The organism is Flavobacteriales bacterium, assembly GCA_021739695.1.
Lineage (GTDB): Bacteria > Bacteroidota > Bacteroidia > UBA10329 > UBA10329 > UBA10329.
In genome coordinates this window covers 1-57,671 of sequence record JAIPBM010000019.1, presented here as the reverse complement: position 1 = coordinate 57,671, position 57,671 = coordinate 1, and the positions used below count along the sequence as shown (strand labels likewise).

General features: G+C 45.3%; 56 protein-coding genes and 1 pseudogene (1 of these 57 running past the window's edge). 30 read left to right on the top strand and 27 right to left on the bottom strand.

Features of this window, described 5'->3' with window-relative positions; translation table 11 throughout:
* From K9J17_12450 to K9J17_12430, 5 genes are all read right to left on the bottom strand, one after another.
* A protein-coding gene (locus K9J17_12450) for a rhomboid family intramembrane serine protease (GenBank protein MCF8277535.1) crosses the window boundary here: on the bottom strand, positions 1–94 show its 5' portion. It extends 653 nt beyond the left edge of the window; 94 of the gene's 747 nt are visible here — the first part of the coding sequence; it begins with the start codon at positions 92–94; the stop codon falls past the left edge of the window.
* A gap of 26 nt (positions 95–120) precedes the next feature.
* Complete coding sequence (locus K9J17_12445) at positions 121–1,341, bottom strand: alanine dehydrogenase (GenBank protein MCF8277534.1); 1,221 nt, start codon at positions 1,339–1,341, stop codon at positions 121–123.
* Entirely contained in the window at positions 1,338–1,766 is a 429-nt protein-coding gene (gene tsaE, locus K9J17_12440; protein MCF8277533.1) for a tRNA (adenosine(37)-N6)-threonylcarbamoyltransferase complex ATPase subunit type 1 TsaE, read from the bottom strand. The genes K9J17_12445 and tsaE overlap by 4 nt, the downstream gene beginning before the upstream one ends.
* A gap of 21 nt (positions 1,767–1,787) precedes the next feature.
* Positions 1,788–2,393, bottom strand: coding sequence for an SET domain-containing protein (locus tag K9J17_12435; GenBank protein ID MCF8277532.1), 606 nt, complete (start codon positions 2,391–2,393; stop codon positions 1,788–1,790).
* A 125-nt stretch (positions 2,394–2,518) separates the two neighbouring features.
* On the bottom strand, positions 2,519–4,072 hold the full coding sequence (locus K9J17_12430; protein ID MCF8277531.1) for a PglZ domain-containing protein: 1,554 nt from the start codon (positions 4,070–4,072) through the stop codon (positions 2,519–2,521).
* A 62-nt stretch (positions 4,073–4,134) separates the two neighbouring features.
* On the opposite strand from K9J17_12430, the gene K9J17_12425 reads away from it, so the two are divergent.
* The 5 genes from K9J17_12425 to K9J17_12405 all read left to right on the top strand — a co-directional run bounded on the left by K9J17_12425 (position 4,135) and on the right by K9J17_12405 (position 9,277).
* Positions 4,135–5,379, top strand: coding sequence for an HD domain-containing protein (locus K9J17_12425; GenBank protein MCF8277530.1), 1,245 nt, complete (start codon positions 4,135–4,137; stop codon positions 5,377–5,379).
* Between the two features lie 63 nt (positions 5,380–5,442).
* Positions 5,443–6,456: a UDP-3-O-(3-hydroxymyristoyl)glucosamine N-acyltransferase gene (lpxD, locus tag K9J17_12420; GenBank protein ID MCF8277529.1), complete on the top strand. Its 1,014-nt coding sequence runs from the start codon at positions 5,443–5,445 to the stop codon at positions 6,454–6,456.
* Positions 6,457–7,845, top strand: a complete 1,389-nt coding sequence (locus K9J17_12415; protein MCF8277528.1) for a bifunctional UDP-3-O-[3-hydroxymyristoyl] N-acetylglucosamine deacetylase/3-hydroxyacyl-ACP dehydratase — start codon at positions 6,457–6,459, stop codon at positions 7,843–7,845.
* Entirely contained in the window at positions 7,845–8,645 is an 801-nt protein-coding gene (gene lpxA / locus K9J17_12410) for an acyl-ACP--UDP-N-acetylglucosamine O-acyltransferase (GenBank protein ID MCF8277527.1), read from the top strand. Before K9J17_12415 ends, lpxA begins: the two co-directional genes overlap by 1 nt.
* A 2-nt stretch (positions 8,646–8,647) precedes the next feature.
* Entirely contained in the window at positions 8,648–9,277 is a 630-nt protein-coding gene (locus tag K9J17_12405) for an ATP-binding cassette domain-containing protein (GenBank protein MCF8277526.1), read from the top strand.
* Here K9J17_12405 and msrB read toward each other — a convergent pair whose 3' ends face one another.
* Positions 9,278–9,733, bottom strand: coding sequence for a peptide-methionine (R)-S-oxide reductase MsrB (gene msrB, locus K9J17_12400; protein MCF8277525.1), 456 nt, complete (start codon positions 9,731–9,733; stop codon positions 9,278–9,280).
* 203 nt (positions 9,734–9,936) lie between these two features.
* Between msrB and K9J17_12395 the strand changes: the two genes are divergently transcribed.
* From K9J17_12395 to K9J17_12380, 4 genes are all read left to right on the top strand, one after another.
* Positions 9,937–10,377 (top strand): MarR family transcriptional regulator, encoded by a 441-nt coding sequence (locus K9J17_12395; protein MCF8277524.1) that lies wholly within the window; start codon positions 9,937–9,939, stop codon positions 10,375–10,377.
* Between the two features lies 1 nt (position 10,378).
* Positions 10,379–11,416 (top strand): efflux RND transporter periplasmic adaptor subunit, encoded by a 1,038-nt coding sequence (locus K9J17_12390; protein MCF8277523.1) that lies wholly within the window; start codon positions 10,379–10,381, stop codon positions 11,414–11,416.
* Positions 11,417–11,428: 12 nt separating this feature from the next.
* A complete protein-coding gene (locus K9J17_12385) occupies positions 11,429–14,506 on the top strand; it encodes an efflux RND transporter permease subunit (protein MCF8277522.1) in 3,078 nt (1,025 codons plus the stop codon).
* Between the two features lie 103 nt (positions 14,507–14,609).
* Positions 14,610–15,917: a TolC family protein gene (locus K9J17_12380; GenBank protein MCF8277521.1), complete on the top strand. Its 1,308-nt coding sequence runs from the start codon at positions 14,610–14,612 to the stop codon at positions 15,915–15,917.
* Between the two features lie 51 nt (positions 15,918–15,968).
* Here the strand turns inward: K9J17_12380 and K9J17_12375 are convergent, their stop codons facing one another.
* The 4 genes from K9J17_12375 to K9J17_12360 are packed head-to-tail and all read right to left on the bottom strand — an operon-like array spanning position 15,969 to position 18,082.
* The gene (locus tag K9J17_12375; protein ID MCF8277520.1) at positions 15,969–16,457 is read right to left on the bottom strand and encodes a hypothetical protein; all 489 of its coding nucleotides are present in this window, start codon (positions 16,455–16,457) and stop codon (positions 15,969–15,971) included.
* Between the two features lie 13 nt (positions 16,458–16,470).
* Positions 16,471–16,929, bottom strand: a complete 459-nt coding sequence (locus K9J17_12370) for a DUF1772 domain-containing protein (protein MCF8277519.1) — start codon at positions 16,927–16,929, stop codon at positions 16,471–16,473.
* Between the two features lie 4 nt (positions 16,930–16,933).
* On the bottom strand, positions 16,934–17,701 hold the full coding sequence (locus tag K9J17_12365; protein ID MCF8277518.1) for an SDR family NAD(P)-dependent oxidoreductase: 768 nt from the start codon (positions 17,699–17,701) through the stop codon (positions 16,934–16,936).
* Between the two features lie 12 nt (positions 17,702–17,713).
* Positions 17,714–18,082: a DUF4345 domain-containing protein gene (locus tag K9J17_12360; GenBank protein MCF8277517.1), complete on the bottom strand. Its 369-nt coding sequence runs from the start codon at positions 18,080–18,082 to the stop codon at positions 17,714–17,716.
* A 150-nt stretch (positions 18,083–18,232) separates the two neighbouring features.
* Here K9J17_12360 and K9J17_12355 point away from each other — a divergent pair, with 150 nt between their 5' ends.
* Positions 18,233–18,664, top strand: coding sequence for a helix-turn-helix transcriptional regulator (locus tag K9J17_12355; GenBank protein ID MCF8277516.1), 432 nt, complete (start codon positions 18,233–18,235; stop codon positions 18,662–18,664).
* Here K9J17_12355 and K9J17_12350 read toward each other — a convergent pair.
* Entirely contained in the window at positions 18,661–19,671 is a 1,011-nt protein-coding gene (locus K9J17_12350; GenBank protein MCF8277515.1) for a DMT family transporter, read from the bottom strand. The two genes, K9J17_12355 and K9J17_12350, sit on opposite strands and share 4 nt — an antisense overlap.
* A 91-nt stretch (positions 19,672–19,762) precedes the next feature.
* Here K9J17_12350 and K9J17_12345 point away from each other — a divergent pair, with 91 nt between their 5' ends.
* Positions 19,763–20,644 (top strand): sterol desaturase family protein, encoded by an 882-nt coding sequence (locus K9J17_12345; protein MCF8277514.1) that lies wholly within the window; start codon positions 19,763–19,765, stop codon positions 20,642–20,644.
* 25 nt (positions 20,645–20,669) lie between these two features.
* Positions 20,670–20,921, top strand: a complete 252-nt coding sequence (locus tag K9J17_12340) for a VF530 family protein (protein ID MCF8277513.1) — start codon at positions 20,670–20,672, stop codon at positions 20,919–20,921.
* Here K9J17_12340 and K9J17_12335 read toward each other — a convergent pair.
* Positions 20,918–22,042 (bottom strand): NADPH:quinone oxidoreductase family protein, encoded by a 1,125-nt coding sequence (locus K9J17_12335; protein ID MCF8277512.1) that lies wholly within the window; start codon positions 22,040–22,042, stop codon positions 20,918–20,920. The two genes, K9J17_12340 and K9J17_12335, sit on opposite strands and share 4 nt — an antisense overlap.
* Before the next feature lie 134 nt (positions 22,043–22,176).
* Positions 22,177–22,854 (bottom strand): PorT family protein, encoded by a 678-nt coding sequence (locus K9J17_12330; protein MCF8277511.1) that lies wholly within the window; start codon positions 22,852–22,854, stop codon positions 22,177–22,179.
* 286 nt (positions 22,855–23,140) lie between these two features.
* Between K9J17_12330 and K9J17_12325 the strand changes: the two genes are divergently transcribed.
* From K9J17_12325 to K9J17_12305, 5 genes are all read left to right on the top strand, one after another.
* A complete protein-coding gene (locus K9J17_12325; GenBank protein ID MCF8277510.1) occupies positions 23,141–23,782 on the top strand; it encodes a DUF1801 domain-containing protein in 642 nt (213 codons plus the stop codon).
* A 97-nt stretch (positions 23,783–23,879) separates the two neighbouring features.
* Complete coding sequence (locus tag K9J17_12320) at positions 23,880–24,347, top strand: DUF2147 domain-containing protein (GenBank protein ID MCF8277509.1); 468 nt, start codon at positions 23,880–23,882, stop codon at positions 24,345–24,347.
* Positions 24,344–25,498, top strand: coding sequence for an AraC family transcriptional regulator (locus K9J17_12315; GenBank protein MCF8277508.1), 1,155 nt, complete (start codon positions 24,344–24,346; stop codon positions 25,496–25,498). Before K9J17_12320 ends, K9J17_12315 begins: the two co-directional genes overlap by 4 nt.
* A 41-nt stretch (positions 25,499–25,539) precedes the next feature.
* Positions 25,540–26,352 carry an SDR family oxidoreductase gene (locus K9J17_12310; protein ID MCF8277507.1) on the top strand — a complete coding sequence of 271 codons (813 nt, stop codon included), beginning with the start codon at positions 25,540–25,542 and terminating at the stop codon, positions 26,350–26,352.
* Positions 26,353–26,956: 604 nt separating this feature from the next.
* Positions 26,957–27,463, top strand: a complete 507-nt coding sequence (locus K9J17_12305) for a shikimate kinase (protein MCF8277506.1) — start codon at positions 26,957–26,959, stop codon at positions 27,461–27,463.
* Here K9J17_12305 and K9J17_12300 read toward each other — a convergent pair.
* Entirely contained in the window at positions 27,451–27,954 is a 504-nt protein-coding gene (locus K9J17_12300) for a phosphoribosyltransferase (GenBank protein ID MCF8277505.1), read from the bottom strand. The genes K9J17_12305 and K9J17_12300 overlap by 13 nt on opposite strands.
* A gap of 338 nt (positions 27,955–28,292) precedes the next feature.
* Between K9J17_12300 and K9J17_12295 the strand changes: the two genes are divergently transcribed.
* Complete coding sequence (locus K9J17_12295) at positions 28,293–28,637, top strand: hypothetical protein (GenBank protein ID MCF8277504.1); 345 nt, start codon at positions 28,293–28,295, stop codon at positions 28,635–28,637.
* A 644-nt stretch (positions 28,638–29,281) separates the two neighbouring features.
* Positions 29,282–31,036 carry a hypothetical protein gene (locus K9J17_12290; GenBank protein ID MCF8277503.1) on the top strand — a complete coding sequence of 585 codons (1,755 nt, stop codon included), beginning with the start codon at positions 29,282–29,284 and terminating at the stop codon, positions 31,034–31,036.
* A 30-nt stretch (positions 31,037–31,066) separates the two neighbouring features.
* Here the strand turns inward: K9J17_12290 and K9J17_12285 are convergent, their stop codons facing one another.
* Positions 31,067–32,431: an HTTM domain-containing protein gene (locus tag K9J17_12285; GenBank protein ID MCF8277502.1), complete on the bottom strand. Its 1,365-nt coding sequence runs from the start codon at positions 32,429–32,431 to the stop codon at positions 31,067–31,069.
* On the opposite strand from K9J17_12285, the gene K9J17_12280 reads away from it, so the two are divergent.
* The 4 genes and pseudogenes from K9J17_12280 (at position 32,430) to K9J17_12265 (ending at position 34,901) form a co-directional block, all read left to right on the top strand.
* On the top strand, positions 32,430–33,638 hold the full coding sequence (locus tag K9J17_12280) for a hypothetical protein (GenBank protein MCF8277501.1): 1,209 nt from the start codon (positions 32,430–32,432) through the stop codon (positions 33,636–33,638). The genes K9J17_12285 and K9J17_12280 overlap by 2 nt on opposite strands.
* Positions 33,639–33,641: 3 nt before the next feature.
* Positions 33,642–34,316 carry a hypothetical protein gene (locus K9J17_12275; GenBank protein MCF8277500.1) on the top strand — a complete coding sequence of 225 codons (675 nt, stop codon included), beginning with the start codon at positions 33,642–33,644 and terminating at the stop codon, positions 34,314–34,316.
* 156 nt (positions 34,317–34,472) lie between these two features.
* Positions 34,473–34,595: pseudogene (locus K9J17_12270) on the top strand (PKD domain-containing protein).
* Positions 34,572–34,901, top strand: a complete 330-nt coding sequence (locus K9J17_12265; GenBank protein MCF8277499.1) for a T9SS type A sorting domain-containing protein — start codon at positions 34,572–34,574, stop codon at positions 34,899–34,901. The pseudogene K9J17_12270 and the gene K9J17_12265 overlap by 24 nt, the downstream one beginning before the upstream one ends.
* Positions 34,902–34,995: 94 nt before the next feature.
* On the opposite strand, the gene K9J17_12260 is transcribed toward K9J17_12265, so the two are convergent.
* A complete protein-coding gene (locus tag K9J17_12260; protein MCF8277498.1) occupies positions 34,996–36,387 on the bottom strand; it encodes a T9SS type A sorting domain-containing protein in 1,392 nt (463 codons plus the stop codon).
* 377 nt (positions 36,388–36,764) lie between these two features.
* Between K9J17_12260 and K9J17_12255 the strand changes: the two genes are divergently transcribed.
* On the top strand, positions 36,765–37,265 hold the full coding sequence (locus tag K9J17_12255) for a hypothetical protein (protein MCF8277497.1): 501 nt from the start codon (positions 36,765–36,767) through the stop codon (positions 37,263–37,265).
* A gap of 68 nt (positions 37,266–37,333) precedes the next feature.
* Here the strand turns inward: K9J17_12255 and K9J17_12250 are convergent, their stop codons facing one another.
* On the bottom strand, positions 37,334–37,876 hold the full coding sequence (locus tag K9J17_12250; protein ID MCF8277496.1) for a hypothetical protein: 543 nt from the start codon (positions 37,874–37,876) through the stop codon (positions 37,334–37,336).
* Positions 37,877–38,273: 397 nt separating this feature from the next.
* On the opposite strand from K9J17_12250, the gene K9J17_12245 reads away from it, so the two are divergent.
* The 3 genes from K9J17_12245 (at position 38,274) to K9J17_12235 (ending at position 42,817) form a co-directional block, all read left to right on the top strand.
* Complete coding sequence (locus K9J17_12245; GenBank protein ID MCF8277495.1) at positions 38,274–40,103, top strand: tail fiber domain-containing protein; 1,830 nt, start codon at positions 38,274–38,276, stop codon at positions 40,101–40,103.
* Between the two features lie 267 nt (positions 40,104–40,370).
* On the top strand, positions 40,371–42,113 hold the full coding sequence (locus K9J17_12240) for an ATPase (protein MCF8277494.1): 1,743 nt from the start codon (positions 40,371–40,373) through the stop codon (positions 42,111–42,113).
* 11 nt (positions 42,114–42,124) lie between these two features.
* Positions 42,125–42,817 carry a TrkA family potassium uptake protein gene (locus K9J17_12235; GenBank protein MCF8277493.1) on the top strand — a complete coding sequence of 231 codons (693 nt, stop codon included), beginning with the start codon at positions 42,125–42,127 and terminating at the stop codon, positions 42,815–42,817.
* A 37-nt stretch (positions 42,818–42,854) separates the two neighbouring features.
* On the opposite strand, the gene K9J17_12230 is transcribed toward K9J17_12235, so the two are convergent.
* The 5 genes from K9J17_12230 to K9J17_12210 form a co-directional block, all read right to left on the bottom strand.
* The gene (locus K9J17_12230; protein MCF8277492.1) at positions 42,855–43,604 is read right to left on the bottom strand and encodes a UDP-2,3-diacylglucosamine diphosphatase; all 750 of its coding nucleotides are present in this window, start codon (positions 43,602–43,604) and stop codon (positions 42,855–42,857) included.
* On the bottom strand, positions 43,604–46,645 hold the full coding sequence (locus K9J17_12225; protein ID MCF8277491.1) for a M1 family metallopeptidase: 3,042 nt from the start codon (positions 46,643–46,645) through the stop codon (positions 43,604–43,606). The genes K9J17_12230 and K9J17_12225 overlap by 1 nt, the downstream gene beginning before the upstream one ends.
* A gap of 87 nt (positions 46,646–46,732) precedes the next feature.
* Positions 46,733–47,866: an AhpC/TSA family protein gene (locus tag K9J17_12220; protein MCF8277490.1), complete on the bottom strand. Its 1,134-nt coding sequence runs from the start codon at positions 47,864–47,866 to the stop codon at positions 46,733–46,735.
* On the bottom strand, positions 47,863–49,314 hold the full coding sequence (gene gatB / locus K9J17_12215) for an Asp-tRNA(Asn)/Glu-tRNA(Gln) amidotransferase subunit GatB (GenBank protein ID MCF8277489.1): 1,452 nt from the start codon (positions 49,312–49,314) through the stop codon (positions 47,863–47,865). The genes K9J17_12220 and gatB overlap by 4 nt, the downstream gene beginning before the upstream one ends.
* A gap of 21 nt (positions 49,315–49,335) precedes the next feature.
* Entirely contained in the window at positions 49,336–50,334 is a 999-nt protein-coding gene (locus K9J17_12210) for an acetyl-CoA carboxylase carboxyltransferase subunit alpha (GenBank protein ID MCF8277488.1), read from the bottom strand.
* A 227-nt stretch (positions 50,335–50,561) separates the two neighbouring features.
* Here K9J17_12210 and K9J17_12205 point away from each other — a divergent pair, with 227 nt between their 5' ends.
* The 3 genes from K9J17_12205 to K9J17_12195 all read left to right on the top strand — a co-directional run bounded on the left by K9J17_12205 (position 50,562) and on the right by K9J17_12195 (position 53,046).
* Positions 50,562–51,161: a hypothetical protein gene (locus K9J17_12205; GenBank protein ID MCF8277487.1), complete on the top strand. Its 600-nt coding sequence runs from the start codon at positions 50,562–50,564 to the stop codon at positions 51,159–51,161.
* Positions 51,162–51,351: 190 nt separating this feature from the next.
* Positions 51,352–51,957 carry a Crp/Fnr family transcriptional regulator gene (locus K9J17_12200; GenBank protein MCF8277486.1) on the top strand — a complete coding sequence of 202 codons (606 nt, stop codon included), beginning with the start codon at positions 51,352–51,354 and terminating at the stop codon, positions 51,955–51,957.
* 21 nt (positions 51,958–51,978) lie between these two features.
* On the top strand, positions 51,979–53,046 hold the full coding sequence (locus tag K9J17_12195; protein ID MCF8277485.1) for a hypothetical protein: 1,068 nt from the start codon (positions 51,979–51,981) through the stop codon (positions 53,044–53,046).
* Here K9J17_12195 and K9J17_12190 read toward each other — a convergent pair.
* From K9J17_12190 to K9J17_12170, 5 genes are all read right to left on the bottom strand, one after another.
* Entirely contained in the window at positions 53,035–54,189 is a 1,155-nt protein-coding gene (locus K9J17_12190; GenBank protein ID MCF8277484.1) for an aminotransferase class V-fold PLP-dependent enzyme, read from the bottom strand. The genes K9J17_12195 and K9J17_12190 overlap by 12 nt on opposite strands.
* Before the next feature lie 41 nt (positions 54,190–54,230).
* On the bottom strand, positions 54,231–54,728 hold the full coding sequence (locus K9J17_12185; protein ID MCF8277483.1) for a GNAT family N-acetyltransferase: 498 nt from the start codon (positions 54,726–54,728) through the stop codon (positions 54,231–54,233).
* A gap of 395 nt (positions 54,729–55,123) precedes the next feature.
* A complete protein-coding gene (locus K9J17_12180; GenBank protein ID MCF8277482.1) occupies positions 55,124–56,005 on the bottom strand; it encodes a hypothetical protein in 882 nt (293 codons plus the stop codon).
* A gap of 11 nt (positions 56,006–56,016) precedes the next feature.
* Positions 56,017–56,259, bottom strand: a complete 243-nt coding sequence (locus tag K9J17_12175) for a hypothetical protein (protein MCF8277481.1) — start codon at positions 56,257–56,259, stop codon at positions 56,017–56,019.
* A 289-nt stretch (positions 56,260–56,548) separates the two neighbouring features.
* Positions 56,549–56,995, bottom strand: a complete 447-nt coding sequence (locus tag K9J17_12170; protein ID MCF8277480.1) for a hypothetical protein — start codon at positions 56,993–56,995, stop codon at positions 56,549–56,551.
* Positions 56,996–57,671: the final 676 nt, after the last annotated feature.

The window sequence follows — 57,671 nt, the reverse complement described above, 5'->3', positions numbered from 1 at the left end:
TTGCCAAATAAAACAAGCCGTTGATGATGAGTAGATTCTTTACAACGGGCGGTAGAATATTGAATCCTCCTGGTCTTATCTGTTCATGCGACATCCTAACTTCCTCTTTCTTTTCCGTACTTAAAATGCTGCCATTATAAGGTTCAGGTCTTTGAATGGTAGGTCAAATGTTTTTGCCAAATATTCATTGGTAACCGAACCATTGAAGGTGTAAACACCATTGCGCAGACCTTGATCAAATCGCATCATATTGTTCAATCCACCAGCGTCAGACATTTGTAACATCATGGGCGAAAAAATGTTGCTCAGCGCCATGCTAGCTGTTTGCGCCACACGCGATGCAATATTTGGAACACAATAGTGCACCACTCCATACTTTGTAAAGGTTGGATGAGCATGATTTGTCACCTCAGAGGTTTCAATGCAACCGCCTTGATCGATGCACACATCAATGATCACCGATCCGAATTTCATGTTGCTCACCATTTCTTCTGTCACCAAAATGGGTGCGCGGCCTTTTTTGGAACGAATAGCTCCAATGACGACATCCGCATTTTCAAGAGCATTTGCCAGCACATCTGGATGAATGGTGCTGGTGTATAATCGTTGACCTATATCGTTCTGCATTCTGCTCAACTTTTGCAGCGAATTGTCGAATACTTTTACGGAAGAGCCCAATCCGAGAGCAGCTCGCGCAGCATATTCTCCAACTGTTCCTGCACCAAGAATAACCACTTCCGTAGGCGGAACACCCGTTACGCCTCCCATCATCAATCCTTTTCCGGCATTGACGTTTGAAAGGTATTCAGCAGCAATCAACACAACAGTGTTTCCTGCAATTTCACTCATCGACCGCACAAATGGATAACCACCATCGCTGTCGCGGATGAAGTCAACCGCAATAGCAGTCACCTGTTTCTTCATCAGACGTTTCAGGTAATTTTCGGGATGAACCGAAAGTTGTAAAGCTGAAATGAGGCATTGCTTCGGTTTCATCAGGTCAATTTCTTCCAATGAAGGTGGATCGACTTTGAGAATGATGTCTGCTTCGTAAACTTCCTTCGTGCTGTAAGCGATCTTAGCACCAGCTTCACTGAAATCCTTGTCTTCGTAGTGTGCGCCTTTTCCTGCTCCGGTCTCAACAATTACCCGATGTCCGTTGTGCACCAATCGGGCAACTGCTTCGGGTATCAACGCTACACGGTTTTCTTGAAGTGTGCATTCTTTTGGAATACCGATGAAGAGGTCTTGCTGGCTTTTTGCCACTTCCAACATTTCTTCTTGCGGCATTAGGCCGCCCGAAGCGGTAAGGGTGAAAAAACTGCCTTCTTTCTTGCTCATTTTGAGTGGTTTACAGTAATCATGCGTTGGTCATTTTTTACACGGATGTTCACCATTACGTGTTCAGTAGGAATAAGGTCTGAGGCCATCTCTGGCCATTCGATCAAACAAAGATACCCACTAAAGAAATAGTCTTCATATCCGATATCATAAAGTTCTTCTTCTGAACGAATACGGTATAGATCAAAATGATAAACAGGTCCAACAGCGCTATCGTATTCGTTTACCAACGAAAACGTAGGGCTGCTAACCTCATCCGAAATACCTATGTAAGCGCAAAACGCCTTGATGAGCGTGGTTTTTCCAGCCCCCATTTCTCCAGAAAACAGCATGATCTTCTGTTGTTCGGAAATGGTTTTAAGGTGTTCGCATACCAAACCAAGTTCTTGGACGGAATGGATGCTGAATTCTCTCGTGGTGGTCATATTAAGACCACAAAGTTAACCCTACTTTTTCTCTACTCCGTTGGATTGAGGGAAGTAATTCTTGAGAATGGATTCCATTTGCTTTTCGCCTTTGGAAACAGCCACAATTTCTGCCCACATGGCGTCAGATACGAGTTCTCGCAATGGTTGGTCGTGCTTTGGAATACTACCAAAAACCTTCAGCAGTTTTTTGTCCCAAACCTTGTAGTACCTGACCAGATCGTCTGGATAGACCACTTTTCGTTTGGTGCCTTCGTCAATACCTCTGAAAGGTGAAGGGATGTTCAGATAACCGTAATCATCGGTGAGCTGTTCGCCTGGATGAATATCGCGAATGGCAATTTCGAAATCGTAGGCAGTTGTCAGGCAGTTTGAGTTGAAACTGTGATTGACGTAGCGACCATTGTCCCAGCAAAGCACGAAGTTGCCATTGTTGTTTCTGAAAGTGTAATAATCGAGGATGTTCTGGTAAATTGGTTCTAGGCTTTGGAAGTCGAGAGGACTGAATTCACGATCCAACTTATCGAGCACCCAAGTGATGGTGCCTGCAGGGATAAATTCTGTTGCTACAACACCGTAGCCAATTTCATTGCTAATAAACTTCAGTTCAGTTTTTGGGTGTATCATTTTGACGATTTCAAGCGCTAGGTTAAGCTTGAATTATTGCATCAAAATTAGATTGGGAAACACATAATAATTCAACCCGATAAAATTCTATTGGGTTGATTTTCAATCTATTGAATTGAAGGTTTCTACTTACTGCCCAAATGTACGATCGGAATCATCATTTCTTCCAACGAAATGCCACCATGCTGGAAAGTGTTCCTGTAATAATTCACGTAGTAGTTGTAGTTGTTCGGGTAGGCGAAGAACTTGTCCTCTTTGGCAAAAATGAATGACTGACTCACATTGACCTTCGGAAGTTGTGCATCGTGCGGATTACGAACTGAGAACACATCGCGTGCTTCGTAGTTCAGGTTTTTGGCCTGTTTGTAACGCAGGTTGGTGTTCGTGTTCTTATCGCCAATTACCTTGCTTGGTTCTTGCACACGTACCGTTCCGTGGTCGGTAGTTATCACCACATTCACATCGTAGTCGGCAATACGTTCCATCATGTCTTTCAATGGCGAATGTTTGAACCAACTTAGCGTGATGGAACGGTAAGCAGCTTCATCATCGGCCAATTCGCGGATCATCTCCATTTCTGTACGTGCATGCGAAAGCATATCCACAAAATTGTAGACGATCACATTCAGGTCATTCTGCATCAAATTCGGAATGGTATCCACCAGTTTTTTGCCCGCTGCGTGATTGGTGATCTTGTTATAGCTGAATTTTTGGCTCAGATTCAATCGCTGAAGTTGATCTCGAAGAAAATCTTCCTCGTACATGTTTTTTCCGCCTTCATCTTCATCGTTCAGCCATTTGTCTTTGAACCTGCGTTCAATTTCAAGCGGAGTGAGGCCGGCAAAAATGGCATTACGCGAATATTGCGTTGCAGTTGGAAGAATGCTCAGGAAAATATCCTCGCTTTCTAACTTGAACATGTCCAAAACTGCTGTTTTGATGATCTGCCACTGATCCCAACGTAGGTTGTCAATCAATAGCATGAACGTTGGTTTTCCCTTTCCAACTTTTGGGGCAATCTTATTCTTGAAAACGGTGTGTGACATGGTCGGATTATCTTCCGATTTTCCAGTCATCCAATCCAAGTAATTACGTTCAACAAACTTGAAGAATTGCGCATTGGCCTCTGTTTTCTGTGAGCTGAGGATTTCTGACATTCCGTCTTCTTTGCTGCGTTCCAACTCCAATTCCCAATGCACCAGTTTGCGGTAAATGTCTTTCCATTCCTGATAATTGAGACGGTCGCCTAAACGCATTCCGATCTCTCGGAATTCGCGCTGATAGCTATGGCTGGTCGCTTCGGCAATCAATCGTTTCTTATCCAGATTCTTCTTGATCGTCAACAATATCTGATTCGGATTGACGGGTTTTATCAGGTAATCGGAGATTTTGGAACCGATGGCCTCTTCCATAATGTGCTCCTCTTCGCTTTTGGTGATCATCACCACAGGCACACGATTATTCTTATTCTTCATTTTAACCAGCGTTTCCAATCCAGAAAGCCCTGGCATGTTCTCATCTAAGAACACAATGTCGAAATCCTTCTCATCAAAAAGATCAAGGGCATCATCACCATTTGTAGCAGTCTCTACCTCAAATCCCTTTTCCCTAAGGAAGAGTAAATGCGGTTTCAGCAAGTCAATCTCATCATCAGCCCAAAGTATCCTCAATTTCTCCATATCGTATTTAGTTAATTTCGTGCCCGAAGGTTGCCAAAGTTAGCACCTTAACGCGGGCTATTTTGATAAAGTATAACAAGCGAAAGATATTCAACGACCCTGTCTACGGGTTTATAACAGTCCCGTATCCTATAGTGTTCGACATCATCGAACATCCGTTTTTTCAGCGTTTACGCAGAATAAAACAGCTTGGACTCACGCATTTGGTCTATCCTGGTGCGTTGCACACGCGCTTCCATCACACCTTGGGAGCCATGCATCTGATGGGAATGGCCATTGAGGAATTAAGGGCCAAAGGATATTCCATCAACGATGAAGAAGCTGAAGGCGTAACGCTGGCCATTTTGCTCCACGATATTGGTCATGGTCCATTTTCGCATGCTTTGGAGCATAGCATTGTTTCGGGCGTGACGCACGAAGATCTTTCTGCGCTTTTCATGGAACGATTGAATAAGGAATATGCAGGAAAATTGGATGTAGCTATTTCGATATTCAATGATGACTATCCGAAGCGGTTTTTACACCAGTTGGTCAGCAGCCAGTTGGATATGGACAGGCTTGATTACCTGAAACGCGATAGTTTTTTTACTGGAGTTTCTGAAGGAATTGTCGGTTCTGACCGCATCATCAAGATGCTGCATGTGGTGGATGATCAGTTGGCTGTTGAAAGCAAAGGCATTTATTCGATAGAGAAATTCATTGTGGCCAGAAGGATCATGTACTGGCAGGTTTACTTGCACAAAACCGTGCTTTCTGCTGAATACCTGTTGATCAACATTCTTAAACGTGCCAAGGAATTGACCGAAAAAGGCGAGGAGCTTTTTGCAACTCCTTCGTTCAAGGTCTTTTTGGATAGGAAAGTGACCCGATCGGATTTTGAAAATGAACCTGATCTGTTGGCCCGTTTTGCGGAATTGGATGATTTTGACGTCTTGACGTCAGTCAAAGTCTGGAAACATCATCCAGATTTCGTGCTTTCTAAGCTTGCAGGTTTTATGGTTGATAGGAAATTACTGAAGATCAAGATGTATTCAGAGGCAGTTTCCAATGATCTTCTTGTTCGCTTGAGGAAAGCGCTCGCTGCCGATTGGAACATCACCGAAACGGAAGCTGCTTACTTCGTTTTTACGGAATCGATAGCCAATAGCGCTTATGATCTGAAGGATGACAGGATCAATATCCTCTTCAAAAACGGAGAAGTGAAAGACCTGACTGAGGCTGCAGACACACTAAGTTTGAGTGTTCTTTCAAAACCAGTAGAAAAATACTTTCTTTGCCTTCCAGCTCACCTTACCAACCAACTTTAAACCTGCTTGCCGATCGGTTAACATCTACTTAAAACAGGTTCATTAAATTTTACTTTTGCGCGGATGATTTTGACCGCTGGTGTTATTGCTGAGCTTATTGGAGGCAGCGTTGATGGCGACCCACATGTACAAGTAAGTACAGTGAGTCCTATTGAGAGCGGTTTTGAAGGTTCCCTGTCGTTTTTGGCTAATCCCAAATACAGCGAATTCATCGTTACAACCAAAGCTTCGGTGGTCATTGTAAAGAATGATTTTGAGGCGCAGTTTGATATTAAGCCAACGTTAATCCGCGTGGCCGATCCTTACACCTGTTTTGCCTTGCTGTTGCAGAAGTATGATGAGATGAATCGGCCAAAACCTGGAATTCATGCTGCAGCCATTATTTCAGAATCAGCCATCATCGGTAAGAATGTGACCATTTCTGCTGGGGCAGTAATAGAAGATGCTGCCGTTGTTGGCGATAACACTATAATCGGTGCGCTGGTCGTTCTTGAAAAGAATGCCAAGATCGGAAAAGGATGCAAGTTGCATGCTGGTTCAAAAGTGCTTCACGATTGTGTTTTAGGAGATAATTGTACGCTTCATGCGGGAGTGACCATCGGAAGCGATGGTTTCGGTTTTGCGCCTTCTGATGCAGCTTACAGTAAAATCCCGCAGGTTGGGAATGTGGTATTGGAAGATGATGTAGAGATCGGTTCCAATTCAACCATCGACCGTGCTACTATGGGTTCAACCATCATCCGTAAAGGAGTGAAGTTGGATAACCTGATTCAGATAGCACATAACGTAGAAATTGGAGAGCACACAGTGATTGCCGCGCAAACGGGAGTTGCGGGTTCAACCAAGATCGGAAAACGCTGCATGATCGGTGGTCAAGTAGGAATTATCGGTCATTTGAAGATCGGTGATAACGTCAAGATTGCTGCACAAAGCGGAGTTGGGAATAACCTTCCAGACAATGCTGTCGTTCAGGGTTCGCCTGCATTTGAGGTAGGCAACTATCGCAGGTCGTACGTGTCTTTCAGACGCTTGCCCGAAACGCTGAAAGCCATTGAAACGAAGTTGAAAAATCTGTAGATGAGTTTGAAGCACAAGACCATAACTTCTGCATGCACCGTTAGCGGTGTGGGTCTGCATACCGGAGCTAATGTCAATTTGACTTTCAAACCATCTGAAATAGGCGAAATCCTTTTCGTAAGAACGGACCTCGATAACGCTGAAATAAAAGCCATTTCGGCACATATCGTTAGCACGGCCAGAGGAACAACCATCGGTGTTGGATCTGCAACCGTAAGTACGATTGAACATGTAATGGCAGCTTTATCTGCCGTTGGCATCAGCAGCGTTACGATTGAGATTGATGGGCCAGAATGTCCGATCTTGGACGGAAGTTCCATCGAGCTTTTCTCTAAACTGAAGAACGCTGGTATCAAGGAATTAGAAGCGGATCGCGATGTGTTGAATTTCGATACGAATATTGAATTCAAAGACGAAGAGACAGGAGCAGAGTACTTGATCATTCCATCCGATCGGCCACGGTTTACCGTAATGATCGATTACAACAGCAAGGTTTTGCCACCTCAACATGCCGTGCTAAATGATATGGCCGATTTTGAAGCAGAGATTGCACCGAATAGAACCTTCTGTTTCTTGCATGAACTCGAATTGCTGCTAGAGCACAACCTCATAAAAGGTGGCGGATTAGACAACGCTGTTGTTTTTGTAGAACATCCTATGGATGATGAGAAGCAAGTGAAATTGGCGCAGCAATTCAATCAACCGGACATTCGTGCTTCGCGAACGGGCACCTTGAACAATACGGAACTTCGTTTCCCGAATGAGCCGGCACGCCACAAACTGCTCGACCTTATTGGTGATCTGCTGTTGGTGAATGTTCGCATCAACGGACACATCATTGCCACCAAACCCGGTCACGGTAGCAATTCCCGCTTTGGGAAGTTCCTTACGGGATTGGTGAAGGAAAACCGCAAACCGAAAGCACCGAAGATTGATCTCAATGCCGAGCCGTTGCTCGATATCAATGGAATCATGGCCAAATTGCCGCATCGGCCACCGTTCCTTTTCATAGATAAGATCTATGAGCTGAGCGAAACGCATGTGGTAGGAGTGAAGAACGTCACCATGAATGAGTACTTCTTTGAAGGACACTTTCCTGGAGCTCCTGTGATGCCAGGCGTGTTGCAAATAGAAGCCATGGCACAAGTTGGAGGAATTCTGGTACTGAATACCGTTCCAGACCCTGAAAACTATTTAACGTATTTCCTTAAAATTGATGGTGTTAAGTTCAGGAAGATGGTTTTCCCTGGAGATACCATCGTATTCAAATTAGACCTATTAAGCCCAATTCGTAGAGGACTGTGTCATATGAAGGGGATTGCCTATGTGGGCAACGACCCAGTGATGGAAGCTGAAATGATGGCACAGATCGTAAAAAGAACGCATTAATGAATCAACCCTTATCCTTCGTTCATCCACAGGCTAAAATTGCAGACAATGTGGTCATCGAACCTTTTGTCACCATCCATAAGAATGTGGAGATCGGCCAAGGAACTTGGATCGGTTCCAACGTCACCATCATGGAAGGTGCACGGATCGGTAAGAACTGTAGGATCTTCCCTGGAGCTGTTATTTCGGCCATTCCTCAAGATCTGAAGTTCGATGGCGAAGAATCGTTCGTGGAAATTGGTGACAATGTCACCATCCGAGAATGTGCCACCATCAATAGAGGCACAAAAGCAAGTGGAAAGACGGTTATTGGAGATAATTCCATGCTGATGGCCTATGTGCATGTGGCACATGATTGCGTTATTGGTAAAGGTGTGATTTTGGCCAACGCCTGCACCCTTGCCGGACATATCGTGATAGGTGATTACGCGATCATTGGAGGCATGTCGGCATTGCATCAGTTTGTAAGGATTGGCGCACACGCCATTCTTTCAGGAGGCGCATTGGTCGGTAAAGATGTTCCGCCTTATAGCAAGGCAGCACGTTATCCGTTGAGCTATTCGGGTGTGAACAGCGTAGGCATGAAACGCAGAGGATTTTCTGTTGAGAAGGTTCGTGAGATCCAGGAGATCTACCGTGTGTTGTTCCTGAAACATTACAACGTAACGCAAGCGCTTTCTCAATTGGAGGCGGAATTCCCTGTAACCGATGAACGCGATGAGATCATTGATTTTGTACGCGAATCTAAACGTGGTATCATGAAAGGTTATCAGTTCTTGAACGGAAACGGAGCTAAATAATCATGTCTTCGCTGCAGATTTCTTTACAGAACGTAGGGAAACGCTACAACCACGAGTGGATCTTCAGAGGTGTAAATCACACCTTCAAACAGAATGAACATACGGTGATCCTTGGCCCGAATGGTTCAGGAAAGTCAACGCTTTTGCAAGTGATTCTGGGAAGTACCGTAGCTTCTGAAGGGGAACTTCTATTCACGGTAGATGGGAAGGGTTTCAAAGTAGAGGAGAGCCTCGGCCTGTTCTCATTGGCAACGCCTTACTTGGAGCTGGTCGAGGAATTCACCCTTATTGAAATGCTCGAATTCCATCAGAAGATGAAGCCGTTCAAAAAGGGTCTGACCATCGATGCCATCATCGATAAGCTCTACCTCACAGATTCCAAGACCAAGGCCATCAAGTATTACTCTTCCGGAATGAAGCAACGGGTAAAGCTCGGTCTTGCCTTGCTATCTGATACGCCTTTCGTTCTGCTGGATGAACCGACCTCCAACCTCGATGCGAAAGCCATCGAATGGTACAAGCAACTGGTGGAGGAAAACAAACAGGACCGGATCATCCTTGTCTGCTCTAACGACCAAAAGGATGAGTTCAGCTTTTGCGGGAAGCAGGTAGATATTGCTGATTACAAGTAGCTATTTCGCTTGAAACCCCAAAGAGGCGGAGTTGATGCAATAGCGGAGGCCAGTTGGATCGGGGCCATCATCGAACACATGTCCCAAATGCGCATTGCAACGCGCGCAATGCACTTCATCGCGCATCATGCCAAAGCTCGTATCTGTCGATTGCTCTACATGGTTGCCTATGTAGCTGAAATAGCTTGGCCAACCTGTGCCGCTTTTAAACTTGGTGCGCGAATCAAAGAGCTCCAATCCGCAGCATACGCAGGTGTAAATGCCATCGGCCTTATTGTCCCAATACTTGCCGGTAAAGGCACGCTCGGTACCATGCTGGCGAGTGACGTAATACTGTTCTTCGTTCAGCTTCTCTTTGTAAAAGCTATCTGATTTTACGTCTTTTTGAATGTCAGTCTGTGCGTGTGTGCAAGCACTCAGAAAAAGGACGGTAATTAAGGGGAATAACGATTTCATGGCAATAAGCGTTTGTTCGAAACTACAACAGCGCCAAGCACCAAAATGTTGGCCGCCCGACCTTCAGTTCAGTATCTGAGTTTCAAAACGAATGAACTTTTAGCACTTCGCTTTGTTTGAAATTTGGAACACTAGTTACATTTGTAACTGTTACAATCAAAACCATCCATTCATTGTATCGCTCAAAGGTTTACGGGTATGAAATGACGCTCATTTCGGAGGTGTACATCAGTACACTTTCGGCTTTGATGAAGCCGCACGGACTGGAACGTTATTTCGTGGCGGTGATGTACCTCAACGAGCACAGCGGAAGCATTACGCAGACGGAATTGGGTCAGGTGCTGAGGCGCGATAAGGTCTTTACCATGCGCTTGGTAGATGCACTTAGCGCCCTAGGATTTGTAGAACGTAAGCAAGATAGCAACGATAGAAGATGCCATTTGGTGGAGTTGACCACTAAAGGCAAAGCACTTATTCCGTTGATTGAAGAAGCGGTGGCGCAGACCAACGAACTGATGTTCAAAGACTTTTCTGCCGAGGAAAAAGAATGCTTTGAGCGTGGCATGACCCACATGATGAAATTGCTGGATACCCAGCCGAAACCAAGTTTTAAAGTGACTGCAAGTGAAAAAGATGATGACTAAAATGAATTGGATTGCTGGAGCTTTCGTACTTCCGGCCATAGTGCTGTTGGCTTCTTGCGGAGATAGTGGCGAAGCGAAAGACGCAACAGGTCCGAAACCCACGATGAAGGTTGACGGCTTTATTGCAACGCCACAACCATTTAATAATACGGTGGCCGTAACTGCAGCTTTGCAGGCCAACGAACAGGTAGAACTGATGGCGCCCATGTCGGGACAGGTGATGGACATCTTCTTCAACGAAGGAGAGAAAGTGGCTGAAGGACAGGCCATTATCCGAATGGACGATAGAAGCTGGAAAGCGCAATTGTTGGGTTTGAATGCCGAGTTGGATGCTGCCACCAAAGACCTCGACAGAAAGAAAGCCTTGCTGAGCATTGAAGGCAGCACGCAGGAAGAAATTGATGGTTTGGTGTCGAAGGTGGAGACTTTGCGTGCACAGATACAGCAGTTGCAGGTAAACGTAGATCTGGCCAATGTGAAAGCACCGTTTGCTGGCACTTTGGGGCTGCGCAACTTCAGTAAAGGCGCTTATTTGAAAGAAGGCGAGGTGATTACAGTTGTAACGCAATTAGACCGACTGAAGGTTGATTTCTCTATTGCGCAGGAACACCGAAACAGCCTGAAAGTGGGCAAAGTGGTGCGAGTTGTAGTTGCCAACGATACTTTGGAGGCCAGTATTTACGCCATCAATCCGTTGGTGGATGCCAGTTCACGCACCATCAGTGTTCGGGCCATGCTGAAGCAATCTGGTCAGAACACGGTAATGCCCGGAACCTTTGCCGAAGTGCTAGTGGCTACAGAGTTTGTAGAAGATGCACTGATGGTTCCTACGCAGGCCATTGTTCCAGAGATCAACGACCAAACGGTCTTCTTGTATAAGAACGGAAAAGTGGAGCGCAAGACGGTGCAGTTGGGCGGCCGCAATGCCGATATGGTACATGTAGCATCAGGCATTAGCAAAGGCGATACGCTTATTACAACTGGTCTTCTACAAGTGAAAGTAGGAATGGATGTCACGCTACAGTCCATCATCAAATAAGCGGATTCTAATATGACATTATCAGAAATAAGTATAAAGAGACCCGTTCTCGCCACGGTATTTGCCATTGTGGTGGTGCTGTTGGGGGCCGTGGGCTACATCAACCTCGGTGTGCGCGAGTATCCGAGTGTCGATCCACCTGTTGTAACCATCACTACCAACTATATCGGTGCGAATGCCGAGATCATTGAATCGCAGATCACTGAGCCGCTGGAGGAACAGATCAATAGCGTAGAAGGGGTTAAGAAGATCAGCTCCATCAGCACAGATGGCAGAAGCACCATTACGGTGGAATTTCTACCAGAAATGGATTTGAACAATGCCGCCAACGATGTGCGCGACAAGGCTTCGCAGGCTACCAAAAACCTACCGCCCGATGCCGATCCGCCTATTGTGAATAAAGCCGATGCCAACGCAGAGACCATCCTTTCAATCACGGTGCAAAGCGATAAACGTGGTCTGTTGGAACTGACACAGATAGGAAACAACGTTTTCAAGGAACGGCTGCAAACCATTCCGGGAGTGAGTAGCATTCGTATTTGGGGCGAGAAGAAATACGCCATGCGTTTGGAGTTGGATCCAGCAAAGATGCGCGAGTTCAATATTGCGCCCATCGATATTCAGAATGCCTTGGATGCTCAGAATATCGAACTGCCATCGGGTAGGATAGAGGGTACAGAAACCGAACTTACTGTGCGGACCATTGGACGACTTTATACAGCAGAGGAGTTTGATCAACTTATCATCGGAGAACGAAATAACACGCTTATCCGCCTCAAAGATGTGGGTGCTGCGCGTTTGGGAGCCGAATCGGAACGCACGCTTTTGCGCGGAAATGGCGTAAAACCCATGGTAGGAATTGCCCTGCAACCGCAGCCAGGTTCTAACTACATCGATATTGTAGATGAAGCCTTCCGCAGGATTGAGATTATGAAGAAGGACCTGCCAGAAGACATTGAACTCAATGTGGCCATGGATAAAACGCTGAGCATCCGTTCGGCCATCCGCGAGGTGGAAGGAACCATCCTCTTGGCATTCATTCTGGTACTGATGGTCATCTTCTTTTTCCTTCGGAATTGGAGAACCACGCTCATTCCTATTACGCTTATTCCAATTGCACTTATTGGCAGTTTTGGCGTGTTATATGCCGCTGGTTTCTCCATCAACATTCTTTCCCTCTTGGGATTGGTGCTTGCCACAGGATTGGTTGTAGATGATGCCATTGTGGTAATGGAAAACATCTACACTAAAGTAGAGGAAGGTATGCACCCAATGAAGGCCGCTTTTGAAGGCTCGCGCGAAGTGTTCTTTGCGGTTATTGCTACGTCTATTTCACTTATTTGCGTGTTCCTGCCCATCTTCTTTATGCCGGGATTAACGGGGCAGTTGTTTCAGGAGTTTGCCATGGTAGTGGTGGGCGCCATTGTCATTTCCACCTTCATTACGCTCTCGCTTACGCCTATGATGAGTTCGCGGATTCTGAAAAAGAGTAAAAAGGAAAATGCGCTCATGCGCTTGTTTGGCCGAATGGTGCAATCTACGGTTGATGGCTACACCCGTTCGCTGACTGCATTTATGAATCATCGGTGGTTGGCCTTTCCCATCTTCATCGTCATTACGGTGGCCACTTACTTTGTAGGTTCCAGTCTGCAATCGGAGTTGGCGCCAATGGAAGATAAGAGCCAACTGCGCATCATTTCCACAGCACCAGAAGGAACCTCCTACGAGGCCATGGACAATTATCAGGAAAGACTGATGCAGATGTTGGACACCATTCCCGAAAAGGCATTCCTATTGGGCGTTACTTCACCTACATTCCGTGCTTCCACGGCTGCCAATTCATCCTTTGTTTTTATGCCCTTGAAACAACCGGGTGCTAGGGAGAAATCGCAAAGCCAGTTGGCCAACGAGATCAACGGATTATTGAAGAACTTGACCTTTGCCCAATCGTTTGTGCAGCAAGACCCGACCATCAAATCAAGCGCTGGAGGTTTTGGAGGATTACCTGTTCAGTTTGTGGTGCAGGCTCCTGATCTAGATAGATTGAAACAGGTGCTTCCACAGTTTATGGATCGCGTGGCACAAAGCCCAAAGTTTACTGCTTCTACGGTCGATCTAAAGTTCAGCAAACCTGAGATCACCGTTACCATCAATAGGAATAAAGCGTTGCTTATGGGCGTGAGTGTGATTGATATTGCAAAGACGCTTCAAACCTATTTGAGCGAACAACGACTTGGCTATTTTATGAAGGATGGCAAGCAGTATTATGTGATTACTGAGGCCATTAAGGAGAAGAAGGACGAACCTGTGGATGTGAAAAACATTACGGTGCGCAACAGCAGCGGACAAATGGTAACCCTCGAGAACTTGGTGGATATCGGCTATCAAAGTCGTCCGCCATCGTTGTTGCGTTACAATCGTTACACTTCGGCTACCATTCAGGCCGATCCTGCTCCAGGCTTCACCATAGGTGATGGTATTGACGAGATGCGTGCCATTGCCAAAGACCTGCTGGATGAGAGCTTTAGTACTGAGTTGGCTGGTAGTGCCTCCGACTTTGCAGAGAGTTCAGACAGCACGCTGCTCATCTTCATTTTCGCGTTGGTGTTGGTTTATCTCACCTTGGCGGCACAATTCGAAAGCTTCCGCGACCCAACCATCATCATGGTTACCGTGCCTTTAGCATTGGCTGGAGCCATTTTCACGCTTTGGGCATTTGGGCAAACCCTCAACATCTTCAGTCAGATCGGAATGGTGGTGCTGGTAGGAATTGTAACCAAGAATGGTATCCTGATTGTGGAATTTGCCAATCAGAAACGCGATGCTGGCATGTCCTTGAAAGAAGCCGCGTTTGAAGCCGCAGCGCAACGTTTCCGTCCCATTCTTATGACCAGCCTTAGTACCGTGCTTGGCGCCTTGCCCATTGCTTTGGCTTTAGGCGATTCATCCTCCAGTCGTGTACCAATGGGATTGTCAATTATTGGAGGATTGATTTTCTCCCTTTTACTCACACTTTACATCATTCCTGCGCTTTATTCTTACATGGCAAGCAAGGAGAACATTATCGTAGATGAAGCAGATTTTCAATAAAACGAAGGGCACGTCATTGCGAGCGCAGCGAAGCAATCTCTACCTTAATCAGATAGATTGCTTCGGTCATACTTCCCTCGCAATGACGGGGACTGCGCTTGCAATGACGCGCGTTGTAATTATTTCGGTGGTTATTTGTTATTTCAACCTCAACGCCTCGGGACAAACGCTGACCGAATTCATCAAAACGGCATTGGAGAAGAACTACCAAATTCAGATTTTGAAGAACGAGGAGCAGATTGTGTCCAACAGCAATACCTTGGGTAATGCAGGTTTTCTCCCTTCGTTCGGAATTGACGGAACGGCTGCCTACTCGCTCAACAATACCGAGCAAGGCTTTGCCGATGGATCTACACGAAGCGGAAATAATGCGCAAAACGTGAATGGGGGCGCGCAGGCAATGATTGATTACACCCTTTTTGATGGCTTTTATGTACGTGCCAAGCGCAAGCAACTGGGTTTTTTAGAAGAGTTGGGAAAGGTGAATTCCAAGTTCTACATAGAACAGACCGTTTCTGATATTGTGATGGCGCACAGCCAGTTGATTTACGAACAGCAGTTGCTAGAGAACTACAAGCAATCGATGCAAATCTCGGCCTATCGCCTTAGTATTGAGAAGAAACGGAAGGAAGTAGGCGCGGGGAAGGGCATTGACCATGCACAGGCATTGGTAGATTATCAGACCGATAGCATCCGTTATCTGGCGCAGCAGAATGCCATTCAAACCTTAGAAATTGAACTCAATCGCATTCTGAATAATGAACTGGAAAGCGCCTTGACCATCAGCGAAAAAGAGTTTGAGGTAAATCCCTTGCCAAGCAAAGACAGCCTACTGAAAAGTGTGAATGGCGCCAACCAGCAGTTAGAACAGCAGCGCCTGAATGAACTGATAGCCGAAACAGAATTGCGCATGGCTAAGGCCGATCGCTATCCGTCCATCAATCTGTTTGCAGGCTACAGATACAGCGAAAGTTTTGCGCAGGTAGGCTTCATCCAATCGAACAGAAACTTTGGACCAACCGTGGGCGCCAGCATCAGTTTCAACCTTTACAATGGTGGTAAGACCAACATTGCCATCAAGAATTCGCGGGTGTATGCCGAGAACGCCACGCTTTCTAAGCAGCAGATCAACCATAATCTCGATGCCGATGTACTGAAACTTTATGGGCAGTATGTCTCCATATTGGAACGCATTACCTTGGCTGAAAGCAATGTTTCTGAGAGCCAAAAGGTGTACGCCATTGCCGAAGAACAATTGAAACGGGGTGCCATCAATGGCTATGATTTCCGACTCACGCAACTCACACTTTTGGAAAGCCGACTAAGCCTCATGCAACTGCAATACACGCTCAAAACCATCGAAATAAACCTCAACAGAATCGCTGGGAAGGTGATGGAGGTTTATTTGTAGGTCTGAGCAGCTTACGTTTCAGAGAGCTTGAGACTTTTCGGACGAACCGTTCTACTTCCCTTTCAAATGCTTGAAAAGTCGCGTAAAAATGAAGATGTGACTTAGAAAAGCTGCCAAGCCATAAGTAATAAACATGAGCCATATTGTGCCTAGATTGTAATTGTACAGTTCCAGTCCGAAGAACTGAGGAAAGGCGGTGATCAGGTCCGCAAAGCCAACGATGTTAAATATCCACACCATTGGAATGGCGAACTTCCATTTGCCTTTTAGAGCAATGGCCGCGATGACGGCCAAAATGGCTGTGCTCATATCCCAAAGACCTACAGTGGTCAGGAATTGACTCGGAAATCCATCGTAAAACTGCTCTTTGGCCATAAACGACAACCCGAGGTAACGGAAGGTGTTCAGGAATACGAATGGCAGCAGCGCATCGTGGATGGAAAGCTTTGCAAGGCGTGGTTGTATCCACCATTTGAACGCAAGGATCATACTGATAGATCCGATAGCTGCCTGAATGTTGATGATTGCGAAATTATTCATGATTGTTGAGGGTTTAGTTGTTATTGGAAAGTTGAAAAGCTTTGATGGCAAAGACTCCAGATACGATAGCTACTACTACCCGAATCCAATGGAAGATGATCCAGCCTTGTAGTTTGCTCGTAGCTTCTTCGGCCGTGTAACTCAATGCCATGAAATCCAGATTCATAGGCAAATGGTAGACCACCGTTTGAATGTTGACGAGCATCAAACCCGCAAAGGCGAAAAGCCAGTAACGTCTTGCTGGTTTGTTGTCCTTATGCAGGAAATACAACCAAAGTGTGGCTATGAATCCGGGCATCAGAGTAACAGTGGTCGGACCGAGCAAAAGCGGGAAATCCACTTTAAACGATTCCATAAAAGCGATGGGCTCCAAGGATAGCCAATGCATGCCATAGCTCAGGCCAATGTTGATCATATTGCCAGCAAAGGCAGCAATACCAATGATGGCGAAATAGGGAAGTGTCTTTTTCAAGTTTTTATCTTTTAGGAATCGGTTCTTTATTCAGTTGTTTGAAAATAAATTTTGGTGCCAATCGGCTCATAAGTCTCAATTGGGTTGAAATCCCTGGCGTGATCTCATCTTTTCCGTTCGTGAAATCCTTCCAGAATATATTGGCCATTTTCTCAGGAGGCATTGGTTTTAGATTGTCGTCTTCAGCAATATCGGCCCCGTGGGCCAATGGGGTGTCTACCACAGGCGGAAGAAGCTCCACAACCCTGATATTGTGTTGTTTCAGTTGTGGACGAATGCCTTGTGTCCAAAAATGCAAAGCTGATTTTGTACCTGAATAAACGGGTGCTTGCGCGAAAGGAACATAGGCCAAGCCTGATGACACGTTGATAAGCACGGCATGCTTACTCTTCTTTAGCTGCGGAAGAAAATGGTGCAGCATGCGGATAGGCGCATGGTAGTTGATCTCGATCTCTTGGAACTGCTTTTTCAGATCGTTGCTTTCGTTTCCAGCATCTACCAAATTCATGATTCCCGCATTGTTTACGAGTACATCAATACCCCCGAATTCCGCTTGTAGCTGACCAACCAGTTTCTTTACGTCTTCTTCCTTCGTAACATCACTTTGGAAAATGTGTAGTTCGGGAAATTCTCCCTTCACTTCCTCCAGTTTAGTCAGGTTTCTGCCCGTGATGATAACGGTGTTTCCGTGCTGCAAGAACTTCTGCGCGAGCGCTAGTCCAATGCCCGAACCGCCACCTGTGATCAATACTTTTTGTTTAGAATTATTCATGAGATTGAGTTGTTAAAGGGAGCCAGCATTCATCAGTTTGGTATGCATCCAAAGCAAGATTGTTGTTGGAAGCAATTCTACTAGAATGCCAAAAATGATGAAGGGAGTTGCGGGGTAAAACCGCAGTCCGTAAGTCCTGACAAGGCCACCAATGAACACGGCAACCATCAGAAATCGGAACAACGCAACTTCTGAAGGATTCCATGCCGTGTAGAAAAATGCCAAGGACATGGAAGCCCAAATGGCGGCAACAAAACGGTGGTTGTTATCTTGCATCGGATTGGACGCTGCCACCTTATAGGAAGCAGTTGCACCCATTAATCCCGTGCCTATAGCAATGAGGCCATAGATGCCTAATATGATGCGGATGGTTAAAAGCATGATACGGATTCTTTAGTTGGAAGGAATGATGCAACTTGCAGTACCAACAAAAGCTGCGTAGCTAATTGACATTATTCTTATTAATATTGCTTTCAAATTGCAAGCAAATATATTGATTACTTTCGTTTAGCAAGTAATAATTGAAAAGTGATGGAAAATAATTTTCGTTCGTCTTGTCCAATAGCCTCCGCCTTAGATATTATTGGCGATAAATGGTCGTTGCTGATCATAAGAGACATGCTGATGGGAGGTAAGAAGACCTTTAAAGAAATATCCCTTTCGCAAGAAGGAATAGCCACCAATATTCTGTCTGCAAGATTGAAATTGCTGGAGTGCTTTGAGTTGATTACCAAACGTAAACTACCCGAAAACAAGAAGGAGAACATCTACCTACTGACCGAAAAAGGCATTGATCTTGCGCCTATAATCGTGGACATTGTATTGTGGAGCGACCAGCACGTCAGAGCCTTCAATCAGGAAATGTTTTCCATTTCGGAAAGAGGTTTTGATGCAGATAGGTCGGTGGTAATTGAACACCTCAAGAAGAACTACCGAGACATGGTTAGTCAGATTCTTGGCTAGGGAATAGCTATCTGCTTCCTCGCTTTCCGCTTGTCATTCAGGTGCAACACACCGTTGGCCGCAACGGATAGGATAATGACACCTGCACCGGCATAGAAACCGAGGTTCAACTCTTCGTGTTCATGAAAAATGATGGCTGCAAGGATGATGGAATAGATGGGTTCCAGATTGACCGAAAGGTTCATTACAAACGGAGAAACATGCTTGAGCGCCTGATAAGAAAGCTGCATGGCATAAACGGTGCATACCAAGCTCATGATGAGCAGATAACCGCTGTCTGAAAGACTTGGAACAAGGCTAGGAGCAGGGAAGTGATAGAGGTAAAGCGGAGCCAGTAGCGTGAGTGTTCCTAATCCACCGATGAGTTCGTAAAAGAGCAGATTGCGTGGACCGTGGTTTTCCAACAATCCTTTGGTCTGTATGGTAAAGTAGGCGCACAGCATGGCGCTTATCAACCCTAATGATATACCAACGGCATACAATTGCTGAAAGCGGAATATGAGGTAGATACCGCAGATGGTGAACAGTCCGAGCACGAGCTCAGCAGCCTTCGGTTTCCTCTTATTGAGAAGTGGATCGAGGATGGCGGTGAACAGCGCAGTGCTGGCCATGGCACTCAGTGCAATGGAAACGTTGGAATACTTGATGGAACCATAGAATGTGACCCAATGCATGGCGATCATGGCACCAACGAAAGCGATCTTCTTCATCTCTTTCCAAGGCGGTGGTTCCAGTTCGCCTTTCCATTTTAGAAAGGCTCCAAGCGCAATGACAGTGATGAGAACCCGCCACCAAACGAGCGGGTATTCCTGAAGCTGGATGAGCTTCCCTAAAATGCCTGTGAATCCCCAAAGGAAAATGGCAAAATGCATTTGGAGATAGGCGCGCTGCATGGGGCTGCGAATGTCGTGAAATCCGAGAAGCGAAAACGGAAAAGAATAAGATGAAATAGCGCTTCTCTGTAAGCTGGTTTTAGTCTCTTTTACGATATGGTCAATGGTTGGCATGTTCTATCGCTTGAAACATTTACTTTCATTGATTCAAGGATGGGCACTTACCTTGAATTCACCGAAATGAATCCGCTGATCAGACAAAAGCATGCAAGAAGAGACTTTCAGTAAACTCATTCCAGGCGTGGTGATGTTGGTGCTAGGCGTGCTGGAGGCGCTTGGTGGGCTTTACATCCATGACAGACGCACCAAGAACGATTTTACCATAGAACTGGTAAGCCTTGTGACCTTGCCCACCTTGATCCAACCGGCCATTTTCTTCTTTGTGCTTTGGGCCATGCGCGCAGGTTTTCCAGCGTTGGAAGATCATTTTGTCCAGATATCCATTTGGTGGCACTTCCTGGCGTTTCTGGTGTTCGATGATCTGACGCAGTACCTCTGGCACCGACTTTCGCATGTGAATCGCACCATGTGGAAACTGCACCGACCGCATCATGTGGTGGAAGAAATGGGCGTGCTGGTCACGTACCGCAATGCCATTCTTTACTATGCTTTCATGCCTGGCATTTGGCTTTCGGCACTGCTGGTCTATTTGGGAATGGGTTATGCCTATCTGTTCTATCTGCCCGTAAAACTCACCATCATTCTGTTGGCGCACAGCGAGACGAAATGGGATCGATTCCTCTACCGATACAAGTTACTGAGCCCGTTGGCTTGGGTGGTAGAACGGACCATCTCTACCCCAAGTACCCATTTTGCGCACCACGGATTGACGGCAGAAGATGGTGTTTCGCATCCGAATGGCAACTACGGAAACCTGCTGTTTATTTGGGATGTGCTGCTTGGAACAGCCAAGATCACCCGAAAGTATCCTACACGTTTTGGTGCATGGAACCAAGTAAAAGAACCTTGGTATGTTCAGCTGCTGTTTCCCATTATCCGATCCAAAGATCCAAGGAGCGAACTGCATTCCATCAAGACCAAGAATGATTACGACCCATCGGTAGATTTCAAAGAATTCACCCGTTAACCTATGTCTGAATAAGCACTATTCCATGGATAATCCAAAAGAACAATCACAGTCTAAGGACCCGATGCATGGTGTGAAGCTGGCCGATATGCTAGAGGCTTTGGTAGAACATTATGGTTGGGAAGACATGGGATATTTCATCGACATCCGTTGCTTCAACTACGACCCGTCCATCAGATCGAGCTTGGCATTTCTGAGAAAGACACCTTGGGCCCGCGCCAAAGTAGAGCAGCTTTATCTTGATATGCTCGAAGATAAACGCAAGTATTCACGTTAGCTTATTTGCACCGCAGCTCCACCAACGATCTTCCCGTTCCACTTAGCACGCATCGCTTCTTTAATGTCGGCCAGAGGAAATACATCCGAAACGTAGGGTGTGATCTTGCCTTCATTTACCCATTGCAAGATGTCCTTTAGTCGTTGTGTACGAATGCTTGGGTCGTGCTGCGTGGCTATCACCATCGGGCTGCCCAATACTTTCAATCCTTTCATCAGAATGAGATTGGTAGGTAGCTGATTGGCATTGGGCGCGCCTCGCTGTCCTTTGCCCTTGGCCACAAACGGAGTAGAGGCCCAACCTACAATGAGGAATCGTGCACCGAATTTTACGCAGCGCAAGCTCTCTTCAGATACTGCTCCACCTACGCCATCATACACCACATCAACCCCTTTGCCGTTGGTCAGTGCTTTCACATCGTCTCTAAAAGGCCGTAGTTTTTCGTTCGGATCGATGGCTTTGGTATTGATCACATGGTCGGCACCTTGGGCTTTTACAATGGCCAGTTTCTCTTCCGAACGCCCAGTGGCAATGACTGTGGCGCCCATCAACTTGGCAACATGAACAGCTGCCATGCCAATTGCACCCGATGCACCATGAATAAGCACCGTTTCGCCCGCTTTCAGCTGTCCGCTGGTAATGAGGCAATAGTAGGCCGTTTCGTAGCTGCCCAGTAGGTTGCAGGCCTGATCGTAATTGAGCCGTTGTGGAATGTGAATGATGGCCTCTTTGGGAGCAACGGCATAGCTGGCAAAGCCACCGTAGCGCTGGTATTCTCCAGGAGAACGAGGACCGCTGATAAAACCATCCACCAGTACCTTATCGCCTGTTTTGGCCACTGCATCGCTTACGTTCTTTCCTTTCCACAAAACGATGCCGCAGTACTCCAATCCGGGCGTGTAGGGAAGTGGAGGTTGGTGCTGGTACTGTCCGCTCAACATCATCAGATCTACCCAGCCCAAAGCGGCACTTTTTACGGCAATCAACACATCGTCATCTCCCAACTCTTCGGTGTTGGGCATTTCCTGCGCTACAATGCTCAGGAATTGCTCCACACCTTCCATGGGTGTTTCGGCAAATTCAGACACCTGCACCTTCATTCCATTGATCATCGCATCCACTGATTTTGAAAAATGAAGGTAAACTATTTGATAGGTACAGGAAGGGAATGGTAACTCTGTTCGATACAAACACCAAAAGCCCCGAGGGGCTGATGATGCAATGATCGGACTGGCTGTTTAATTCAATTTGATCATCAACCTTCTTTACTTAACCTGAATGTGTAACCCAACGAAAGTTGAATTGAACGATTTGCTTGGGTTTTGTAGCCTGACGGTTCAGTTTTATACTTGTTGGTATCAAAAAGGCCGAAGCCATAACGGGCATCTAAGAACACATTGCCTCTTCCAACGGCATATTGCATTCCAAGTCCTCCATTCAGACCAAGGTCAAAGCGATGTTGTTTGTAACCATCGTCATCGATATTATTATCGAAATCGATGCTTTCTTTCGATTCGGTTCCAAGCACATTCGACTTGGTATGACCGCCAACCCAGTAGCTGGCATAAGGCCCCAGAACGGCATAGCCTTTAAACTTTTCTCCACCGAATTGGGCTTTGGCCAAAATTGGGATTTCCAAATAATTGGCCGTTACCTGCGTGTAATCGCTGGTAGAGCTAGACGAGGTCTTTCCGCCTTTCTGAATGAAGAGCACTTCTGGCTGAAGCGAGAATGTTTTGCTAAAACCATAGTTGACCAACGCCCCGAACTGATATCCGAATAGCATGTCCTTTTCCGAACCGGCAGCTGCCTTGCCCGACATCGAGCTGAGCGTTGCACCTCCTTTGACCCCAACAGCAAGTTGGGCCTTACTTGTGTTTGCAGTGGCACCGGCAATGGCCAATGCTAATACTGCTACTTTCCATTTTCTCATTGTCTTTGTTTTAGTTTTTAATTGGCCAGTCCGCTGACCATTGATTTGACTAATTGACCCGACAAAGGAATAGGGTGGAAAAAAAATGATCGTTGATGTTGGTCAAAACGAATTGTGTGCGGTTTCGATCTTTAGCGCGCGAAACTGCGGCTCAGGTTGTTTATTGCACAAAGGATTACATTTTTTAGGGATGCGATTCAGCAACAGCTGCAAGCACTACAAGCTTTTGCGCTGTATTCCTCTTGAAGGATTTTAAGATCCTCGCTTAATTTTGTGCATTGAATTGATGAATCACCTCGTAGATACATATCTGAGTGACGGCTGTGGTCGATGCTCCTTGGGCGGCACTCCTGACTGCAAGGTTCATCGATGGCACGAAGAACTGGTGCTTTTGAGAGAGATGCTGCTTCATTGCGGATTGAACGAGGAGCTGAAATGGAGCATTCCGTGCTACACCTACCAGAACAGCAACATCGTTTTGCTAAGCGCCTTCAAAGAATACTGTGCACTGAGTTTTTTCAAAGGGTCGCTGCTGCGTGATTCCAATGGCATGCTTATCCAGCAAACGGAGAATGTACAGGCTACGCGGCAACTCCGATTTACGAATGTGCAAGAGATAGCAGACTTAGAAACGGTTATCAGATCCTACATCTACGAAGCCATTGAAGTGGAAAAGTTGGGGCTGAAAGTGGACATGAAGGATCGGGCTGAACTCGCCTACCCAGAAGAGTTAGAACTGAAACTGGCTGATGATGCTGCCTTCAAAGCTGCCTTTGAGGCATTGACGCCAGGCAGGCAACGCGGATATGTTCTGTTCTTTGCGGCACCCAAGCAATCTAAGACACGTGCGGAACGCATTGAAAAGAACCGTGCTCAGATTCTTGAAGGAAAAGGCCTGCACGATGACTATCGTTCCAATAAGAAATAGCTTTAGAACATCACAGATCATTGGTTCTTTGGTCTGATCATTTAATCCGTACTTCAAGTTTTTAAATCTTTCGCGCATTTTCATTTCCTTGCCGACCATGGTCAGAATAGCAATTGTTGGATTAGTACTGCTGCATGCGTGCAGCTTTGGTCTTTTGGCGCAAAACCCCGATGCCATTTTAGGCAAATGGATGGATGAAGAGCACGAAACCATCATCGAGATCTATAAAAAGAACAGCATGTTTTATGGCCGCATCGTGTGGCTTAAAGACTCTTTGGATCCGACATTCGGAGGTAAACTGCGGGATGTGCTGAACGATGATGTGAAGCTGCGTTCGCGCAAGGTCTTGGGCATAGATATGCTGGAAGGTTTTGTGTGGGACGGGGTAGACGCATGGAGAAAAGGACGTATCTACTATTACCAGACCGGCAACGATTACAACGGAAAGATCTATATGGAAGATGGAGAGCTGAAGCTGAAAGGCTACTACAGCATCCTTTTCTTTTTAGGACGCACCAAAATATGGTCTCCTCTTAGCAATGCAAGTTCCTACGGCCTGAAATGAACCTCTCGGAAGCCATATTGTACATCGGCCTGGCACAATCGCTTTTTGCGGCCTTTGCCTTGGGTACGCGCAAACGCGTCACCCTGCCCGATAAACTATTGGTGGGTGGCTTGCTTGTTTTTGCCTTCAAGTTCATCATTCTTATTCTGAATAATGAGCACGGAGAGTTCTTCGATATGCAGTTTTCGCTCGGTCTTATTCCCCTTACTTTCGGGCCTATTCTGTATCTCTACACCACCTATCTGGTGGCAGATAGAAAGCGGTTCCGTCCGTTGGACCTGCTTCATTTTCTTCCTTTTGTACTTATCACGCTGGCGTACTTCATGTTCTTTCAGGATGTGGTCGATTTCTCGGATGAGACCTTTCTGAAACCGGACGAATACCTGTGGGTACGCGTCACTTTCTCGATTGTGTTCTTCGCTTCGGTCATCACTTATACGGTACTCACGTTCGTCAAGCTCATCAACTTCCGAAAGAACATTCAGGCGCAGTTCAGTTATCAGGATAACCGGTTGCGGCTGTTCTGGCTCAACTTCATTGCCTTGTTGTTCAGCCTCAGCGGTCTGGTGGTGATCGTTGCCGGTGCCTACAATGCCATGATGTTCAAGAAAATGTTAGATACCGCGCTGCTATCTCACCTTGGACTGACCATTATTGCCTACACCGTAAGCTACTTTGGTCTGCGGCAGCCTTCGTTGTTCCGCTACGAATATGCCATTGAAGAAGATAAGGCCGAATTGAAGGGCTCAGAACCCAATGAGAAAGAGGTGAAACCCCGTTTTACGGATGAGGAAGCTAAGGCTTTGACAGAACGATTGATCATACACATGAGTGAGGAACGCCCGTACCTCAATCCAGAATTGACGTTAGGAGAACTTTCGGCTCAGATCAATCTGGCCAAGCACGAATTGACCGAATTACTGAACGTTCACATCGGTAAGAATTTCTTCTCGTTTGTGAATGAATTCCGACTGAAAGCCGTGGTACGCAGGTTGGCAAATCCCGATTATGATCACCTCACCATCATGGCACTGGCTAACGATTGCGGCTTCAATTCTAAGTCTACCTTCAACAGTCTTTTCAAGCAGCATTATGGCCACACGCCTTCCGATTACAAGAAGATGCTTCGCGAGGGTTCCATTCCTGCCTGATCGGCATATTCCATCCCATTACTTAATAGTAAGTTTGCTGCATGTCATTCATCAAGGATAAAGTAGTGCTGATAACGGGCGGAAGTTCGGGCATTGGAAAGGCCTGTGCCGAGCGTTTTGGCAGAGAAGGCGGCCGTATTGTGATCACGGGTAGAAATGCCGAGAATCTGCAAGCGGCAGCAGCGGAGCTCCGGAACAAGAACATCGAAGTATTGGCGGTGCAGGGCGATGTGGCCAGCGAGAATGACTGTGTGCGTATGATCAACGAAACGCTGAACAAATACGGGCGGATTGATGTACTCATCAATAACGCAGGCATCAGCATGCGTGCGTTCTTCAAGCATGTGGATATTTCGGTGATGCGCCAGTTGATGGAGGTGAACTTCTTCGGCACGGTGTATTGCACCAAGTATGCCTTGAAGCAATTGCTGAAGTACAAGGGGACCGTGGTTGGGATTTCGTCTGTGGCCGGGTATCAAGGATTGCCAGGGCGTAGCGGTTATTCGGCTTCTAAGTTTGCCATGGAAGGCTTTCTGAGTGCCTTGCGTTTGGAGAATCACAACACGGGATTGCACGTCATGATCGTGTGTCCAGGGTACACGGAGAGCAACATCCGCAAAACGGCCTTGGTGGCCGATGGTAGTTCTCAGGGCGAATCGCCAAGGGACGAATCGAAGATGATGACCTCTGAAGAAGTGGCCGACCATATTTACCATGGAGTGCAAAAGCGCAAGAAGCGCGTAGTGCTTACCACACAGGGAAAACTTTCCTACTATCTGAGCAAACTGCTGCCTTCGTTCGTTGATGGCATGGTCATCAAAGCGATTGATAAGGAAGGGGATCTTCCTAAATAGGTTTTAGGAGTTAGGTATTAGCTTTAAGGAAAAAGGAAAAACGGAGAGAGGAAACGTGGAGTTCCTTTTCACTGTGAGTTGGAAGCGCAATTCCCCCTTATAAAGGGGGTGGCCGGAGGCCGGGGGATTTGTTTGGAATGAATAATTAGGAATTAAGAATGGGGCAGGCGCTTGATGCTTTTGCTGATAGCTGAAAGGCCTTAGGTATTAGCTCTAAGGAAAAAGGAAAAACGAAGAGGGGAAACGTGGAGTTCCTTTTCACTGTGAGTTGGGAGCGCAATTCCCCCTTAAAAAGGGGGTGGCCGGAGGCCGGGGGATTAGTTTAGGATTAAGAATTAGGAAGGGCTGGCATTTGATGCTTTTGCTGATTGCTGAAAGGCCTGAGGTATTAGCTTTAAGGAAAAAAGAAAAAAGAAACGTAGAGGGGAACTTTGAGTGCAATAACCGCTTACAAAAAACAGAAAATCTGGTCATGTTGAACTTGTTTCAGCATCTATCAATAATGGGCTTAGACCCTGAAACAAGTTCAGTGTGAAGGCATTTAAAACGGTCTGTGCGCTGAAATCGCAAATCGAATATCATAAATCGTCTATCGCAAATCAACATGAAGGTATTTCTAGTAGGATATATGGCCAGTGGTAAATCTACGGCTGCAAAAAAGTTGGCTACCAAGCTGGGGCTCAAATCTGTTGACCTTGACGCAGAGATCGTGCGGACGGCTGGCATGTCCATTCCCGAAATATTCAAGGAAAAAGGGGAGAAGGCCTTTCGGAAAATGGAGCAGGAGGAATTGCGCAAGTGGATAGAGAAAGACGATTATGTGATGGCCTGCGGTGGCGGCACTCCGTGCTACTTCGAATCGATGGATGAGATGAACCAAGCAGGTGTGACCATCTACCTGGAGATGACGCCCAAGGCGGTGGTAGACCGTGTGTCTTCCAGCAAAGAGGAACGTCCTATTCTGAAAGGGATGAAGGAAGATAAGATGCTGGAGAAAGTGACTTTTCAGCTAAAGAAGCGCGAGCCTTTTTACAAGCGCGCCACGTGGACCATAAATGGCATCAACTTAGACATGGATGAGTTGGTAGGAATGGTCAATCACTCCAAATAAACGGCCATTTCGCCTTCCAATACCACTTTTACGTGTTCTTTGAGCGTGGTGCTCAGTAATAGCCCAACGTAGTCTGCCTTCACAGGAAAACGTTTGTGGTCGCGGTCTATAAGGGCCACAGTACGTAAAGCTTTTAGTGGCACTTGTAGAAAGTGACGAATGCCATAGATCAGCGTTTTGCCGCTGTTAAGCACATCATCCACCAAAATAACCACCCTGTCTTCGGCTTCGGCCTTTTCGAGTTGTACAAAGGCGTTGATGGCCAATGGGTCTTCCTTGTTCACGTTTACGGGCACAAGGGTCACCTTCATGTTGGTGAAGTTTGCCAAGCGCTCCTTCAACAGCTTAGCAAGTATGAAACCATTGCCTGCAATACCGGCAATAATGATCTCTGTTTCGTTGTAATGGTTCTCGTAGATCTGAAAGGCCAAGCGGTCTATTTTCTGGTTGACCTGTGTTTGATTCAGTACAAGTGTCTTTACGTTAGGCATGACAAAGGATTTGGCTGCAAATTAGCCATTTGGGGAAAAGGAAAAATGAGAAAAAAAAATAGAGGAAAATGGGAATGAGGTGATCAAGAGATGAGGAGATGAAGGTGTGAGCTGCGACAAGCGCTCTCGGTTCAAACCTTTGAAATAATGCACATCCCACTCTTATATACATCATCAATTCCTGTTCAAATAGTAGCTGAATGGATGCTTAGTGAAGTAATTGATGCGAGGTATTTGGTATGGGGGCGTAAACCTGTAATTATAGCCTACTAGATGGTTATGAAAACATAGTTGAAGGTTCGAGGAATGTCAACCTTTGGGTTCAGAGAGCATCTGTCATGAAAAACATTCTAAACTTTCTATTCTGTGCCGCCCTTTGCAATCATGCTTTGGCGCAATGCATTCAGTCTGCATACTCTTTTTTAGACGTCAATAACGTTATAGCTCCTGCTGATAGTGACGGAAGTATGGGTTTTCTACAGAATCCGGGTATGAACTATTCGGTGGATACTGGAAATGGAAACACCTTGGCCACCATGGCCGCGGCCATTCTTATTGCAGGGGAAGTGGTCGGAACGGATGAAATAGGATTCAGACAGTACGCGGCAGGGAAAGCCCTGCTTATTGAGTATTATTACAATTACGATGAAGTAGGCCCAGCCCACGATGTCTTAGAGGACTAAAGCAACGCCAATGGGGTGAAGTTGGTAGGCTTTGCCATACAAGAATACATAACCGATCCAGAGGCAGAGCCCGAAACCAGTAAGTGGCTTGCGCGCATCATTTATCCGATAGCTTCGGAATAACAAATTTGAAATAGAGTAGAGTTGAAAGAGCCGCCTTTGGGCGGCTCTTTCATTTTCCTCGATCATCAATTTCGATAAATAGTCAGTTACAGATCGGTATAACCATACGGTCTCAAAGACCTTTTGTTGAAAGCTTCGGAAAGCAATATTTGGAATCAGATGACATTGCTTGTGCTTTTTGTCATTCTTATATAGACGTCTTGATCAATGTAGTAGAATTGAAGCAACACCATTGAATCGAGAAGTCTGAGATGCCAATTTCCGCTAAAGTAATAATAACATAGTTAAATTGATTTACCAATTCGTATCTGTAATATTCTTACAATCATCTAATTTGATTTTATTAAAATGATCAACCTCATTTTTAATTGAATTATTAACTATGTTACATTTAATTTCATATTAAAACCACTACATTTATTGTAGATATTTCGTTATTGCACTATTGCTGGCGGTTATTAGAATATTAATCAAATACCTTATATAATTTTACTTTCTTTGCCAGTTAATTGATGATTAAAATGAAAACGATACAAATTCTCCCAATTATTGCCGCTACACTTCTGTTTGCAAAATTGTCTCTTGCTCAGGATGATGGTGTACTTATCGATCCGAGTGAAACGCTTACGCGGCACCCTTCTGCCACATTGGAAGTTGGTCGGTTACAGAGTACAACAGCCAATGATTACGGTGGTTTCTTGGCCCCAAGAATGACCCTCGTCAATAGAGGCAACATTGCCAGTCCGGCCGAAGGTCTGCTTATCTATCAGACCGACAACACGCCCGGTTACTACCTTTACAATGGTAGTGGATGGAATCGTTTGTTTGAAGGAACAGGCAGTACCAGCATTACGCTGAATGGCAACAGTTTTGAACGTGCTGCGCTTACGGGAGATGTGACTGCAGCGGCCAATAGTAACGTAACAACCATTTCAGACAATGCCGTTGATGGCACCGACATTAACCTTAGCGGCAATACCATTGGCGATATGATGTACTATAATGGCACGGATTGGGTACGTCTTGCCTCAAGCACAAGTGGGCGGATATTGAGAACCAACGGAGCGGCTGCACCAAGCTGGAGCGACCCAACAGGCATAATGACCGTAGAGAACGGACTTACGGAAACGGCACCTGCTACGGTTCGTTTGGGCGGTACGCTTACACAGGCCACCACTATTACTCAAGGTAGCTACAACATGGATTTTAACCTCAATGGCACTGGCGACATGCGTGTCATGGATGGTGCAACAGAACGCGTACGATTTGAAGACGGAGGAAGAGTGGAGATTTTAGCGACTACCGATGCCTCTGGTACAGCTGGTTCTGGAGTTCTTGAAATTGGCAACAGCCTGAGAATAGACGACAATGAGATTATCACCAATACAAATGCAACCCTGTTCCTTAACTCTGACAACGCTGGTGACGTTCAAATGGATGGAGGCACATTCCACATGGATGCCTCTGCAAACAGAGTAGGAATTGGAACCACCACACCTGCATATACGCTAGAAACGGTGGCGGGAGGTAGTGTAAGTGTGAATGACGGCTTTGTAAGAAAAGTAAAAGGGTTTTACCTACAAGATTGGGATGATGACACCGGGGGTTCCGATGACAAGTATCGATTACTTGGGCGAGACGGAGCTTGGCAGTTCTACAACGGTGGCGTTGTTGTTGGAAATTACAATGATGGTACTTGGAGTGACCTAGCAGATGGTTGGCTAGTTGTTGAAGACCGTGTAGGAATTAGAACCACGGCTCCAACCGAAGTGTTAGACGTTAATGGCTCTGTAAGAATTCGAGGTGGTAGCCCAGAAGTTGGAGACGTACTTACCGCCACCAGCACGGATGGAACCGCCACTTGGTCCGCTGGTGTGCCATTAGGAACCATTGTTGCGTGGCACAAAAATGGGGGGGCTGGCACATTGCCATCAGGTTGGGAAGAATGTGATGGAAGCCCGTCCTCAAGAAATGGCATAACCATTCCAAACCTCAACGGAGGTACAACTTCTAAATCTGGAGATGCATCAAAAGGGCATTTTTTAAGAGGTCACACTTCAAGTGGTGTGTTTGAGACAGATGCCTCAAATAACTTTTATGAAGTGAATCAAGATGCCGATGATGGGGGCGCTAATACTCGTCAACTTGATGATGATGGAGAGTATACAGATTGGTTTCAGCAGTACTACTCCAATGACAGGATGCGATTTAAGAACGAAGGCGTTGAAACCAGGGTAACCAATATGTCTGTTGTGTGGATAATCAAAGTTGAATAAGGAAGTTGTAGCAGTTGAGTTATATGGTTGCTATCGATGATACAATCGTTGATTCTCCTCCTTATATAACAATATCCAATTGTTGTGTTTTAAAGAAACATTGTATTTCAATCCTGACAATTCCTGCTCAGGATGTACAATAAAACGATAAGGTTTGTCATTCCGAGACACAAGTATATCTGCATATACCGCCACATTGGTCATTCCGGCAAGCTCGGCCTCACGCTTTAAGAATTTTGCAAATTGTGGAATAAGTGCAGGATATTTGCCTAAGTTTCTAAGCTGGGTCTTATTCAGAAACTTTGAGGGGTCCAATTCGTGCCACTGCAGCACTTGGTCCTTTTCATCTCGTTCTGCCAAGAAAAATGCAGCGCTGATGTCGCTACCACCCGACATCATGTGCCAACTCCACATCTTACTCTCGCCTGTCCAAAACACATTCCCATTAACGACCAAATGCCTGAGTGGAAAAATTAATTGAAATGCGAAATGGATCGCGATAAGCCCAATAACCAAGGATTTGTTCTTTTCAACTGCTTGTGTAATTCGAAAATGACCTTGTGGTGCAGGAAACACGAACAAGACAACAGATGCCATCATGGCAAAGGGGAATGTACCGATCTGTAAAGTGATGGCGTTACTTATATTGAAGAAGAATATGAAGCAAAAGGAGAGTAGTTTGATCCATCTTGTTTTTGCCATCAACCCGAACGGTACTAATAGGTCAAAGATCAAGCCCCCGAAGGTTACGATTAACGCTACAATTGTAAGTTCATCTTGTCCTAATCCCCATTCAAGTCGATTCGATATATTGGTATACAAGGTTTTGACAGCCAAACCGGAAAGCCATTCTGGATTCAGAAGCTTTGATACACCGCCATAGAAATAAACGATACAGATCTGCAACTGAAATAATAGCAACATCCACCGATAGGTTTTAATTGGTTTTGTCTTTCTCCAAAAATGATCTAGCGAGAAGTGTTGATTTGCAGGAACGAACAGAAAGAACAGATTAACCAAGCAATAGAAATAGTAGTGATTGTTGAAGTACGCCTGGTCGATGGAAAAGACATAGAGGTAAACGATAAAAAGAGCAACAGATGCAGCTTTATAAAAATATCCGAATAGAAGAAAGATGGATGTTATGAGTCCTACAGCAAAGACAACCAATAACCATTGGTCATTTAAAACAGGAATAAACTCGAATCCAGGGTACCTGAAATGAAATACGGTGTTAAAATACCTGTACTCGCCACGGGCAGTTAGCGCTTCAAAAAAGTTGAAAGACATGAGTATTCCCCACAGAATTCGGAACACGCTAATGGGTACAACAGTATGTTCTGTAAATAAAACCGATTCGACCCTATACCATAGATTTATGATTGTACGATTCATGATTAGAAGAAGCCTGTATTGGATGTACCCATCTCTTCTGTTTGCATTTGTATTCCCTACATCATCTTTCGGTCAACATGATGATGCTGGAAATATAGAAATTCTTCGGAATTATAAGCTGCTCGGTGCGGTTAAACAGGTAGAATACAGAATGTTTAATGCACATGTTTCGAGAGATACGTTTTCAATTGATGCAGAGATAAACGCTAATCGGTGGCCTAGTAAGCTCGTATTCGATAAAAACGGATATATGACCGAAAGGTCTCTCTGCAACATGTACGGCCTGGAATGTAAGCGAAAACTTATCAGTTACGACAATCATCAGAACCTGTTGAAATACGAACGCATTGAAGACGACTCCGTTACGGTAGCGCTCAACTATTACAGCTACTCATCTTCCGGGCTGTTTATCGAACAGATAAAATACTTGAAGGAAAGAGATGGTCTTCAGATCAGTGACATACTAAGGTATGACCATGACACCGTGGGCAGACTGAAAAAAGTTAATCGGTTTGACGGAAATGATGTGTACAAGGGAAAGTTCACCTATGAGTACCTAGGCTTTGGCAACCAGTGGGCTGTGTTTGAGGAAGTGGATCAGAAAGGCGAAGTTGAAAAACGCATTGAACGGGCATTTGATGATAAAAAAAGGATTATCGATGAGATAAGCTATGACGAAGGCTCCCTCTTGTCAAGAAGAAAGACACGGTACGAGAATGACTCTGTCGTTTCTCTCGAGAACTTTACCCGTTACGAAGGTGAGCAGCTCTTACTAAGAGATGCCAAATATGTCTATTACCAACCTGATGGCTATTCCGAATTCAAAATTGTTCTTAAAAATGGTTTGCCGGACACGGTGAACTATGAATGGGTTGTTTTCAATGGTCTAGGGCAGATTACATTTAAACAGAAGTGTGCACACGGAATCGTTCTTTATGAATCAAATTGGTTGTACAACGACCAAGGACAGTTAATGGAAAGAACCAAGACAGATGAACGGAACACAACGGTATCTCATTGGTCATTTCAGTATTTTACAGACGGTCGACTTAAATCGGAAAAGTTGCTTACCGATGCAGGAATGACTGAGTTTAACAAATGGTACTATGATGAAGTTGGGAACTGGACGCATAGGATAGAACGGTTAATAACACCAGACATTGAATACACACATTTACACAAGAGAGACATTTTATACTTCGATTAGATCATGAAAAAAATAGGCACTTATGCAGTACTTCTTACGCTGTTTGTAGGGTGTAGGAATTTTGATTCTACCAACGATGACCAACTTAATTTCATTATTCATCGCGCAAAATCCTTGGATGATTACAACACAGCCATTCAAGCAACCTATAAGCTCATGTCGGCCGACACCAATGAACTGATGTACTATGATTCGCTTGCCACATATTACCTGAAAGCAGGGGAGTACGGCAGCGCGTTGGCCACATCGAAATATCTTTTGAAATTCCGTAATACTGAAAAGACCTTGGAAGTAGGAATGACAAGTGCCATCTTGTTGAATAAACTTAACGATGTGGTTCTTTTTGGAGAGATACTTATAACAGAGCGGGTCGAGTCTCCTAAATGGAGTTATGAACTGGCCAAAGCGTATTACAATTTGGGCCGTGATTCCGATGCCCGTTCAGAATTACTGAGGTTAATTGCTCTTCCAGGTTCCAAGGTTGAGTTTACTTCCATGAATATCTCAAACAAGACCTATGATATTCCTTATTACGCTGCTGCACAAAACCTGCTTGGTGTTCTGTATGCAAATGAAGGTAAGCTGGAAGATTGCAAATACCACCTTCTTGAAGCAATAAGATTTTCGCCAGAATTCCCACTACCCCAACAGAACCTCTCAATTCTAACGAAGAAGTGATATAGAGCCGGGTTGATAAATTCGTTTCAGTTAAAGCTTTTGATGCAGGTGGCGTTCTGATAGCGTTTTCCTCGCCAGAACGCTTATTACGCAGAGTCAACTGGCTTTGCTTGCGCTTACTTTTGGCCCACTCCCAACCAATTCTTCTTCGCATCTATTTCTGAAGGCGACAGCTACCTCTGGGATTTTGGCGATGGAACGACTTCTGCCGAACGCTTTCCACCAGCGCATACCTATACCGACAACCAATCGCACGTGGTAACCCTTACCGTAAGCAATGCCTGTGGCTCCAACACATCAGTTATCAATGCAGGAACCATATTTTTTGGGGTGGAAGAGGAGGAAGCACTTCATTTTGGCATTTATCCCAACCCCGGTTCTGATCAGTTTACGGTCCGTTTTGAGCAGGCTGGGGTAGAAGGTGTGTTGGAAGTGAGAAACCTACTGGGGCAAGTGCTGCACACACAGCCATTGAATGGCACAGCAACTGTAAACATCAGCGCCAATTGGCCTGCTGGAAATTACTTCGTCCTAGTAAAGGCACAAAATGCTGTCTTTGCAGAGCGGCTTTCCGTAATCAAATAGGTGCTGGAAAGAAAACCGCCCATCGCACTAAAGCGCGATGGGCGGTTTTTTCATTCTTCTATTCCGAGTGCTAGCTTATTCCTAGCGCTGAGGCTTAGTGTTTTATCAATCGGATAACTGAGCTTGCTTCTCCTTGGGTGCCACGTAGCAGGTAAATTCCTGCCCGCAGGTGCTCAATATCAATGGTTGCTCTTCCTTGGGCCTGAAGGCTGTACACCTCGCGACCTCGAAGGTCGGTAAGTACCAGACCATAAGGCTGCATATCGGGCAGTACAACGTTATAAACCCCATTGCTTGGGTTAGGATATACCGACAACTTCGGTGCATTAGCATCTGCCACTCCTGTTTGGATTGCTGCGTAGGTCAATTCGCACATATCGGAGTTTACAAATTGATCGCCATCCCAATCGCGGGTAAGCGAAATGGTACGGATATCATTTTCGTCAAAGGTGTAGCTCGATTCATACGTGGGCACCCATTGAATACCGTCCCATTCAAACTGCTCCATAAGAATCTGATAATCGCTGGCGTTATATGTATGAAGGTATTGATCGGTATAAAGCCATGCATTCCCATCCCAAGCCTGATAGGTTTCTGAAAGAATCTTTCCAGTGGCACTATAGGTATAGGTTTCGAATGACTCTTCTATCCATTCCGTGCCATCCCACGATTGCGAATTGTAGGTGAGTAGATGGCTCATCACATCATACGTGGCAAAGGACCGATAGCTGTTCAGCCACTGGGTGCCATCCCAATTTTCGTCTAGGCCAGAGGTTTCATTTCCGTTCACATCATACGTTGATGTGTGTCTATAATTGTTGGAGTAGATGGTTCCATCCCAGTATTGCGATTCGTAAACGAGCACATTACCCACGGCATCGTTGGTGTAGAGATCGATGAAAGTACCGACCCATTCACTTCCTGTCCAACCTTGGTATTCGCTTGAGGCCAAGAAATTGTTACCGTCATATTCAGAGAGGTATCTACTGTTGGTCTCCCACGCTCCGCCAATCCAATTGCTGAAAGTGGAGCTGGTTTCGAAACCGGAACCATTATAGACATATTCGTTGTACGTGCTATGTACCCAAGCACCAGCATCCCAATTATCTTGGGTTTCGGTAAGTATGGCTCCATTGGCTTCGTAGATATAGATTCTTCTGAAGCTGTTTTCCCACGCGCTTCCATTCCATTGCTGATTTGTTTCCGATAGCACACGTTGATTGGCATCGTAGGTGTAGGAAGTGTTTGATTGATTTTCGTAAGTAGCCCCATTCCAATACTGACTTTCAAAATAAGTGGCAGAGCCTTCCGTATTGTAGGTGGTTATCTGTCTATTGCCAGGGTACCATTCACTTAATTCGGTATCCCAAGTGCCGCAGCTAAGTGTATCTGTAAGGTAAATGGTGCCACCACCAAAAACGCCATCGTCCGTATTAGACCCACCACCGCAAGTGCTGCAGTCTGTATCAACAGGCAGGTCGTTCAAGGTTTGGTCAAGTCTTAATTCAGTCGCTTTTCTGTGCTTGGCCCGAAGCCTATCGATTCCGTTCTCAGAAGAAGCAGATTGGCCGAAACTTGCCGACCAAACGAATAGGACGGCAACAAATAAGCTAAAATTTCTTGTCGTGGTTTTGAATTGTTGTTGAGAAGTAAATATACTTTTGTTATAACATAAAACCGCACACTGAACAAAATATTCGAAAGCTCGTTCTGCGAATCCGATACCTGATCGGAGAAAGATCTCCATAAATAAAGTTGCTACGAATTGTTTGTAGCGGCTTTCTAAGCCACCAGCTAACTAAAGGAGAAACGATGTAGCATATTTTAGCACATAATTAAACCAAACACCCAAACAGATAGTTAATGAAAACAAACATATATCGATTCCTATACAGGCGAGACAAACCCATGCCAATGAAGATCATGGGTATACTTGCTGCCATATTTAGTATTGGCGGACTTGCTTACTCTCCGTTCTTTGGAGTGATGATGGCCCTAGGAGCTGGCGGACTTCTTGCGTATCAAAACGGAATTGAAGTGAATTATAAGGAAAGGACCTATCGAATGATAAGCGCTTTAGGGCCGCAAGGATTTGGTCGATGGGAACCATTGCCAGAAATCAAATGTGTTTCTGTTTTTAAAACCAAGCTCGTTAGCTCAACCTACGGACGGTCAAACGCAAGCATAACCACCACACAGACAGTCATTCAAGTTAATCTGGCCACAGAGCAGAACAAACGCATCCGCGTGTTTGAAACGGAAAAAGTGGGGGAAGCACTTGTTTTCGCCAAAGATCTTGCTCAAAAACTCGACCTCAAGATTTGGGACGCCACAGAACGGGAAGGAAAGTGGATGGAGTTGTAAGAAGATTGAAAGTGATCTTTACCCAAAAGGAAAAAACGCTCGCCAGCGCCTGCCGTTAACAAAGGCACTCATTGCCCATAGGCTTCCAAAGCCTTCAGTTCCTCATCCACTTTCAATCTCCAAGTGACCAGTGCCGTGGTATCCATACCAAGCTTGGTTTCCGTTTTGAATTGCTCGAGTTCGGCAGATCGGTCGTTGGCAGAATGGCTATACTTTTCTTGAAATTCGGCATCAGGATTAGTACTTGTTCGGCTTAGTGCATACGCCTCTCGCATTTTCCGCGCATGCACCTCGTATATGTTGAACATCACTTGGAAATAGTTGAGACCAGCATCCGTCCGGTCCTTTACGGGCATCCAAGAATTCATTCGGTCAAATACGCTCACAATATTGAAGTGTATTTGGTGATGGGCGCTTTGTCGTTGAAAACCTCCAAGATTCAAACAAAGAATTTGGCCTTTTAAAGTTCCTCCTTCCTCTGGCTGTCCCTTAAAGTCGTTCCAAGAAAGTGGTCTGTTCGAATTCCAATGAAGCGTGTCGTTAGAAACCTTTACCTGAGCTTTTACAGACAAAAGGACTAGGAGTAAAAGTCCGGTTAAGAAGTACTTCATGGTTATTTAAGGTGGGCTGTGGTCGGTTTTATCGGTTTTCAACTTATGGACGTTCAAGGGCTTCCAACATCAATTGATAGCCTTTCATTTATAAGCAGAATATCATTCTGATAAATATGCTAAAAAAGCACAGCATCTGGCTATTTATGGTACGAAATGCATGCAAGTCCCACGATTATTTACCGTGGTGGCGTTTGCCTTGAACCCGTCAAAGACAACAGAAGCATCTCCTTTTTCTCATATCTCGTTCCATATTTTTCGTGCTTGTCTTCAGCAGAAACAAGAATACGGAACCAAATAGGTAAGGGGCTTTCAAACCTCATCCATCTTTCTGACCATGGTCATTATTTGTTTCGGGGTAGCAACTCAACTTTATCCTACACAAACCCTAACGATCATGAAAACTTTTTCGAGCATTCTACTATTTGTTTTTGCCGCGCTTTTTGCATCGGCACAGACCCCACAGAAATTCAATTATCAGGGCGTGGCCCGAAACAGCCTAGGAAACGTTATTCCTGATCAGAACATTGGAGTAAAGGTCACTATTCACCATTCTTCGCCTTCGGGCATTACGGTGATGGAAGAAACGCATGCGGTAACCACCAATGCATTCGGCCTGTTCAATCTTGTAATTGGAGATGGAACGCCCACCTTCGCCAATATGGCGGCCATATCGTGGTCGGGTGGCGTCTATTACATAGAAATAGGCCTGGATGCCACAGGTGGTACCACTTACCAAAGCATGGGTACATCTCAGTTACTGTCAGTTCCTTATGCACTTTATGCAGAAACGGCTGCAAACCCAGGTCCAGTAGGTCCAGCAGGACCAATAGGTCCAACGGGGCCTGCCGGTTCTGCCAACGCCAACGGAACAGAGAATTACATCTCAAAATTCACCGCGGCAACCGCCTTAGGCAATTCGCAGATCTTTGATGATGGTGTCAATGTCGGAATAGGAACTTCCGCTCCTGCGAGTAAACTTGAAATTGTAACAGACGGAACAATAACAGGCGGTCTGAGAATTAAGAATACGGGTGCAACCACGGGCCCAGCAATAATGCTGCATGGCGAAACAAAGTCATGGACCATAAGTGCCACCAACAGTTCGGCAAGCACAGGTCCAAATAAGCTTATTTTCAGAGATTATAGTTCGGCTACAGATAGGATGGTGATCAACGCCACAGGAAATGTAGGTATGGGAACAAGTTCTCCTAATTATAAATTGGATGTGTATCACAGTGGAAGTACAGGTATCCGCTCTAAATCCAGCGCAAATTACAGTGTGGTAGATATTGATGCAGCAGATGGTGATGCCGCTTTGCGTTTATATAAGGCTGGTTCTGGGATGTGGCTTATCGGTAACAACAACGCAGGTGATTATTTTCGAATTCTTGAATTAGGTGTAGCTGAACGACTGATGATAGAACGGACCACCGGAAATGTTGGAATAGGAACAAGTACTCCTATAGGGAAGTTGCATGTGGCGGCCACTGAGGGAGATTATGCAGGTTATTTCACCAATAATGTGGCCAGCACAACAACCCATGTAATACATGGCGAAGCTAACCATACTGGATTTGCCGATGTGGTTGGCGTGTTTGGACGTAATGTGGTCAATGCTTATTATGGTTTTGGTGTAAGAGGAGAAGGAGGCTGGTATGGCGTGCGTGGTGAGGCATCTATGAGCGGAACCAACACGCGCTATGGGGTTTATGGCTTTGCAGGAGGTACAAGCAATGCTGCCTATGCCGTTTATGGCAACGCAGTTGGTACTGGAACAAACTGGGGCGGTTATTTTCTCGGTGATGTTTACACAACAGGATCTTACCTGCCATCAGATGCCGATCTGAAATCCAATATCAAAGATTACCGTACTGCATTGGCAACGATCACAGCACTGCCTGTAAAAACCTACACGTATCGAACGGACGGCATCTATGGAAAAATGAGTTTACCAAAGGGAGAGCAGGTAGGTATCATGGCTCAGGATCTAGAGCAGATCTATCCTCAATTGGTAAAAGCCAATCATTTTGAAGATGTGGAAAGCTTTGAGCAAGGGTTGGTTTCTAAAGAAAACATCGAATCCATTGATTTTAAAGCAGTGAATTACGTAGGCCTTGTTCCCATTATGGTAAAGGCCATGCAAGAACAGAACCAGAAAATGGAGGCCCAACAGTTGTTGATCGATCAGCTGCTGCAACGAATTGAAGTGCTGGAAGCAGAATAGTACTTCTCAATTCCCAGTTATTAGCTCTTCCCATCTGTAGCAATACGGGTGGGAAGTTTTTTTATGACCAGCCTAAAGCTGATAAGGGCTAAGGAAAAAGGAACTAAGAAATGGAGTGTGGAGATATTGCAACAATTGTTTGCAGGAAAAACAAGCAATAACACCATGGTAAGCAAGCCCTTTCTACTTTTGTCCCGAGTTATGCAGACTGAAAGCGTGGCGAGTTGCACTTCCCAATAAGATGTGGCAGCAAGAAATCTGAAGTGAATGAAGTTCGATATAAACCTGTTTTTCAGAATTACATTTTGGATCAGCCTTATTGGACTCTTTGCCATTATTTCAGACTTTGGGTTTGCGCAATCTGAAGGTTACCAACAGCTTCTGGATGATTTTTACTTCATCGTCCTTGCGATAGGCATTATATCCACCTTCACGCGTTACATCAAAAAGGTAGGTTCGTTCGATAGAAAAGTAATTGTCTTCGACCTCCTTTCAGTTTCCTTCACCTTATGGATTTTTTATATGTATCTGTTTGTAGGTATTCCCTTCGAAACGGATCTGCTTCTTGAAAATCCCATCTGGATTCATATTGCGGTGGTTTTCAGTTTCATACGCGAGTTTTCTGAGATAAGGATCAACTTCAATCGGGCATTTTTAAATCCGGCACAACTCTTCATTCTCAGTTTTCTGGCCATCATTCTGTTTGGCTCGTCACTATTGATGTTGCCCAAAGCAACGTATGACGGTATATCGTACCTAGATGCTCTGTTCACTTCAACAAGTGCTGTCTGTGTAACAGGCTTAGCTGTGGTGGATACAGGTACGCACTTCACCGTTTTCGGTCAGACCATCATCATGATACTTATTCAGGTGGGTGGTTTGGGCATCTTGACCTTTGCCAGTTATTTCAGCTACTTCTTTAAAGGTGGAACCACTTACGAGAACCAACTCGCATTGGGAGACATGACGAGCTCCGAAAAAATGGCCGAAGTATTTTCAACTCTCAAAAACATCATTCTAATAACCTTCGGCATTGAGATGGTGTCAGGAATGTTGATCTATTCAAGCATCGACTCGAGCAATTTCCAGTCGCAGTCAGAACAGCTCTTTTTCTCTGCATTTCATGCCATATCGGCATTTTGCAATGCAGGGTTCTCCACCTTGTCCAATAGTTTCTACGAGGACGGTTTCAGATTCAACTATTACCTCCAATTGGTTGTCATTTTTACGTTCGTACTAGGTGGATTGGGATTCCCTATTGTGGTCAACATCCTTAAATTCCTGAAGTACAAGGTCATCACCTTATTCTCATCTCGAAGAAGCAAATACAAGCCATGGGTACTGAACCTGAACAGCCGCATTACGCTGTTCACTACGCTATCCATCACCTTCGTGGCGTTCATCATGTTCTATATTCTTGAATACAACAACACCTTGGCCCAACATAATGGTTTCGGAAAAATGGTGACTACACTTTTCGGAGTCACAACGCCAAGAACCGCAGGCTTCAATTCCATAGATACAGCAGCCATGGCGTTTCCAACGCAGATGATGGTCTTTCTATTGATGTGGATCGGGGCTTCGCCTCAATCGACAGGTGGAGGTATTAAAACAAGCACCTTTGCCATTGCCACACTCAATATTCTGAGTCTGGCAAAAGGAAAGTCGCGCATAGAGATCTACAGAAGGGAAATAGCGGATATTTCGGTGCGAAGAGCCTTTGCCATCATATCATTATCGCTGATAGTCATTGGTTTTGCCATTATGCTCATCGCTCATTTTGATCGCGAAAAGGAATTGTTGGATATAGCGTTTGAATGTTTTTCGGCATACAGTACCACTGGTCTGAGTTTAGGAATTACCAGCGCCTTGAGCAGTCCCAGTAAGCTGGTGGTCATCATCGTAATGTTCGTAGGCCGTATCAGCATGTTGTCTCTGGTAATTGCTGTTTTCAAGAAAGTGAAGCATAAAAACTACCGGTACCCGAAAGAGGAAGTGACCATAAATTAAATCAGTTAAGAATGAAATACATAATTGTAGGTCTTGGAAATTTTGGCGCATCCCTTGCCCAAAAACTGACACAACAGGGCAATGAGGTGATTGGAATTGATACCAGTATGACCAAGGTGGATGCTTACAAGGAAAAGATATCGCATACCATTTGCATGGATTCCACAGACGAGTTTACCGTTTCGGGCCTTCCATTGAAAGACACCGATATCGTGCTTGTAGCTATTGGCGAAGACCAAGGAGCCAATATCATGACCACGGCACTTTTTAAGAATCTGGAAGTAAAACGTTTGATAAGTCGCGCCATCAATCCGCTTCACGAGAAAGTATTGCGGGCCATTGGTGTAGACGAAATTGTGCACCCAGAAGAAGAAACAGCCGAGCGTTGGGCCAAGAAATTGTGTTTGAGCAATGTGGTAGATTCCTTCGAATTAAACGATGATTACAGCATTATCGAAGCAAAAGTTCCTGCTGATTATGTTGGTAGGTCAGTAAGGGAGGTAGGGTTTCGTAAGCAGTTCAATTTATTGGTGCTTACCATTATCAAAAAGGTTGAGGTGAAAAGTGTTTTAGGGAAAAACAAGATTGAATCACAGGTGCAAGGTGTGGTTTCTGCCGATATTGTACTCGAACAAGACAACATTTTGGTGCTTTACGGCTCAAACAAGGACCTGCAGATCTTCCTCAAACAAAAATTGAGGTGAACAAACGACTACCAGAAAATCCGTTCCTAATCGTGCATTAACTTAATCTTTCAACCTTCAATTCCCCGCCATCCCAAACGGCATAGTGCGGTTCTTTGAACCAATGCCCTAGGTTGATGTATCGGGAGTTATTGCCCACCACGCGGTCTAGCACCAGGTGACGGTGCCCGAAAATGAAATAGTCGAAGTGTTCCTTCTCTAGCGCGGTCTTACAGTATTGCAAGAGCCATTCGTTCTCATCGCCCTTGTAAATCTCGTCTGCAGCAAAGTTGGCTTCGCGGCTACGGCCACTCCAGAAATTGGCCAGGCCCACGCCAATATCTGGGTGCAGCCATTTAAAGAGCCAGATGCATAAGGGGTTGGAAAATACCTTCTTAATGAACTTGTAACCGTGATCGCCAGGGCCGAGTCCATCGCCATGCCCGACAAGGAATTTCTTGCTGTTCCGTTCGAGTGTAATTGGTTTGCGGTGCATTTTAGCGCCTAGTTCCTCTTCAAAATACTGGAACATCCACATATCGTGGTTGCCCGTAAAGATGTGCACCTGAATGCCTTTGTCGCAGAGTTCGGCCAGTTTGCCCTGAAAGCGCACAAAGCCTTTTGGAATTACCGTTTTATACTCGTACCAGAAATCGAAGAGGTCTCCCACGAGGTAAACTTCCGCAGCATCTTTCGAAATATCATCGAGCCATTTCACCAGCAAACGCTCGCGCTCAAGGCTTTTTTCCTTGTTCGGAACGCCCAGATGAAAATCGGATGCGAAGTAGATCTTCTTAGCTAGCACCATTACTTGAGTAGGCTTTTCAAACGTTGGATCGGTTTCAATTCGTTGAGGTTGAAGGTAAAACGTATTTGCTGACCGTAATTGTTGGTGGCCAATTTGACGTTGTCCGATACATCTCTGGAGTAAAGGAAGGGAAAATGCACTTCCAACACATCCCTTACCACAATAACGCTTACTCCGAATTCGGCCAAAAATTGCTGAGAACCGGGGAACACACTTTTGGCTCTGGCGTAAGTTCCAACGCTGGCAAACAGTTCGATGGGAATTCTGCGATAAAGAGTGGAACTGAGGTTGAGCGCCAAGATCCAATCGTTTGAACTACCTATGGAGAAATTGCTTTTGAATCCACCGTCTGCTTCCATCAGCTGTTGTGATAAGAATCCATTATCGAGTTTACGACCGATAAAGGTGCCTTCATAGAGGTAATCTTGAAATTCTCTGAAGGAAGCCATTCGGAAATTGAACGCAGGAGTAGATGAGCGGTTAATGAATTTGCCGAAGAACATGCGCGCCCTAATTCCATAGCCACGTTTGAATTTGAAACGATAGATGGCTTCGATTCCGAACTTGGCTTCATTGTTCAACCATTGGAGATCGGCAGTAAGCTCCGCAATGTGTGGAGCGTATGCACGCTTGAAATGGTAGGTGATCTGCGGAATGTTGCGGATCAGCTTTCCCTGTTCGGTGAAAAACATCGTGTTTCGCAGGCGGATACTCTGATTCATATTGCTTCGTCTCTTATTCGGAAGAAAATCGAAGAGCAAGTATTGCCGCATGATGTTGCGCGGCAACTGCGGACTGTAGGCATCAGTTGGATTGTAGAACGGAGAAATACGCCCCACGTTGAAACGCTGACCTTCCAACCCGATGGTGACATTGGGATAGCGATGTTCTTGATGGAAGGTGTAGGACATGCGGCCAGAGCCTGTAATGGTCTTGGAATCGAAGGCGTACATGGGCATGATCATGTAGCTGAATTTGTTCTCAGGCGCCATGTCGTTGTACACGGCAAAACCAAGCATGAGACCATCGTAAGTGTTCCAACCCAAGGTGGGCGCCAAGGCAAATTGAGAACGGTAAGGGTTTTCGTAATAGCCTACAAATCGCGGCTGTATCGGTTCCACTTTGCGCAGAAAACCCTTCACTCGCATGCTGTTGTTCTTGCGGTTGATGTCGGGAATGACCTCTTCAGAATCGATGACCACACGATCGCACGATTTGCAGGCAAGTGTTACCCAACCGGTTTTCTTCACAGGCTCGAACCATTGGGTGATGACTGTGTCCTTTCCAGTAATACCACTGATGGGGAAAGGGCCTGCAATTTTACCCATGTTCCGCACCTTTATCTTCAGTTTTCCGTCTTCCTTCTTGATCTGTGCAATGGAATAATCCAGTTTGCGGTGACTTCCGATCACATCGTCTAAGAACCACGGTAGCGAATCTCCCACCACATCGATCATTACTTTTTTGAGGTCTTCTGGCTGTGGATGCTTGTATTTCCATTGCTGATAATAGGAAAGCATGATCTCGTCCATCTTCTCTTGACCCAGATACTTCATCAGGTAATTGAAAACCAAAGCTGTTTTGGCATAAACGATGGTGCCGTAGTTGATGCTGGTGTAGTCTTCAGACGGCAGATCAATGGCCTGATCGGTATTGGTTCGTGCTGCCAAACGATAAGCGTGTTCGTTCAAATGTTTCTGGTCGAGATTGTAAACGCCCGCCCACTTCATTCCAAAATTGATAAGCTTTCGTCCCCCGTACACGTCTCTGAATTTCAAGTTCGGATACTTCTTATCCATATAGCGTGATTCGATGAAGGAGTTCAAGCCTTCGTCCATCCACGGATGGTCGCGTTCGTTGCTGCCAAGCATACCATAGAACCAGTTGTGTCCCACTTCGTGCATGATGGTTTCTTCGAGATTCTTGGCATTGCCGCTTTCGCCAATGATGGTCACGTTCGGATATTCCATGCCGCCTCCTTCCGAGAGCACGCCATCCACAGCCGTTACCTGATTGTAAGGATACTCGCCCACCCACAGCGAATAGTAATACGTGGCATCGTTCAGATACTCGATGGAATTCTTCCACAGGTCGGCCTCGTTGTTCGTAAACATGGCCCACGTGGTCACTTTCCGTTTGGTTTTTGGAAGTTCCACTTCGCCCTTTAGCACGTGGTAGCGCTTATCGGCAAACCAAGCAAAATCGTGGACTTTCTCTTGATGATAGTGGAGTGTTTTTGTGCTTGATGCGGATGCAGGGAACGACATGTCGCGGTAATCGAATTCAGCAATTGCTTCGGTTTCTTTTACCTTTTCATCTAGCCAAGCGAGTTCAGATTCACCATTTACAAGATCGCCCGTGGCGCCCACCACGTAATTCTGCGGCAAGGTGATGTGAACATCGAAGGTTCCGAACTCGGAATAGAATTCGCCTTGTCCGAGGTACGGCATCTGGTGCCAGCCATCCTTATCGAACACCGCTGGTTTTGGATACCATTGTGTGATCTGATAGGCTTGCCCCAAATGTCCCAAGCGCGAAAAGATGCCTTTCGGAATTTGAACAGTAAAAGGCGTGGAAATGGTAATCCGTTCTCCAGGTGCCAGCGGTTCATTCAGGAATACGCGGCAGATATCTTGGTTGCGATGGTCAATTTCCATGCGCGCCTTTTGCCCATTGATCTGAAAGTCGAGGCTATCTATCCAGCCTCTGTCGCTTGGTTTGGAAAAGAAGAGCGTGAGGTCATTATCCTGCCGCATCTGCTTGCTAAGCGCAGTCTGGCCGTCCTTGTAGGCGTTGGGCCAAATGTGAAACCAGATGAATGTGAGGGTAGAAGTGGAGTTGTTTACGTATTCGATGGTTTCGGTGGCATGGAGCTGGTGCCGCTCGTCATCCAAGGAAACGTGGATTTCGTAGTTGACTTCCTGTTGGAAGTATTCCTGCCCAGAACCGATAAACGGAAAAACGGAACAGCAGATGAACAGAACAAGTGAAAATGTTCTTGCTATCGTTACAATGGAGGTGACACGTAAGCAATCTCTCACCAGAATAGTTAAAGATTGCTTCGTTCCTCGCAATGACGTGCTCTTGCTATGGTTTCTGTACGGATTACTCCTTAATTGAACGGCAAATTATTGGAAGATTTCCTCTAGCTTTTGTTCCAATTCTGCACCACGTAGGCCAGAAGCGATGATGATGCCATTTTGATCTACCAAGTAGGTCATAGGAATGCCGTCCAAGTTGTAAGCAGGGATAAAGCTCGATTGCCAATATTTGAGTTCAGAACCGTGTTTCCAGATCAAACCATCTTGTTGGATGGCGCCTACCCAACTTTCCTGATTCTGATCTAAGGAAACACCGAATATCTCGAAGCCTTTGTCTTTGAATCGGTTGTAAACCTTGAGCACATTCGGGTTTTCCATTCTGCAAGGTTTGCACCATGCAGCCCAAAAATCGATCAGCGTTACTTTACCTCGGAAATCAGAAAGTTTGATGGTTTCGCCTTCAGGCGTTTTTAGCACCAATTCTGGTGCTTGCGCTCCGATCTGCGTTCTGCTGGCTGCCTGTTGTTTCGATTTCATCTCAACCAATTGCAGCTTATATTTCTTAACGTAATCCGATTCTGGAAGTGCTGCCGTAAGATCTTCAGCAACTTTCTCAAATACATCTAGGTCTTGTGCTGGATTGAGCGATTGTACAGCCGAAAGCGATGCAAGTGAACTGGAATTTTCGTTAATGAACTGGATAACGTATTGACGTTTTTCTTCTTGCATTTGCTGGAAAACGCCATCAATGTTTTGTGCAATGGAATCCAAGCGAGGATGCCCAGCTTGCTGATACGCTTGAAACGACTTTCGAAGGCTGTCTGTTTTTTCGTAATCCAAGCGCAGACGTTGGTCCAACACTCTCAGTTTGTCTGAACCTGCGGAACCGCTGATCTCGTAGCTCTGGTAGAAATCAAGGGCATTTCCTTTCAATTCTGCCTTTTCGCCTGCGTTCAAAAGCAAGATCACGAAGTTGTTCTTATTGACGCTAAGACGGTAGAATGCAGGTTCGGTGATTTCTCCCGTACTGAGTTTAAAATCTCCGTTCTTACTTACTTCAGCAGAATCCACGCCTTCGGCTGCAGATGAAGAGAGACGTTCCAACAACATGGTTTCACCTTCTGCGTTTGCCAGGTTTCCGTGTATGGTTGCGTCTTTTTGGGCACATCCTACCAGAAACAGGAAGGTGGCCATCGGTATAAGAATTGCTCGTTTCATCATCCTTGTAGTTTTTGTCTTACTAATTGATTGGCCAGTTTCGGGTCGGCCTTGCCCTTGCTCAATTTCATCACTTCACCCATAAAAAGGCCGAGCACGCCTTGCTTTCCGCCACGGTATTCTTCCACTTTATCTGGATACGCTGCCAATGCTGCATCTACCCATTCTTCCAGTTGTCCGCTATCGCTTTCTTGGATGAGGTCGAGACTTTGGGCAATCTCCAGCGGAGCCTTATCAGGGTTTTTGCATAGCTCAGGGAATAGTTTCTGAGAAGCAGCCGAATGGCTCACTTTCCCTTCGTCTATCAAGGCAATCAGCTTCGCCATTGTTTTTGGTTTCACCGGAAAATCTTCCATGTGAACAGCAAACTCATTCAAAAACGATTTGATATCGCCTGTTACCCAGTTTGAAGCAGCCTTGTAATTCGTTGTGTGCGAAGTCAGTTCGTTGAAGTAAAGCGCCACAGGTTTGCTTTCTGTCAAAACGCCTGCATCGTATTCGTTCAATCCAAAATCGTTCGTGAACTTCTTGTGTAGTTCGTTTGGCAATGCTGGCATGGTGGCTTTCACATCCGCAATCCATTGCTTATCCACAATAACTGGTGGCAGGTCTGGCTCTGGAAAATAGCGGTAATCGTTGGCCATTTCCTTGCTTCGCATCACAAAGGTTGTTCCCTTGGCGGCATCGAAACTTCGCGTATCCTGACTGATCTCTCTACCAGCTTCCAATTCTGCGATCTGACGGTCAATCTCAAACTCAATGGCGCGTTGCACGTTTCGCATGGAGTTCATGTTTTTTACCTCCACGCGTCTTCCGTACTTGTCTGAGCCTTTCAACATCACCGAAATATTGGCATCGCAACGCAAACTGCCTTCTTCCATGTTGCCATCGCAGATCTCGAGGTAGCGCACAAGTTTTCGCACTTCCATCAGGTAATCGTAGGCTTCATCGCCTGTTCGGATGTCTGGTTCTGAAACGATTTCCAACAAAGGAACTCCAGCACGGTTCAAGTCAACAAGCGTATCAAATGGGTCTTGATCGTGCATGCTTTTGCCTGCATCTTCTTCCATATGAATACGGGTAAGACGAATGTATTTCGCTTCTCCGTTAGCGAGTTTTATCTGAATCGACCCACCATTGCAAATAGGCGTGGTGTCTTGCGTTATCTGGTAGCCTTTTGGAAGGTCGGCATAGAAATAATTTTTGCGCGCATACTCGTTATATTCTCGAATGCTGCATCCGCAGGCCAACCCCAACTTGATGGCGCTGTTTACTACCTCACGGTTCACCATTGGCAGCGTGCCAGGATGACCAAGTGTCACCACGCTCACATTGCTGTTCGGCATTCCTCCGAATTCAGTGCTATCGCTGCTGTATGCCTTCGATTCGGTAATAAGTTGCATGTGCACCTCTAAACCGATGATAGGCTGATATTTATCTCTCACACTCATTTAAATGGGCAATGGATTGGATTATGCTTCTTCTTCAGGTTCTTTCTCATTTGTCAGTGCCCATTCAAGATAAACACCCATTTGGCTGTATTTCTCGATGCGTTTGTCAACGCGTTCCTGTGGATCCTGATTATGCAATCGGGTTAAGTGTTTTTTGATCTCTTTCTTCACGTTGGCAAAGGTCTCATCGTAATTCCTATGAGCACCACCTAATGGTTCTGGAATGATTCCAGAGATCAGTTTGTTCTCAAGAAGGTCTTGTGGTGTGAGTTTCAACGCAGTGGCCGCTTGCTCTTTATGGTCGCGACTTCTCCAAAGAATAGTCGAACAACTTTCTGGAGAGATAACGGAATACCACGTGTTTTCAAGCATGAAAACCTTGTCGCCAATGCCAATTCCGAGGGCGCCTCCAGAAGCACCTTCGCCAATGATCACACAGATGATCGGCACCTTTAATTGCATCATCTCAATCAGGTTCCGCGCAATTGCTTCGCCTTGTCCGCGCTCTTCCGCTTCAATACCCGGAAAGGCTCCTGGCGTATCGATGAAGGTGATCACAGGTTTGTTGAATTTCTCCGCCAATTTCATCAAGCGAAGTGCCTTGCGGTAGCCTTCAGGATTGGCCATTCCGAAATTTCGGTACTGACGCATTTTGGTGTTGATGCCTTTCTGTTGTCCAATAAGCATCACGGTTTTTCCATCGATGCTTCCGAAACCGCCAACCATCGCTTTATCGTCTTTTACGGTTCGATCGCCATGCAGTTCAATAAAGGTATTGTCGGTAAGCGCATTGATGTGCGCCAATGTATAAGGTCTGCTTGGATGGCGAGCCACTTGAACCCGTTGCCAAGGCGTAAGGCTTCCGTAGATCTCTTTGGTGCGCAGAATAATGCTGAGCTCCAATTCTTCAATCGTTTTGCTCGCATCTACCTTGCCTCGTTCCTGAATAGCACGCGATTTTTCGAGCTGTTCTTCCAACTCTTGAATATCACTTTCAAAATCAAGAAAGGTTACTGCCATGGTTGTAAATTTAGGCTGCGAAGATAGTTGATGCGATGGACTATGTGTTCCGCACTTTGAATGTGAATGGAGCATCAACTTTCATTGATATGAAGCAAGTTTGGAGTAATGATCTTTCTTGGTTGTCGTTCAATGAAACGAAGGCAGTTCCGGCTACTGTTGAAAACTTTACGACAAATGACCTAACTACCGGTTGTCGAATGGCGTAAACCTTAAAAATGCTCGCCATGAAAAAGTTAGTTTGTCTTTTCATTCCAACGGTGCTCTTGTTGAGTTCGTTCGGGCCAACGGCAACGGTAGAAGACCACAATTATCAAGTGCTTTTGGACGGAAAACCGATCGGAACATACACCGCCAACAGAACAGAAGTGAACGGAACGGTCAACTTCCGAGTAGAAACGAAGACCGCTGCAGGCCTCATTCGTCCTTCAGAGCACAAATTGGTGCTGCTAACCTCTTATTCAGATTCAAAACTGATCTCGTCCACTACCAAAACGTGGATTGATGAAACCTTGGAAACGAGTTTCGGGATTCAGTGGGAAGGCGACAGATACATTACACATCAAGGTGAGGACGAAATGGAGCTTTGCAAAGAGTTGGTGAGCTACAGTTCTGCTTGCGTGTATTTTGACGAGCCGATCGGTAGAAGCACCATTTTCAATGAGCGATATGCGATGGATCTGGAAGTGGTTGATCTTGGCGATCATCGATATGAAATGATCTTGCCTGATGGAGGAAAGGAGCGCTACGCTTACAAAAATGGCAAAGTGATAAAGGCTGAATTGATGAAAAGCTTCACCACGATCACACTCAACGTACTTCCGTAGTTTTTTCGGACACAATGCAATGAAAGAGCGACCCTTGGGCCGCTCTTTTTTTTGCGCGCATTTTCAAGTTCGCATGGAGTGCGATCAGGCATGAAATCAGTGCGTATAAACCATCCGAACCTACTTCTCCGTTGCCGTACAACACTGAGCGGTACATTTGACTTATATCAATTCTTAAGTTCAAAAAACAATGGAACAAGTACTGGAACGCATTGAAGGCTCTTTCGCTTTACAGAGCTACATACAAGGAATCGTTGACTTCTCGGAGGATGAAATGGAGATCATCATGGCGCATTTTAAGCCCATGGTAATTCCTGCTTCTGAGTATTTTGTAGATGAAGGATTGGTCTGCAATAGCATCGGATTTATCACCAAAGGATATGTGCGTACTTTTTACGAGATCAACGATCAGGAAGTAACCACTATGGTGCTCGGAAAACACAATATTGTCACGGCCCACACAAGCTTTACGCTTCAGCGGCCGTCCATGTCGTACATACAGGCCATTAACGATTGCGAATTGCTGGTGATGAGCTACCAGAGCATGCAGAAACTGTACGACCGTTTTCCGAAATGGGAGCGATTGGGGCGATTGATAACTGAGCAGGTTTACGGTTATATGGAAGGTCGGGTAGTGGATTATTTGAGTTTGAGTCCCGAAGACCGTTACCGGAAAATGTTGACGCAGGACGCGAAGTTGCTGAAGCACGTGCCTTTGCGCTACATCGCTTCCATGTTGGGTGTAACACCCGAAACCTTGAGCCGAATTCGGAACAAGGTTCACAAAGGAGGATGATCTTCGCGTAATTTCGGGTCGATGAAATCGATTCGAACTTTAATTCATACGACCCTGTTCGCTTCTTGCGGATGGGGTCTTTTTTCGTGTAGTAATAAGCCTGCTACAGAACCTGAGCTGACTATTGCAAGCGTTCACATCGAGCCTATCGAACGTGTAACGAAAGCAAGCATCCGAGGACTCTATTTGGTGAATGATTCCGTTGCTTGGGCAAGCGGAACGGGAGGAACGTTTCTGCGAATGACAGATGGAATGGAGTGGAAATCTGATACGGTAGCGGGTTTTACGCATCTCGATTTTCGGGATGTTCACGGGTTTGACGCCAACACGGCATTGCTCATGGCAGCAGGCGAGGAGGGAAGAATTCTGAGAACGGAAGATGGCGGCATTTCTTGGACTGAAGTGTATACGCGTTTGGATTCGGGAATCTTTCTGGATGGAATGGATTTCCGTGGGAATGTGGGCTTTTGTTATGGTGATCCAATCGATGGAAAGTTTGTGGTTCTCCGTTCGGAAGACCAAGGGAAAACGTGGAAAGAACTTGATCCATCTCTCATGGTTCCATCACAAGAGAAAGAAGCTGGTTTTGCCGCTAGCGGAACGGGAATTATTGCGGGCAATAAGGTGAATTTCATTGCTACAGGCGGTGGTGCAACTGCTCGCATCATGACCTTGGAAGAGACCAAAGGCCGTTGGACGGCTTATGACACACCGCTTCGTTCTGAAGACGGATGCGGCATCTTCTCGATTTCCAAGACCAAAAATGGTCTGGTGGCGGTTGGCGGATGCTATTTGGATAGCACGAATTCGCTAGCAAACTGTGCTGTTTCGCTGGATGAAGGAAAGACCTGGAACTTGATTTCCAAAGATCAGCCAAGAGGTTATCGTTCGTGCGTGGCTTATTCTTCCGAAGCCAATTTGCTGATTGCAAGCGGAAGGACCGGAATGGAATATTCGATCACAGATGGCGCTACTTGGATTCCGATAACGGACGAAGGCTATTACACTTGCGCGTTGGCCAATTCGACTGGTTGGGCGATGGGAAAGCGCGGAAAGATGGCGCGGTTAACTTGGGAATCAACCAAGTAGATTCGTGGTCTTCTTTATTTCTTCGAAGGCAGCGAATAGCTTATTCAATTCTTCCTGCGTGTTGTAGCCCTGAAAACTGTAGCGCGTGTACACGTGATTTCCGTGCGGGAAAACAGGAATTTCGATGCCGTATTTCTGGTAAAGCATTTCGCCCAGTTTCACAAAATCGGGACAGGAGATCTGAACGCTGCACATCTGTCCAAGAAAATCGTTGGTAATAGGGCAGAGGATCATTCCGTTGGTGGCTTTTGCAAATCGTTCGTAATTGGCTTGCGAAATCTTCCGTGCATTGGCTGAAACAGTTTCCCAATCAAAATCCTTTCGGAATTCAATCGCCTTTGGAATACTGAGGAATGCCGAGAAATCGCGGGTTCCTTGCAGCTGATGATAATCGATGAATTGTGAATGCGTTGGCGTATCGCTTTCATAACCCCAACTGATCACCAAGGGATCGAACAAGGCTTGCAGTTCGCGTTTCACATACAGGAACGAACTGCCTTTTGGCGTCATCATCCATTTATGGCACGAACCCGTGTAAATATCTGCGTTCAGGGTGGCCAAATTCAGTGGTAGATGTCCTGGCATGTGCGCACCATCAACAATGGTTATCAGCCCAAGTTCCTTTGCCCGAGCACAGATTTCCTCTACAGGCAGAATGAGTGCCGTTGTGCTGGTAATGTGGCTGATAAATACCGCTTTTGTTCTTGGAGTAAGCCCTCTGAAGAACGCTTCTATGATCTGTTCCTTGCTTGTTACAGGCAAGCTTATTTTCTGCTGAATGTACTTCGCTCCGGTTTTGCGGCAGTAGTAATTCCAAGTACGGTCCATGGCGCCATATTCCAGATCGGTGGCAAGGATCTCATCGCCTTCTTTCATCGGAAAGCTCTTGATGATGATGTTCATCGCGTAGCTCGGATTCATGGTGTACACCACATCATCTGCATGGCAACCGATAAAATCGCCTAAGGCTTTGCGCGCATGGAAGAGCAATTCAGGGCCTTTTCTAACGTAGAACGCAACCGTATTTCGTTCCAGTTCCAATTGCCATTTCTGGTAATCTTCGAACACCGATTTGGGGCATGCCCCGAACGAACCGTGGTTCAGATGAATGATGTCAGGATTGAGCAGGAATTGAGATCGGATGTCGGCCATGAGCGTTGATAGTTGGCCGAAAAATACACACTCTACGAGCTTATTTTCAATTGCATGAAAACCAGATCGAGCCAGCGATTGAACTTGAAACCTGCTTCAGGCAATCTGCCTGTTATTTCGAAGCCGAATTTCTCATGAAACTGAATGCTTTGCACATTGGTGGCCTCTATTACACCGACCATCGTGTGCAATCCTTGGGCTTTGGCCTGTGTTATCAATGCCGTGATAATGCCGGTGCCGATGCCTTTATTATGCACGTTCGGATTGACATAAAGACTGTGCTCCACACAGAAACGATAGCCAGATTTTGGACGGAACATGGCGTAGGTTCCATAGCCCAGAACGGTCTGGTCTTCAGAAACGGCCACCACCACGGGATATCCGACATCCACGCGTGCGTGGTACCATTCCAGAAGCTCTAGCCACGTGAATGGCGCTTCGCTCCAAATGGCAGTGGAGTGGAGAATATGATGATTGAGAACCGTTAAGATCCCACTCAGGTCGTCTTCTGTTGCTGCGCGAATGTTCATGATCAAATGGACTGCGAATGTCGCCACTAAATGAACGAGTTGTTGCCTATGTAGCGGCACTTTTTATGGGGTTTGCAAGTGCCTTCAAGCATTTTTGAATGCGCAAGAGAAGCGATTGAGGTTTTGAGGAGTAGCAGAGCTGTTACGCTTAAGTGAAAGACGCGACATCTCAGGAGCATAAAAGGTTAATTTGATTGCAAACAACCCCACTGATTTCTTTGGGTGGGATGAATTTGACTGGGGAAAGCTAACGGTTTGTGGCTTGGCGCAGTGGCGGCTTTCGGAGAACAAAACTGTCTGCCAGCACAAAACTTGATACGAAAAACAAAGTTTCATTTAACCACTGAACCGCCTATTTCTTGTAGGTGCTGTTATATGCCGCCTTTCTTGTCATTCTATGTGTTTTGTATGAAATAGCAAGCAACTTTTGATGTCGGCTCAAAGAATACAAATAAGTCTCCGTCACCCCAAAAATTCAGCTCTTCATAATAGTGTCTATACCACTCGTCTTTGGGTTCAACATTTGTCCGTTTTGCAGTTACTCCACCGTTTAATTGACAAAGAAACTTCATTCTTTTACCCGATTTTGGGCACATTGGTATGTCGGGGTATTGTATCCAATTTGGAAGTCCGGAATGTCCTGTTCCTGAAAATTCTTCTTCTTCAACAAATGAAAATTTCATTTCATTAAATACTATCTCAGAAGTTTGATTTAAGTCGTCATCGTGTGAAGTATCAGCTTTTTCAACTTCGTCACGATTGATTATTGTCGGTTTATTTGGATTTGTATAGTCTAAAAATACATTACCTATATTTAGATAAATTGGGCAAGTCAAATGAACTTTAAAAGGTAACCAACTAAAATTTTTGTCTTGATTGTCAATGAACCCCAAATATTGAAATGGAACAACACAATTATTCTCTGGTAGTTGAAAGTCGTTTGGAATTTCACCACCGAGTTGATGTAGTCCATCTTTGTTTTCAACTAACTGCAATAATCTGTTTTCTTCAAACTTTTTGTATTCAAGTCCAATTTCGTCAGCTTTAAGTTCTCTGTCCTTTCTGTTTCCTTCTTCATAATCGTAAGCTCTGATTAGTTTATTATTTTCAAAAACTAATTCAATTCCACTGTAAAGTGTCTCGACAGTTCCCTTATTTGTAATTTGTGTCGCAATGAAATTATCACATTGTTGATCTCCGTTCAAATGAACTTCCCAACCTGCAAGAAAAACACTTTTTGTCTTGCTATTTTGTTTATTAAATAGGTTTTTAAACATTGTTCTTTATTTTATTGTCTGTCGTCATAAGGTGGCATATAACGTTTTGCGGCTTGGCGAAGGTGGCGATTTTTACCACAAATGTTGATGCGGAGAACCAAACTTTGATTAACCACAAATGTGTCTGCGGAGCACTGAACCGCCACTTTTGCCAAACCCGTGTTAGCGGTTCGGGCTTCTTTATTTTGTGAATTCAATTGTGCTTGTATAAGTGTCATACGTTTTTCTGTCGAGTCTGTAAATATACATTTCATTGAATTTTTTATTCAATCTTTTTACTATCATAATTGGTTCGTTGTTGCGATAAATAGTGTCACCGCTTATAGTTTCTGAGTTGTCGTCAAATCTCACAAGTCCGCCAGTTGTTCCAAGCCATTCTCCTTGTTCTTTTATGTATTCAATGTCGACAGGTTGAAAGTAGCTTGAAATTATACTGTAGATTGCTGGAAATGCTTGTCTATTATAAATGCCAAATGCAATAACCAATACTATCAGTCCAAATAGAACCTTATATTTTTTAAGTCGTTTTAGCATATAATTTTATCAATTCCAATTATACCAATAATATCGTCCAAGTCCTAAATTGCTAAAGAGTTGCAAGTGTCCTGCGATAAGTCCTACGAACATTACCAGAGCAATTATTTTGTTTGTCAATGTTTCTTGTTTGTTCCTAAAAATTGTCGCCAATAAAATTCCAAATGTTGGCAATAGTCCAACGAACAAAAGCATATGTATCCATCCAAGTCCTTCGTTGTCGTGTGAACCGCCTGAGTATAGTTTTATTGAAATGTCGTTTAATGCTACAAATAAATATGTCAACGCACTTAATAAAATGCTTTTGATATTTTTTGTCCCGAAGCAAACAAGTGAGGTAGTGATTGTCAAAAAAATTGGTGTCAGCATAATTCCATTTGGAGCAAAAAAATGTCCAATGAATCCGTTTAAAATTACCGTCAATGTCGCAAGTGCTAATGCTATTTTATTGTTCATATTTTTCTGTCGGTTGTGTCGTCATAGCCTGACCGCTAACTTGTAAATATGCGCATGTTTTTATGTTCCATTATTTATTTAAACTATTGAAAATTAAAATGATGGAATTCAAATAACAATAATGCGCATGTTTGAATTTGCTAAATAGATAACGAAAATGCGCATGTTTCATAGCTTATCCAATGGGCTCTTGATTTTCTTGATGTCGCGGTCTGTTATCTTGGCATAGATAAGGGTGGTGCGTATGTCTGAATGGCCCAGCAGTTTCTGTATGAATCCGATGTCTGTGCCAGCTTACATCAGGTGGGTCGCGTAGCTGTGACGCAGGCTGTGAATGCCTGCATCCTTGTACTTGGTTTTAGTCCGCAAATTTGGCTCATAATAGAAGCTCTTTTTCCCTGTTCAGCCCCACAATAGTGGGTTTTCGAGCCAAAAACGGGCTTTTCGGCCCCAACAGGATTTTCATGTTTTCCCAGTCTGCAAATTTGTAAGGCGCTCTTTGAATAAGTAGAAACTATACAGCAACGAGCTGCAACTGGGTCTGTTCAACGAACTGTGTCAACCCTGAAGGTTGGCCGCGGCCAACCTTCAGGGTTGTGTCAATCGGTTTTCAAATATGATCATCATCTGTGACATTGTAAGGTTCCATCCGTTAAGTGGTCTTGTCCAGTTCTTT

Bases quoted from the DNA above. Each gene is read 5' to 3' on its own strand.
- K9J17_12375 (MCF8277520.1), bottom strand. From the start codon at position 16,457: ATGAATAATTTCGCAATCATCAACATTCAGGCAGCTATCGGATCTATC.
- K9J17_12360 (MCF8277517.1), bottom strand. From the start codon at position 18,082: ATGCTTTTAACCATCCGCATCATATTAGGCATCTATGGCCTCATTGCT.
- K9J17_12205 (MCF8277487.1), top strand. From the start codon at position 50,562: ATGAAAAAGTTAGTTTGTCTTTTCATTCCAACGGTGCTCTTGTTGAGT.
- K9J17_12435 (MCF8277532.1), bottom strand. From the start codon at position 2,393: ATGATACACCCAAAAACTGAACTGAAGTTTATTAGCAATGAAATTGGC.
- K9J17_12325 (MCF8277510.1), top strand. From the start codon at position 23,141: ATGAATCACCTCGTAGATACATATCTGAGTGACGGCTGTGGTCGATGC.
- K9J17_12290 (MCF8277503.1), top strand. From the start codon at position 29,282: ATGAAAACGATACAAATTCTCCCAATTATTGCCGCTACACTTCTGTTT.
- K9J17_12305 (MCF8277506.1), top strand. From the start codon at position 26,957: ATGAAGGTATTTCTAGTAGGATATATGGCCAGTGGTAAATCTACGGCT.
- K9J17_12170 (MCF8277480.1), bottom strand. From the start codon at position 56,995: ATGAACAATAAAATAGCATTAGCACTTGCGACATTGACGGTAATTTTA.
- lpxD (MCF8277529.1), top strand. From the start codon at position 5,443: ATGATTTTGACCGCTGGTGTTATTGCTGAGCTTATTGGAGGCAGCGTT.
- K9J17_12250 (MCF8277496.1), bottom strand. From the start codon at position 37,876: ATGAAGTACTTCTTAACCGGACTTTTACTCCTAGTCCTTTTGTCTGTA.
- K9J17_12240 (MCF8277494.1), top strand. From the start codon at position 40,371: ATGAAGTTCGATATAAACCTGTTTTTCAGAATTACATTTTGGATCAGC.
- K9J17_12195 (MCF8277485.1), top strand. From the start codon at position 51,979: ATGAAATCGATTCGAACTTTAATTCATACGACCCTGTTCGCTTCTTGC.
- K9J17_12255 (MCF8277497.1), top strand. From the start codon at position 36,765: ATGAAAACAAACATATATCGATTCCTATACAGGCGAGACAAACCCATG.
- K9J17_12280 (MCF8277501.1), top strand. From the start codon at position 32,430: ATGATTAGAAGAAGCCTGTATTGGATGTACCCATCTCTTCTGTTTGCA.
- K9J17_12395 (MCF8277524.1), top strand. From the start codon at position 9,937: ATGACGCTCATTTCGGAGGTGTACATCAGTACACTTTCGGCTTTGATG.
- K9J17_12245 (MCF8277495.1), top strand. From the start codon at position 38,274: ATGAAAACTTTTTCGAGCATTCTACTATTTGTTTTTGCCGCGCTTTTT.
- K9J17_12180 (MCF8277482.1), bottom strand. From the start codon at position 56,005: ATGTTTAAAAACCTATTTAATAAACAAAATAGCAAGACAAAAAGTGTT.
- gatB (MCF8277489.1), bottom strand. From the start codon at position 49,314: ATGAGTGTGAGAGATAAATATCAGCCTATCATCGGTTTAGAGGTGCAC.
- K9J17_12230 (MCF8277492.1), bottom strand. From the start codon at position 43,604: ATGGTGCTAGCTAAGAAGATCTACTTCGCATCCGATTTTCATCTGGGC.
- K9J17_12355 (MCF8277516.1), top strand. From the start codon at position 18,233: ATGGAAAATAATTTTCGTTCGTCTTGTCCAATAGCCTCCGCCTTAGAT.
- K9J17_12345 (MCF8277514.1), top strand. From the start codon at position 19,763: ATGCAAGAAGAGACTTTCAGTAAACTCATTCCAGGCGTGGTGATGTTG.
- K9J17_12320 (MCF8277509.1), top strand. From the start codon at position 23,880: ATGGTCAGAATAGCAATTGTTGGATTAGTACTGCTGCATGCGTGCAGC.
- K9J17_12380 (MCF8277521.1), top strand. From the start codon at position 14,610: ATGACGCGCGTTGTAATTATTTCGGTGGTTATTTGTTATTTCAACCTC.
- K9J17_12210 (MCF8277488.1), bottom strand. From the start codon at position 50,334: ATGGCAGTAACCTTTCTTGATTTTGAAAGTGATATTCAAGAGTTGGAA.
- K9J17_12390 (MCF8277523.1), top strand. From the start codon at position 10,379: ATGAATTGGATTGCTGGAGCTTTCGTACTTCCGGCCATAGTGCTGTTG.
- K9J17_12315 (MCF8277508.1), top strand. From the start codon at position 24,344: ATGAACCTCTCGGAAGCCATATTGTACATCGGCCTGGCACAATCGCTT.
- K9J17_12330 (MCF8277511.1), bottom strand. From the start codon at position 22,854: ATGAGAAAATGGAAAGTAGCAGTATTAGCATTGGCCATTGCCGGTGCC.
- K9J17_12220 (MCF8277490.1), bottom strand. From the start codon at position 47,866: ATGATGAAACGAGCAATTCTTATACCGATGGCCACCTTCCTGTTTCTG.
- K9J17_12185 (MCF8277483.1), bottom strand. From the start codon at position 54,728: ATGAACATTCGCGCAGCAACAGAAGACGACCTGAGTGGGATCTTAACG.
- K9J17_12200 (MCF8277486.1), top strand. From the start codon at position 51,352: ATGGAACAAGTACTGGAACGCATTGAAGGCTCTTTCGCTTTACAGAGC.
- K9J17_12295 (MCF8277504.1), top strand. From the start codon at position 28,293: ATGAAAAACATTCTAAACTTTCTATTCTGTGCCGCCCTTTGCAATCAT.
- K9J17_12310 (MCF8277507.1), top strand. From the start codon at position 25,540: ATGTCATTCATCAAGGATAAAGTAGTGCTGATAACGGGCGGAAGTTCG.
- K9J17_12235 (MCF8277493.1), top strand. From the start codon at position 42,125: ATGAAATACATAATTGTAGGTCTTGGAAATTTTGGCGCATCCCTTGCC.
- K9J17_12445 (MCF8277534.1), bottom strand. From the start codon at position 1,341: ATGAGCAAGAAAGAAGGCAGTTTTTTCACCCTTACCGCTTCGGGCGGC.
- K9J17_12430 (MCF8277531.1), bottom strand. From the start codon at position 4,072: ATGGAGAAATTGAGGATACTTTGGGCTGATGATGAGATTGACTTGCTG.
- tsaE (MCF8277533.1), bottom strand. From the start codon at position 1,766: ATGACCACCACGAGAGAATTCAGCATCCATTCCGTCCAAGAACTTGGT.
- K9J17_12285 (MCF8277502.1), bottom strand. From the start codon at position 32,431: ATGAATCGTACAATCATAAATCTATGGTATAGGGTCGAATCGGTTTTA.
- K9J17_12405 (MCF8277526.1), top strand. From the start codon at position 8,648: ATGTCTTCGCTGCAGATTTCTTTACAGAACGTAGGGAAACGCTACAAC.
- K9J17_12350 (MCF8277515.1), bottom strand. From the start codon at position 19,671: ATGCCAACCATTGACCATATCGTAAAAGAGACTAAAACCAGCTTACAG.
- K9J17_12365 (MCF8277518.1), bottom strand. From the start codon at position 17,701: ATGAATAATTCTAAACAAAAAGTATTGATCACAGGTGGCGGTTCGGGC.
- K9J17_12340 (MCF8277513.1), top strand. From the start codon at position 20,670: ATGGATAATCCAAAAGAACAATCACAGTCTAAGGACCCGATGCATGGT.
- msrB (MCF8277525.1), bottom strand. From the start codon at position 9,733: ATGAAATCGTTATTCCCCTTAATTACCGTCCTTTTTCTGAGTGCTTGC.
- K9J17_12275 (MCF8277500.1), top strand. From the start codon at position 33,642: ATGAAAAAAATAGGCACTTATGCAGTACTTCTTACGCTGTTTGTAGGG.
- K9J17_12175 (MCF8277481.1), bottom strand. From the start codon at position 56,259: ATGAAATGTATATTTACAGACTCGACAGAAAAACGTATGACACTTATA.
- K9J17_12300 (MCF8277505.1), bottom strand. From the start codon at position 27,954: ATGCCTAACGTAAAGACACTTGTACTGAATCAAACACAGGTCAACCAG.
- lpxA (MCF8277527.1), top strand. From the start codon at position 7,845: ATGAATCAACCCTTATCCTTCGTTCATCCACAGGCTAAAATTGCAGAC.
- K9J17_12415 (MCF8277528.1), top strand. From the start codon at position 6,457: ATGAGTTTGAAGCACAAGACCATAACTTCTGCATGCACCGTTAGCGGT.
- K9J17_12385 (MCF8277522.1), top strand. From the start codon at position 11,429: ATGACATTATCAGAAATAAGTATAAAGAGACCCGTTCTCGCCACGGTA.